This window comes from Luminiphilus syltensis NOR5-1B (assembly GCF_000158175.1).
Taxonomy (GTDB): Bacteria; Pseudomonadota; Gammaproteobacteria; order Pseudomonadales; family Halieaceae; genus Luminiphilus; species Luminiphilus syltensis.
Genome location: NZ_DS999411.1, coordinates 412,817 through 470,487, shown reverse-complemented (window position 1 = coordinate 470,487; position 57,671 = coordinate 412,817). Strand labels below are relative to the sequence as shown.

The 57,671-nt window shown below is 58.2% G+C and carries 46 protein-coding genes (1 of these 46 cut by a window edge); 21 read left to right on the top strand and 25 right to left on the bottom strand.

Annotation, left to right across the window (positions count from 1 at the left end):
• Positions 1-1,109: the 3' portion of an amino acid aminotransferase gene (locus NOR51B_RS02085; protein ID WP_009020266.1), read on the top strand. The gene continues 79 nt to the left of window position 1, outside the view; 1,109 of the gene's 1,188 nt are visible here — the last part of the coding sequence; the start codon falls outside the window, past its left edge; the stop codon is at positions 1,107-1,109.
• 4 nt (positions 1,110-1,113) lie between these two features.
• Here the strand turns inward: NOR51B_RS02085 and NOR51B_RS02080 are convergent, their stop codons facing one another.
• On the bottom strand, positions 1,114-3,015 hold the full coding sequence (locus NOR51B_RS02080) for an ATP-binding cassette domain-containing protein (protein ID WP_009020410.1): 1,902 nt from the start codon (positions 3,013-3,015) through the stop codon (positions 1,114-1,116).
• Between the two features lie 114 nt (positions 3,016-3,129).
• Between NOR51B_RS02080 and NOR51B_RS02075 the strand changes: the two genes are divergently transcribed.
• The 6 genes from NOR51B_RS02075 to NOR51B_RS02050 all read left to right on the top strand — a co-directional run bounded on the left by NOR51B_RS02075 (position 3,130) and on the right by NOR51B_RS02050 (position 14,845).
• Positions 3,130-4,152: a COX15/CtaA family protein gene (locus NOR51B_RS02075; protein ID WP_009019002.1), complete on the top strand. Its 1,023-nt coding sequence runs from the start codon at positions 3,130-3,132 to the stop codon at positions 4,150-4,152.
• A 208-nt stretch (positions 4,153-4,360) separates the two neighbouring features.
• The gene (locus tag NOR51B_RS02070; RefSeq protein ID WP_009021685.1) at positions 4,361-6,484 is read left to right on the top strand and encodes a type I secretion system permease/ATPase; all 2,124 of its coding nucleotides are present in this window, start codon (positions 4,361-4,363) and stop codon (positions 6,482-6,484) included.
• Complete coding sequence (locus NOR51B_RS02065) at positions 6,481-7,965, top strand: HlyD family type I secretion periplasmic adaptor subunit (RefSeq protein ID WP_009020844.1); 1,485 nt, start codon at positions 6,481-6,483, stop codon at positions 7,963-7,965. The genes NOR51B_RS02070 and NOR51B_RS02065 overlap by 4 nt, the downstream gene beginning before the upstream one ends.
• A 3-nt stretch (positions 7,966-7,968) precedes the next feature.
• Entirely contained in the window at positions 7,969-8,589 is a 621-nt protein-coding gene (locus tag NOR51B_RS02060) for a LuxR C-terminal-related transcriptional regulator (RefSeq protein WP_009021268.1), read from the top strand.
• A gap of 273 nt (positions 8,590-8,862) precedes the next feature.
• Positions 8,863-14,343 (top strand): beta strand repeat-containing protein, encoded by a 5,481-nt coding sequence (locus tag NOR51B_RS02055; protein WP_040481584.1) that lies wholly within the window; start codon positions 8,863-8,865, stop codon positions 14,341-14,343.
• A gap of 181 nt (positions 14,344-14,524) precedes the next feature.
• Positions 14,525-14,845: a hypothetical protein gene (locus NOR51B_RS02050; RefSeq protein WP_009020903.1), complete on the top strand. Its 321-nt coding sequence runs from the start codon at positions 14,525-14,527 to the stop codon at positions 14,843-14,845.
• A 17-nt stretch (positions 14,846-14,862) separates the two neighbouring features.
• Here NOR51B_RS02050 and NOR51B_RS02045 read toward each other — a convergent pair whose 3' ends face one another.
• Both NOR51B_RS02045 and NOR51B_RS02040 read right to left on the bottom strand, forming a co-directional pair.
• Positions 14,863-16,782 (bottom strand): bifunctional diguanylate cyclase/phosphodiesterase, encoded by a 1,920-nt coding sequence (locus tag NOR51B_RS02045; protein ID WP_009020341.1) that lies wholly within the window; start codon positions 16,780-16,782, stop codon positions 14,863-14,865.
• Positions 16,783-16,791: 9 nt separating this feature from the next.
• Complete coding sequence (locus tag NOR51B_RS02040; protein ID WP_230198383.1) at positions 16,792-17,502, bottom strand: transglutaminase-like cysteine peptidase; 711 nt, start codon at positions 17,500-17,502, stop codon at positions 16,792-16,794.
• A 195-nt stretch (positions 17,503-17,697) separates the two neighbouring features.
• Here NOR51B_RS02040 and NOR51B_RS02035 point away from each other — a divergent pair, with 195 nt between their 5' ends.
• Positions 17,698-19,188, top strand: coding sequence for a TolC family outer membrane protein (locus tag NOR51B_RS02035; protein ID WP_009021654.1), 1,491 nt, complete (start codon positions 17,698-17,700; stop codon positions 19,186-19,188).
• Between the two features lie 41 nt (positions 19,189-19,229).
• On the opposite strand, the gene NOR51B_RS02030 is transcribed toward NOR51B_RS02035, so the two are convergent.
• On the bottom strand, positions 19,230-19,625 hold the full coding sequence (locus NOR51B_RS02030) for an MGMT family protein (protein WP_230198382.1): 396 nt from the start codon (positions 19,623-19,625) through the stop codon (positions 19,230-19,232).
• A 114-nt stretch (positions 19,626-19,739) separates the two neighbouring features.
• Here NOR51B_RS02030 and ilvD point away from each other — a divergent pair, with 114 nt between their 5' ends.
• Positions 19,740-21,425: a dihydroxy-acid dehydratase gene (gene ilvD / locus NOR51B_RS02025; protein ID WP_009021469.1), complete on the top strand. Its 1,686-nt coding sequence runs from the start codon at positions 19,740-19,742 to the stop codon at positions 21,423-21,425.
• A gap of 20 nt (positions 21,426-21,445) precedes the next feature.
• Here ilvD and NOR51B_RS15490 read toward each other — a convergent pair whose 3' ends face one another.
• Positions 21,446-21,619: a hypothetical protein gene (locus NOR51B_RS15490; RefSeq protein WP_009020482.1), complete on the bottom strand. Its 174-nt coding sequence runs from the start codon at positions 21,617-21,619 to the stop codon at positions 21,446-21,448.
• A gap of 58 nt (positions 21,620-21,677) precedes the next feature.
• Between NOR51B_RS15490 and NOR51B_RS02020 the strand changes: the two genes are divergently transcribed.
• The gene (locus NOR51B_RS02020; RefSeq protein WP_009019491.1) at positions 21,678-23,507 is read left to right on the top strand and encodes a Na/Pi cotransporter family protein; all 1,830 of its coding nucleotides are present in this window, start codon (positions 21,678-21,680) and stop codon (positions 23,505-23,507) included.
• Positions 23,504-23,773 (top strand): hypothetical protein, encoded by a 270-nt coding sequence (locus NOR51B_RS02015; RefSeq protein ID WP_009020208.1) that lies wholly within the window; start codon positions 23,504-23,506, stop codon positions 23,771-23,773. The genes NOR51B_RS02020 and NOR51B_RS02015 overlap by 4 nt, the downstream gene beginning before the upstream one ends.
• Positions 23,774-23,858: 85 nt before the next feature.
• Here NOR51B_RS02015 and NOR51B_RS02010 read toward each other — a convergent pair whose 3' ends face one another.
• Both NOR51B_RS02010 and NOR51B_RS02005 read right to left on the bottom strand, forming a co-directional pair.
• The gene (locus tag NOR51B_RS02010; RefSeq protein WP_195891460.1) at positions 23,859-24,455 is read right to left on the bottom strand and encodes a CIA30 family protein; all 597 of its coding nucleotides are present in this window, start codon (positions 24,453-24,455) and stop codon (positions 23,859-23,861) included.
• 126 nt (positions 24,456-24,581) lie between these two features.
• Positions 24,582-25,061 (bottom strand): hypothetical protein, encoded by a 480-nt coding sequence (locus NOR51B_RS02005; protein WP_009021067.1) that lies wholly within the window; start codon positions 25,059-25,061, stop codon positions 24,582-24,584.
• 167 nt (positions 25,062-25,228) lie between these two features.
• Here NOR51B_RS02005 and NOR51B_RS02000 point away from each other — a divergent pair, with 167 nt between their 5' ends.
• On the top strand, positions 25,229-27,262 hold the full coding sequence (locus tag NOR51B_RS02000) for a M3 family metallopeptidase (protein WP_009020563.1): 2,034 nt from the start codon (positions 25,229-25,231) through the stop codon (positions 27,260-27,262).
• A gap of 134 nt (positions 27,263-27,396) precedes the next feature.
• On the top strand, positions 27,397-27,930 hold the full coding sequence (locus tag NOR51B_RS01995) for a VOC family protein (RefSeq protein WP_081443871.1): 534 nt from the start codon (positions 27,397-27,399) through the stop codon (positions 27,928-27,930).
• 22 nt (positions 27,931-27,952) lie between these two features.
• Here the strand turns inward: NOR51B_RS01995 and NOR51B_RS01990 are convergent, their stop codons facing one another.
• Positions 27,953-29,236, bottom strand: a complete 1,284-nt coding sequence (locus tag NOR51B_RS01990) for an acetyl-CoA hydrolase/transferase family protein (RefSeq protein ID WP_009020334.1) — start codon at positions 29,234-29,236, stop codon at positions 27,953-27,955.
• 194 nt (positions 29,237-29,430) lie between these two features.
• On the opposite strand from NOR51B_RS01990, the gene NOR51B_RS01985 reads away from it, so the two are divergent.
• Positions 29,431-29,883, top strand: coding sequence for a hypothetical protein (locus NOR51B_RS01985; RefSeq protein WP_040481583.1), 453 nt, complete (start codon positions 29,431-29,433; stop codon positions 29,881-29,883).
• A 21-nt stretch (positions 29,884-29,904) separates the two neighbouring features.
• The gene (locus NOR51B_RS01980; RefSeq protein ID WP_009018858.1) at positions 29,905-31,791 is read left to right on the top strand and encodes a flavin monoamine oxidase family protein; all 1,887 of its coding nucleotides are present in this window, start codon (positions 29,905-29,907) and stop codon (positions 31,789-31,791) included.
• Between the two features lie 55 nt (positions 31,792-31,846).
• Here the strand turns inward: NOR51B_RS01980 and NOR51B_RS01975 are convergent, their stop codons facing one another.
• Together NOR51B_RS01975 and NOR51B_RS01970 are read right to left on the bottom strand one after the other, a co-directional pair.
• A complete protein-coding gene (locus NOR51B_RS01975) occupies positions 31,847-32,575 on the bottom strand; it encodes a DUF3313 family protein (protein WP_040481580.1) in 729 nt (242 codons plus the stop codon).
• A 202-nt stretch (positions 32,576-32,777) separates the two neighbouring features.
• Positions 32,778-33,851: a ligand-gated ion channel gene (locus NOR51B_RS01970; protein ID WP_154647579.1), complete on the bottom strand. Its 1,074-nt coding sequence runs from the start codon at positions 33,849-33,851 to the stop codon at positions 32,778-32,780.
• Between the two features lie 390 nt (positions 33,852-34,241).
• On the opposite strand from NOR51B_RS01970, the gene NOR51B_RS01965 reads away from it, so the two are divergent.
• The 4 genes from NOR51B_RS01965 (at position 34,242) to NOR51B_RS01950 (ending at position 39,412) form a co-directional block, all read left to right on the top strand.
• Positions 34,242-35,807, top strand: a complete 1,566-nt coding sequence (locus tag NOR51B_RS01965) for an arylsulfatase (RefSeq protein ID WP_009021437.1) — start codon at positions 34,242-34,244, stop codon at positions 35,805-35,807.
• A 30-nt stretch (positions 35,808-35,837) separates the two neighbouring features.
• Complete coding sequence (locus NOR51B_RS01960; protein ID WP_009019259.1) at positions 35,838-37,562, top strand: alkaline phosphatase family protein; 1,725 nt, start codon at positions 35,838-35,840, stop codon at positions 37,560-37,562.
• A gap of 50 nt (positions 37,563-37,612) precedes the next feature.
• Positions 37,613-38,734: a DUF481 domain-containing protein gene (locus tag NOR51B_RS01955; RefSeq protein WP_230198381.1), complete on the top strand. Its 1,122-nt coding sequence runs from the start codon at positions 37,613-37,615 to the stop codon at positions 38,732-38,734.
• 90 nt (positions 38,735-38,824) lie between these two features.
• Positions 38,825-39,412, top strand: coding sequence for a hypothetical protein (locus NOR51B_RS01950; protein ID WP_009021559.1), 588 nt, complete (start codon positions 38,825-38,827; stop codon positions 39,410-39,412).
• A 107-nt stretch (positions 39,413-39,519) separates the two neighbouring features.
• On the opposite strand, the gene NOR51B_RS01945 is transcribed toward NOR51B_RS01950, so the two are convergent.
• The 9 genes from NOR51B_RS01945 to NOR51B_RS01905 form a co-directional block, all read right to left on the bottom strand.
• A complete protein-coding gene (locus NOR51B_RS01945; protein ID WP_009019063.1) occupies positions 39,520-40,782 on the bottom strand; it encodes a BatD family protein in 1,263 nt (420 codons plus the stop codon).
• Positions 40,779-41,432 (bottom strand): hypothetical protein, encoded by a 654-nt coding sequence (locus NOR51B_RS01940; RefSeq protein WP_050759398.1) that lies wholly within the window; start codon positions 41,430-41,432, stop codon positions 40,779-40,781. Before NOR51B_RS01940 ends, NOR51B_RS01945 begins: the two co-directional genes overlap by 4 nt.
• On the bottom strand, positions 41,429-42,409 hold the full coding sequence (locus tag NOR51B_RS01935) for a VWA domain-containing protein (protein ID WP_040481577.1): 981 nt from the start codon (positions 42,407-42,409) through the stop codon (positions 41,429-41,431). Before NOR51B_RS01935 ends, NOR51B_RS01940 begins: the two co-directional genes overlap by 4 nt.
• A complete protein-coding gene (locus tag NOR51B_RS01930; protein WP_009021058.1) occupies positions 42,406-43,383 on the bottom strand; it encodes a VWA domain-containing protein in 978 nt (325 codons plus the stop codon). The genes NOR51B_RS01935 and NOR51B_RS01930 overlap by 4 nt, the downstream gene beginning before the upstream one ends.
• Positions 43,376-43,858: a DUF4381 domain-containing protein gene (locus tag NOR51B_RS01925; protein WP_040481574.1), complete on the bottom strand. Its 483-nt coding sequence runs from the start codon at positions 43,856-43,858 to the stop codon at positions 43,376-43,378. The genes NOR51B_RS01930 and NOR51B_RS01925 overlap by 8 nt, the downstream gene beginning before the upstream one ends.
• Entirely contained in the window at positions 43,855-44,793 is a 939-nt protein-coding gene (locus NOR51B_RS01920) for a DUF58 domain-containing protein (RefSeq protein WP_009020297.1), read from the bottom strand. The genes NOR51B_RS01925 and NOR51B_RS01920 overlap by 4 nt, the downstream gene beginning before the upstream one ends.
• 11 nt (positions 44,794-44,804) lie before the next feature.
• A complete protein-coding gene (locus tag NOR51B_RS01915; RefSeq protein ID WP_009021456.1) occupies positions 44,805-45,788 on the bottom strand; it encodes an AAA family ATPase in 984 nt (327 codons plus the stop codon).
• Between the two features lie 209 nt (positions 45,789-45,997).
• A complete protein-coding gene (locus tag NOR51B_RS01910; RefSeq protein ID WP_009019496.1) occupies positions 45,998-47,353 on the bottom strand; it encodes an MFS transporter in 1,356 nt (451 codons plus the stop codon).
• A gap of 54 nt (positions 47,354-47,407) precedes the next feature.
• On the bottom strand, positions 47,408-47,965 hold the full coding sequence (locus NOR51B_RS01905) for a nuclear transport factor 2 family protein (protein WP_009020409.1): 558 nt from the start codon (positions 47,963-47,965) through the stop codon (positions 47,408-47,410).
• A gap of 273 nt (positions 47,966-48,238) precedes the next feature.
• On the opposite strand from NOR51B_RS01905, the gene NOR51B_RS01900 reads away from it, so the two are divergent.
• The gene (locus tag NOR51B_RS01900; RefSeq protein WP_009020137.1) at positions 48,239-49,144 is read left to right on the top strand and encodes an SDR family oxidoreductase; all 906 of its coding nucleotides are present in this window, start codon (positions 48,239-48,241) and stop codon (positions 49,142-49,144) included.
• Positions 49,145-49,203: 59 nt separating this feature from the next.
• Here NOR51B_RS01900 and NOR51B_RS01895 read toward each other — a convergent pair whose 3' ends face one another.
• The 6 genes from NOR51B_RS01895 to NOR51B_RS01870 form a co-directional block, all read right to left on the bottom strand.
• Positions 49,204-50,178, bottom strand: coding sequence for a glutathione S-transferase family protein (locus NOR51B_RS01895; RefSeq protein WP_009021272.1), 975 nt, complete (start codon positions 50,176-50,178; stop codon positions 49,204-49,206).
• A 236-nt stretch (positions 50,179-50,414) separates the two neighbouring features.
• Entirely contained in the window at positions 50,415-52,298 is a 1,884-nt protein-coding gene (locus tag NOR51B_RS01890) for a monovalent cation:proton antiporter-2 (CPA2) family protein (RefSeq protein ID WP_009020820.1), read from the bottom strand.
• Positions 52,299-52,315: 17 nt separating this feature from the next.
• Positions 52,316-53,224: a pirin family protein gene (locus tag NOR51B_RS01885; protein WP_009020048.1), complete on the bottom strand. Its 909-nt coding sequence runs from the start codon at positions 53,222-53,224 to the stop codon at positions 52,316-52,318.
• 63 nt (positions 53,225-53,287) lie between these two features.
• Positions 53,288-55,126, bottom strand: coding sequence for an amidohydrolase (locus tag NOR51B_RS01880; RefSeq protein WP_009020730.1), 1,839 nt, complete (start codon positions 55,124-55,126; stop codon positions 53,288-53,290).
• Positions 55,127-55,234: 108 nt separating this feature from the next.
• On the bottom strand, positions 55,235-55,960 hold the full coding sequence (locus tag NOR51B_RS01875) for a hydrolase (RefSeq protein ID WP_009020148.1): 726 nt from the start codon (positions 55,958-55,960) through the stop codon (positions 55,235-55,237).
• Positions 55,961-56,030: 70 nt separating this feature from the next.
• A complete protein-coding gene (locus tag NOR51B_RS01870; RefSeq protein ID WP_009019126.1) occupies positions 56,031-56,483 on the bottom strand; it encodes a DoxX family protein in 453 nt (150 codons plus the stop codon).
• Positions 56,484-56,610: 127 nt separating this feature from the next.
• Between NOR51B_RS01870 and NOR51B_RS01865 the strand changes: the two genes are divergently transcribed.
• On the top strand, positions 56,611-57,507 hold the full coding sequence (locus NOR51B_RS01865) for a LysR family transcriptional regulator (RefSeq protein ID WP_050759397.1): 897 nt from the start codon (positions 56,611-56,613) through the stop codon (positions 57,505-57,507).
• The last annotated feature ends 164 nt before the right edge of the window (positions 57,508-57,671 follow it).

Sequence of the window (57,671 nt, the reverse complement as noted above, 5' to 3'; positions counted from 1 at the left end):
AAAAAGTCGACCTGACCATCGGTATTTACATGGATGAATCCGGTAACTGCCCGGTATTTAAGGCGGTGAGCAACGCCCAGCGTCAGTTGATCGAGCAGGAGACCACCAAAGCTTACCTGCCACCGCAGGGTTACCAGCCGTTTCTGGATGGCATGATGTCGCTCGTGGTCGGATCGGAGCAGTTATCGGCGCGCAGTGGGCAAGTGTCTGCGGTGCAAACGCCGGGTGGCTGCGGTGCGATTCGAATCGGCGCCGAAGTGCTGCAGTCTGCCGCGCCCGGTGCGCGGGTTTGGGTGAGTGACCCCACGTGGCCGGTGCATTTGCCGTTGTTGAATAGCGTCGGCTTGCACATCGAGACTTACGCCTATTACGACCCCGCCACCAAGGGTGTGAATTTTGATGCCATGGTCGAGGGTCTCAAGGCTGCGGTCGCGGGCGATATCGTGCTGTTACACGGCTGCTGCCACAACCCCAGCGGCGCCGACTTAACACCCCAGCAGTGGCAGGTGATTGCCGATATGGCAGCGAAACAGGGTTTCACCCCCATGATCGATATCGCCTATCAGGGTCTCGGTGATGGCCTCGAGGCCGATGCTGTCGGCGTGCGCACGCTGATCGCCAGTGTTCCCGAAGTGGTGATCGCGGCGTCCTGCTCCAAGAATTTGGGCCTGTATCGCGAGCGAACCGGGGTCGCCCTATTCGTAAGTGGTGACGCGCGCAGCGCTGAGGCCACCGCCAGCCAGGCCAAGTCCGCCGCGCGACGGGTGTACTCGATGCCCCCGGCCCACGGTGGCATTATCGCGGGTATGGTGTTGAACGATGCCGCCCTGCGTAGCGAGTGGGAGGCGGAACTCAGCAGCATGTGCCAGCGTATTCAGGGACTGCGCACCACTTTCCGGGAGCAGCTTGAAGCGGCAACCGGGCGCGACTTTGCCTTTATCGCCAAAGAAAAAGGCATGTTCTCGTTTCTGGGCTTGACCAGGGAGCAGGCACAACAGGTACGCAAGGAGCACAGCCTCTACATGCTCGACTCATCGCGCATTAACGTGGCCAGCCTCAATGCCGGCAATATCGAACGGGTGGTCGCTGCCGTCGCTGCTGTGAGCTGATGGCTCAGCCGGCCTCGCTATCGAGCTCGGTCCAGCGTTCCAGCGTTTCATCGAGTAGCTCGTTGACGCTATTCAATTCGGCGAGGGTGGCTTTGACGGCGTCCTGGGGTTGCTGATAGAACGCCGGGTCCGAGGTCTTGCTCTCCAGATCCGCCTGCTGCGCTTCAAGCTGCTCGATTTTATCGGGCAGGGCGTCGAGCTCACGCTGTTCCTTGTAACTCAGCTTGCGCGCTTTCGGTGAGGCGGCAAGTTTCGCCGGACTGCTGCTGGGCTTGACCTGCACCCGTGCGACGGGCTCGTCTGAGGGTGTCAACGCGTCGACCAAGCGTCCGCCGCGGGCTTCCCAATCGCTGAAGCCCCCGGCTTGCTCCTCGACCCGGCCATCGCCGTTCATGACCAGCAGGCTGGTCACCACACTGTCCATAAAGTCCCGGTCGTGGCTGACCAGTAATACCGTCCCCTTGAATGCCATGAGGATTTCTTCGAGCAATTCGAGGGTTTCGATGTCGAGGTCGTTGGTGGGTTCGTCGAGTACCAATAGGTTGGCGGGTCGGGTAAACAGCTTGGCAAGAATGGCGCGATTGCGCTCGCCCCCCGAGAGCGCCTTTACAGGGGTGCGTACCCGTTGCGGACTGAACAGAAAATCGCCGAGGTAGCTGATGGCGTGGCGACGCTTGCCATCGACCTCGATAAATTCCTGTCCGCCGCAGATGTTATCAATCAGATTGGCTTCCGGGTCGAGGTGACCGCGCAGCTGGTCAGAATAGGCCACCTCGAGCTTGGTGCCGATTTTGACCACACCGCCGTCGGGGGCGAGCTCCCCCAGCAGCAGCTTGACCAGCGTTGTTTTACCCACGCCGTTGCGGCCGACAATACCGATGCGGTCACCGCGCTGGATAATCGTTGAAAAGCCATCGACGATGCGTTCCCCGTCGTAGCTGAAACTGATGTCCTCAACCTCGGCGACGAGCTTGCCCGACTGACCGGCATCCTGCACCGAGAAGTCGGCGCTGCCGACGCGCTCGCGACGCTCTGCCCGCTGTTCACGCATGGCCTCCAGTGCGCGCACGCGCCCCTCGTTCCGGGTTCTTCGCGCCTTGATACCCTGGCGAATCCACACCTCTTCCTCGGCCAGTTTTTTGTCGAAAAGCGCGTTGGCGCGCTCTTCGGCTTCGAGCTGCTGTTCACGAAAGCGCAGAAACCCCTGGTAGTCCCCTTCCCAAACCGACAGGTGCCCGCGCTCGAGCTCCGCGATACTGGTCACCACGTTTTGCAGAAAGCGTCGGTCGTGGGTAATCAGTACCAGTGCGCCGCGGAACTGGACCAGCTGCGCCTCCAGCCACTCGATGGTGGGAATATCGAGATGGTTGGTGGGTTCATCCAGCAGCAGGATATCGGGTTCGCTGACCAATGCCCGACCGAGCGAGACCCGCCGGCGCCATCCGCCCGACAGCGCGCTGAGCGGGGTATCGCCGGGGAGCTCCAGTTGGCTGATGACGGTTTCTACGCGCTGCTGCAACGCCCAGCCATCCGCGGCTTCGAGTTGGGACTGCACCCGGGCCATCTCGTCGAGGTCGGCTTCCGGGTCAAGGATTAACTGGTGGTAGCGGGTGATCAGCTCCCCCGTACCGGCGAGCCCACCGGCGATGACATCGTAGACCGTGGCATCAACCGCGCTGGGCAGCTCCTGATCGAGCCGTGCCAGCTTTACCCCCGGGTCAATCCATCGGCTGCCGTCATCGGGCTGGATATCTCCGGCCAGTAACCGGAATAGGGTGGTTTTACCCGCGCCATTTCGTCCCAGCAGGCCCAGCCGGGTGCCTTTACTCAGATTGAGATCGACGTGGTCGAGGATGACGTGGGTGCCAAAATGCAGCTCAACCTGTTCGAGGCGCAACAGTGCCATGGTGATTCCTTGGTGTGGGGACGCAAGTTTACTCAAACCCCGGGGTTTTTGCCCCGCTCCGGGGTTTTAGCCCCGAATTGGTTAAAATCCACGTCGATTGAGAGGAGAGACTCCATGTTACAGACTGCCGACACTAACGACCGCTGGGTGGCCCGCTGGCTCATCCTCTGCGCTGCCGTTATTTTCGGTATGATTTTACTCGGTGGGGTCACCCGCCTGACCGACTCGGGGCTGTCGATGGTGGACTGGCAGCCGATCATGGGCATCGTCCCGCCCTTGAATGCCGCCGATTGGCAGGCCGCTTTCGACGCCTACAAGCAGTACCCGGAATACCAGAAGATCAATCGCGAGATGACCCTCGAAGGGTTTAAGCCCATCTTTATGTACGAGTACCTGCATCGGGTGCTGGGGCGTCTTATCGGTCTCTTGTTTTTCCTGCCACTGGTTTTTTTCGCGTTTCGCGGCATGGTGCGCCCCGGATTATTACCCCGCTTGCTGCTGCTGCTCTTCCTCGGCGGCTGCCAGGGACTTCTCGGCTGGTACATGGTGCAGAGCGGGCTGGTCGACCGTCCCGATGTCTCCCAGTACCGACTCACCGCACACCTGGGGCTCGCGGTGCTTATTTATGCCTACATGATCTGGCTGATTCTCGGTCTGGTGTCGCCGCACCGGATGGCCATGAGCCAGCCACCCCGATGGCCGCTGGCGCTGGTAGCGCTGGTTTACCTCATGATTCTCTCGGGGGGCTTTGTGGCCGGTACCGATGCCGGGTATTCCTACCCCACCTGGCCGTTGATGGGGCAGCATTTTTTCCCGCCCACGCTCTATGCCGAGGGCATGGTTTCGGCGTTTGAGCAGGTGACCACCATTCACTTCAACCACCGGATGCTGGCCTATGTCGTTGCCGCTGTGCTGTTGGCCGTCGGTGTTATGAGCTGGCGGGGCGCCGCCGATGGTCGACTCCGCCTGGCGGTGGTAGTGATGCTGCTCGCGGTGACTGGCCAGGTGGTGCTGGGCATTTCAACCGTGCTGTCGCAGGTCCATGTACCCATAGCGGCGGCGCATCAAAGCGGCGCCATACTGCTGCTCACGACGGTGCTGTTTTTCGCCTATACGGCGCGGACCCGATCCGTTTAGGCCCCGGCGCCTTCTGGCAGCGTTTGAAGACCGAGCGATCGGGTAGCGCATCGAAAGAAACCCGTGGTATCGGTCACATCTGATGGTGTTTTTCTCACCCGTTGCAGCGTGTCGTGATAATGTCGCGCTGGCGCAAGTGGTCGCTGCTTGACATAATTAAATGGCACAAGAGGTCCGCATAAGACGGGCTACGGGGGATAAACACCGAATGCGGAGTTCAGAAGACGATGTCCTGCTGCAGAGTTTGCTGTTGCTGGCGCAGCATCATGGACTACCCGCGACCCCTGAATCCCTGACCGGCGGGCTTCCGACCGCGGACGAAGGCTTGACCCCCGACCTGCTGGTGCGTGCGGCAAAGCGCGCGGGCCTCAATGCCCGGGTGCGTGAACTGGCCATCGACGAGATTCCCGACGCCGTATGTCCGGTGATCCTGTTACTGAAAGACGATCGCGCCTGCGTGTATTACGGCGCCGATGATAATGGCAATGCCTCGGTAGTCTTTCCGGGGCTGATCGACACCCCGATTACGGAATCGATGGAGCGACTGAAAGAGCAGGCCAGCGGTTACGTCATGCTGGGCAGGCCGCGGTTCCGCTTTGATGACCGGGTCACCGAGCCCGAGCACCGGCGCGACGGACACTGGTTCTGGAGCGCCCTGCGCGCCAACCTGCCGGTGTATCGGGACGTGCTGTTCGCCGCCTTTTTTATCAATGTCTTTGCGCTGGCATTACCGCTGTTCACCATGAATGTCTACGACCGGGTGGTGCCCAACGCCGCGTTTGAAACCCTGTGGATGCTGGCGATTGGTGTCTTCATTGTGCTTGTGGCCGACCTGGTTCTGAAGATGCTGCGCAGTTATTTTCTCGACCTGGCCAGTCGTCGAGTCGATGTGGAGTTGTCTTCCAAGATCATGGAACAAACCATGGGCATGCGGCTTGAGCATCGGCCGGCGTCGGTGGGCTCGTTCGCCGTCAATTTGCGCTCCTTTGAGACCCTGCGTGATTTCATTACCTCGGCAACGGTGACCACCATTATCGATCTGCCCTTTGCGGTTATCTTTTTCGCGGTTATCGCCTGGATCGCCTGGCCGGTATTGATACCTGTGCTGGTGGGGGTGTTTATTCTCGTGACCTACGCGCTGATCATGCGGCCGCGGCTCGAGAAACTCACCGAGACCACCTATCAGGCCGGCGCCATGCGCAACGCGACCCTGATCGAGTCACTGACCGGTGTCGAGACCCTGAAATCGATGGGTGCCGAATCGATCATGCAGCGCAAGTGGGAGGACACGACGCGGTTTCTGGCCGGGGTTGGTGTGCGCCAGCGCCTGGCGCAGGTCTCGGTGACCAACGTCACGATGTGGTGCCAGCAAATGGTATCGATTGCGGTTATTGTTACCGGGGTGTATCTGATATCGCTGGGTGAGATGACCATGGGTGGACTGATTGCCTCGACCATGCTCGCCGGGCGATCGATCCAGCCCTTCGGCCAGCTGGCCAACCTGATTACCCATTTCCATAATTCAAAGATTGCGCTGCGAACCCTCGACGGTCTGTTTGCCACCCCCGTGGAGCATCGGGCGGAGGGCGCCTTTGTCTCTCGCGAGAAGCTCAGGGGTGATCTTGAATTTAAAAATGTGAGCTTTAACTACCCGAACGCCGAGACGACCTCGCTGCGGGATGTCTCAATTCGCATCAAAGCGGGTGAGCACGTGGCGATTCTGGGTCGCGTGGGCTCGGGCAAATCGACGCTGCAGAAACTGGCCATGGGGCTGTACCAGCCCACCGAGGGCGAGGTATTGATCGATGGCGTGGACCTGCGTCAGCTCGAGCCCCGGGAGTACCGCGCCAATGTGGGCTATGTGCCCCAGGACGTGACCCTGTTTCACGGCACGTTGCGGGATAACCTGACGCTGGCACACCGGGGTATTTCCGACGATGCACTGCTGCGTTGTGCGGAGCGCTCGGGACTGCTCGATTTTGTCAATCGACACCCGAGTGGCTTTGATATGTCGATTAGCGAACGGGGTGATTCCGTGTCCGGTGGACAGCGCCGGTGTATCTCCCTCGCCCGGGCTTTGGTCCACGAGCCGGATATTCTGTTGCTCGATGAACCTACAGGCTCTATGGACAATTCCACCGAGCGCCTGGTGATCGACCAACTCAAGACCTTTATCGAAGGGCGGACGTTGTTGGTGGTGACCCATCGCAATTCGCTGCTCGAACTGGTCGATCGCATTATCGTGATGGACAGCGGCAAGGTGGTCGCCGACGGTCCGCGGGACGCGGTCATGGAAGCCCTGCGCCAGGGTCGAATCGGGAAGGCGCAATGACCGATAAAGACAACACTCCGCCGGACACTACCACCGAGCCCTCCGAGGCCAAGCCCCCGATGCCGGCTGCGGAGAGTGCCTCCGAGAACGTTCTCGAGCAGGCCCCTGAGAAAGCTCCTGAGCAGGCCTCTGAGCGCTCCCCTGAAAAAGCCCCGGCGAAGCCCATTGCGGCATCGCCCTACGCGCGCCATCTCGGTTGGGATGATCTCGCCGATCAGGCGTCGATCGAACAGGAGCCCATGCGCGCGCGGCGGCTGCTTTATGTGGTGGGCCTTGTGGTCGTGGCGCTTCTCCTGTGGGCCGGTTTTGCCGAGATCGATACCGTGACCCGGGGGCAGGGCAAGGTGATTCCGTCGCGTCAGGTGCAAGTCATTGGCTCGCAGGATGGTGGCGTGGTTAGAGAGATTCTGGTCAGTGAGGGTGACATCGTCCGCGAGGGCGATCTGCTGCTGCGGCTCGATCAAACCCGCTCCCAGTCGAGTCTGGGCGAGAATCGCGCCGAACTGCAGGCGCTGACGGTCAAGGCGGCACGCCTCAAGGCTCTGGTTAATGGCACCACGTTTGAGTACACCCCCGAAATGATCGCGGAAGTGCCCGATGTGGTGGATCAGGAATTGCAGCTTTATGCATCGGGACTTGAACAGCTTGAGGTGGAACAGCAGATTGCCGAGCAGCAACTGACCCAGCGCCTCGAGGAGCTTACGGAACTTGAAGCGCGAGAGGGTCAGCTGTCCCGGGAGCTGGGGCTGGCTGCGCAGGAGCTTTCTGTCACCCGGCCGATGGTGGCGTCCGGCGCGGTAGCCCAGGTCGAGATTCTGCGGCTGCAGCGTGAGGTGAATAAAGCTACCGGTGAGCTCGACCAGACCCGGGCCCAATTGCGCCGTATTCAGGCGGCGGTCGCCGAGGCGCGCAGCAATATAGAAGAGGTGCGCCTGGAATTTGCCAATGAGGCGCGGGAGCAGCTGACCGAGACCATCTCCCGCATCAATGGTTTACGTGAGGCCGCCGAGGGTCTCACGGATCGCGTCCGGCAGACCAATGTGGTCGCTCCCGTGACCGGAACCGTCAAGCAGCTGTATTACAACACTGTGGGCGGCGTGGTGCTCGCCGGTCGGGATATCATCGAGCTGGTGCCGGCAGACGACACCTTGCTGCTGGAGGTCAATATCAAGCCCCAGGACATCGCCTTTCTGGCGCCGGGGCAAATCGCCAACGTTAAGGTCACCGCCTATGATTTTGTGGTGTACGGCGGACTCGAAGGTCGGGTAGAGCAAATCGGTGCGGATACGGTGGTCGATGAAGAGGGCAATGCCTTTTATGAGGTGCTGGTCCGGACCGAGCAGGCGGACTTTGGTCCCGATAAACCGATCATCCCGGGTATGACCGTTGAAGTGGATATTCTGACGGGTAAAAAGACGGTACTTTCGTATTTAATGAAGCCGGTACTGCGCGCCCATCAGCGTGCGCTGTCGGAGCGATGAATAATGCGTAGTGTCTTCATTTCTCCTCATGCCGAACCCCTGTCGCGCTGGCGAGTTGCCTTTGCCGACCTCCAGATGCGCCATGACGTTGATGACTACATGGCCAATACCCGGCACAGCGACGACTTGTGCTGGCTCGATGTGAGCTCTTTTTCCAGCGCCGAGGCGGAGGCTGCTGTGAAGCGACTTACCCGCGAGGACGCCCGGGTGGTGGCCCTGAGCGCCGCCCCCCAGGAGGCGGAGGCAGTGCGGCTGATCAGCGCGGGCGCGCGGGGTTACTGCCATGCCGATGCGGTGCCCGAGCAATTGCTGGAGGTGAAGCAGGTGGTCGCCGCCGGGGGCTACTGGATGCAGCCGGGCCTGGTACAGCGCATGGTGGCGATTGCCGCCCGGGTCGATCCGGATACCCCGCAGCCCGAGGTCGAGGGCTTTGATGCCCTGACCCATCGTGAATACGAAGTCGCTGCACTGGTGGGCAAAGGCGCGAACAACAAAGAAATCGCGGAGCTTCTAGGGGTCAGTGAACGCACGGTAAAGGCCCATTTGACCGCTATTTTCGAGAAGCTCGAATTGCGTGACCGGGTGCAGCTTGCGCTCGCGGTTAACCGCCTCCCGTACCACTGATCGGACCACCGATCGGACTGAGCCCCCTCAAGCCGAAAGCCACTGAATCCGCGATCTTACACCAGATTCAGGCCCCGTTCTCAGCCCATCGCACCGTTTCGTCCCCTAACGGCTATTTCGATGGTTTTTACCCCAAAAATCGCGAATTTCTTGCCGAAATTGTGATGATTATCACGCCTGCAGCAGGGCATTGGACCTTTGTACATGTTGCGGTACCGCCGATAAGCGCACTATGAGCGCATAGATAAACCCTCACTAAGGGAAGGTATGAGCATGGCACAGGTAATCGGCACCGTAGAGAAACTCACTGGATCGGCCTTCGTAATGCGCGATGGACAGCGCATTGAAATCGAGGCCGGCATGGAAATCCTGGTGGGTGACAAGGTCACCACGGCCAGCGGCTCGGTGCTGGTGGTTGGTATCCCCGATACGACCGACCTGGTCATCCCCGGCGGCCGTGAAGGCGTCGAGATGAACAATGAGCTCACCGCCGCCCTGCGCGATACCGCCGACGAGGCCGCGGTAGACGACGCCACGATCGATTCTCTGGTCGCCGCACTCGAAGGCGACGGGGATCTGCTCGAAGAATTGGAAGCCACCGCCGCCGGTGGTGCTGCAGGGGATGAGGGCAGCAGCTTTATCCGCCTGATGCGCATCATGTACAACACCGACCTGGGCTTTGCGGGCCCTATCAATCCCGCGGCCGCTCCGGATGCGCCCGATCAGGGCGATCCCGACAACCTGTTGCAGCTTTTAGTGGAAGAGCCGGAAGAGCCCACACCTCCACCGCCCCCGCCGCCCGAACCTGCACCTAATCTGGGCCCCGACGCGGTTGATGATACTTATGAAACCGAATTCGGCGCGCCGGTCAGCGCCAATGTGCTTCCCAACGACAGCGACCCCGAAAATGATCCGCTGACCGTCTCTCTGGTTGAGGAGCCATCGAACGGCACGGTCTCCATCGACGCCGATGGTGACTTCACCTATACGCCCAATGAGGGCTTCAGCGGCGAAGATTCCTTTATTTACATGATCGACGACGGCAACGGCGGCACCGATGAAGCCGTTGTTCGTATTGTGACCGGCGAAGACCCCAACACGGCGCCTGACGCGATCGATGACACCTATGTCACCGACGAAGGCGTGGGCGTTGGCGGCAACGTGATTCTCGAGAATGATACCGATCCCGAAGGCGATCCGCTGACGATTGTCAGCAACACCGAGCCCGAGAATGGCACCCTGGTACTCAACGATGATGGCTCGTTCACCTATGATCCCGATCCCGGCTTTTCCGGCTCGGACAGCTTCGAGTACACGATTACCGACCCGAGCGGTGCAACCGATACCGCGACGGTGAACATTGTGGTGAACGCTGAGCCGCCGCCTCCGCCGCCACCCCCGCCGCCGCCACCGCCGGTCATTGGTACCCTGAGTATTGCAGGCCCGGAGACGGTACTCGAGGGTGAGACCACCACCGACTACACGCTGAGTATCGTCAATGGAGGCGGACAACCGCTGGTCGCCCAGGCCCCTGTGACGGTAACCATTACCTATACGGGTACGGCTTCTGACGGCACGGACTACACGTCCGAAGCGACATTTACGATTCCTGCGGGCTCGAGCGAAGTTACCTTTGATCTGGATACGATCGATGACGCGATTGCCGATAATGGCGAAACCATCGTGCTAAGCATTAGCACACTGAATAGTGGTGGTTTTGATGCGCTCAATATTGGTACAGGGTCCGTTACGACGACGATTCTGGACGATACGGTTCCCGAGACGGAGGTCGATCCGGATGTGATTACCTTGTCGGTGATCGCGGTAGATGCCGAGGGCAATGAGATTGGCACGTCGACGGGTCCTGAAGAGACCTCGCTGTACTACAAGGTAGTGGCGACGGACGAGGGCGGTAATGTGGTGACCGGTATCGACGGCACGAACGTTGATGTGGTGTTCACAAACCTAGATGCTGAGGACGAGGATTACACGCCGTCGGCGACGAGTGTTGCGATTGGGTCGGTATTCAACGCAGCGCTGGTGGATGATCTGTTTGCGGACAGTGGTGAGCAGTACACGGTCGGCCTGGCTTCAGGCGTAGACCAGACCTTCACTCAGACGTTCTACGAGACGGTAGAGCTGGATACTGGCGTTGTGACCTCGACGATCACGGACGAAGGCGAGCCTGGGACGGAAGACACGGTATACGCGAAGCTCACGGGTGCTGAGTCGGTTATTGAGGGCGAGACGGCCACTTATACGGTCACGATTGTTGACGAGAACGGAGCCACGGTTGTTCTGACCGAAGGTCAGAGTGTGACCGTGGATCTGTCGACTAACGGCGTTAGCCTGTCGCCGGCGGCGACGGAAAATACCGATTACGTCAGCATTGACGGCAATACGTTAACGATCACGGGTACGGCCCTTGGTGTATCGAGCGCGGACTTCACGGTTGATACGACCGATGATCCGATTGCTGACGATGGCGAGTTGTTCAATGTGGTGATCAGCGGCGCGACCGGTACGGGCTTCGAGGCGTATGGCATCGATGGCACGGGTACGGTAACGACCGAGATCAATGACGACACGATTCCGGATACCGAGCCAGATCCTGAGGTTATTACGCTGTCGGTCATTTCTGTTGATGTCGATGGCAATGAGATTGGCACGTCGACGGGTCCTGAAGAGACCTCGCTGTACTACAAGGTAGTGGCGACGGACGAGGGCGGTAATGTGGTGACCGGTATCGACGGCACGAACGTTGATGTGGTGTTCACAAACCTAGATGCTGAGGACGAGGATTACACGCCGTCGGCGACGAGTGTTGCGATTGGGTCGGTATTCAACGCAGCGCTGGTGGATGATCTGTTTGCGGACAGTGGTGAGCAGTACACGGTCGGCCTGGCTTCAGGCGTAGACCAGACCTTCACTCAGACGTTCTACGAGACGGTAGAGCTGGATACTGGCGTTGTGACCTCGACGATCACGGACGAAGGCGAGCCTGGGACGGAAGACACGGTATACGCGAAGCTCACGGGTGCTGAGTCGGTTATTGAGGGCGAGACGGCCACTTATACGGTCACGATTGTTGACGAGAACGGAGCCACGGTTGTTCTGACCGAAGGTCAGAGTGTGACCGTGGATCTGTCGACTAACGGCGTTAGCCTGTCGCCGGCGGCGACGGAAAATACCGATTACGTCAGCATTGACGGCAATACGTTAACGATCACGGGTACGGCCCTTGGTGTATCGAGCGCGGACTTCACGGTTGATACGAACATTGATGCGATTGTGGACGATGGCGAGTTGTTCAATGTGGTGATCAGCGGCGCGACCGGTACGGGCTTCGAGGCATATGCCATTGATGGCACGGGTACGGTGACCACGGAGATTATCGATAACAGCTTTGATGACGCTGACGAAGTGGTTAGCACGCAAGAAGACACCCCGGTGTCGGGCAATTTGCTGGACAATGCGGCACCGGATCCGACAGGAGATGGCGATGTTGCAGTGACGACGTTCACGGTGGCGGGCCAAGAGGATTCTCCTGGAGTTCTGACGGTATTCACGGCGGATTCGACGGTTTCTCTGGCAGAAGGTGACCTGACCATTAACAGTGATGGCGCGTTCACGTTTGTGCCGGCGGATGATTACAACGGTCCTGTACCTGTAGCGACCTACAGCATGAGCGACGACGGCGGTGCCACCATTGGCAACGTCTCAACTCTGACGATCACAGTTCTGCCAGATTCGCTTGCTACCCCTGTTGTCATTACTGAGGATGAGTTGGTCTACGAGTCCGCCTTACCCACAGGCTCTGATGTGCCCGAACCCACTGATTTAATGGCTTCTGGGACGATCGATATCTCAGGGCAGCTGAGTGATCTCAATGGCGTTCGAATTGGAGGAATTGGGGGTTCTGTTGTGACTGTCGCTGATCTTGTGGCCTTGGAAGGTGGCGGTCCATCCATCGATGTTTCGGGTGCGATTGAGTACGGAAACCTATTGCTCACTGACTACAACAGCGGTACCGGGGTGATTTCCTGGGAGTACATGCTCACGACCAATGTCGATAATGACAACCTCGACGAAATTGCCAATGGCGCCAATGACGCAAACGACGAGACTCGTTTCTCGGTCGAAGTATCTGATGACGGTGTTAATTGGTCGACGCCTGCCACCGGCACGGTGGTCATCATTGATGACGAGCCTGTTACTACTCCTGATGTTGGAACCCGGGAAGTTAGCGCACCAGACAACAACACCACTTCGGGTGAGATCTTTAATTGGGTTGTTGGTGCCGATGGATTCGCAGAAATCACGGGCGGCACAACGTCTGCCGTCATCACCTTCCAATCGGCGGATCAGGTGGTGGTCAGCCTTAAAGATCCGGAAGGCAATGAAGTCGCTGTTCTTACGCTTAATGCTGACGCAGAGGACACCCTAATGGTCGTCGATCGGCCTGGGGATCTTGTTCAGGAACCCCTATCCGGTGGCGCAGTTGTTGCAGGTGGGCCGGAACCCCAATACGTGATTAACAGCCCCTCGGGGCTGGTAACTACAGTTTCCGGTAGTGACCTGGTGAACCCTAGTACTCAGGGATGGGCGGTAGAAGACAACCAGTTGGATCCAGGGGAAAGCATTACTTTTGACTTCTCAGGGACAGCGGTTCAGACGTTCACGTTCACGGCCAATGGGGTTACCGGCGGCGCTGGGAAAATGGTAGATTTCGACGTCACTGTTAACTATGACGGGGGCGGATCGCAACCGATCTCAGTGTCGCTGGGAGAGGGCGGAGTTTTCGATACCACCGATCCCGCCATTGCGGCGCAGCTAGATGCGTCTAAGACTATCAGTTCTGTGATAGTCGCAAATAACGATGGTGCGGGCTCCAATGGTGTGCGACTCCTCAACGTAGCCGCGGGTGCGATCTCTGTCACAGACCCTGCTGACCTGACTATCGACTTCAGCCTGGCTGTTGTCGATGGCGATGATGACCCAGCCAGTCAGGACTTTTCAGTCACGCTGCGGGGCTCGGAGGCCGGCGATATTGTTATCACTGACTCCGCACCCATCGCCCTCGACCTCGACAACGACGGCGTCGAATACCTCTCCCGCGACGCGGGTGTGGTCTTCACCGACGAAGACTCTGGCGAATCGGTCAACACCGCCTGGGTCGGTCCGGATGATGGCCTGCTGGTAATCGATGCCGATGGCTCGGGTACCGTGAACGCCTCGAAGGAATACGTCTTCACCGAGTGGAGCGAGACCGCCGAGACCGACATGGAAGCTGTCGCTGAGGTGTTCGACACCAACCAGGATGGCGTTCTCGATGCGCAGGATGAGCGCTTCAGCGAGTTCGCGGTCTGGCAGGATGCCGACTCCGATGGCGTCACCGACGAAGGCGAGCTGGTATCGCTGGGCGACCTGGGTGTAGAGAGCATTTCGCTTACCTACTCCGAGGACAGCGAGTCGGGTACGGCGGCGGATGGCGACGTGGTTATCCACGGTCAGTCCGAAGTCACCTGGACCGACGGCGATGTCACGATTGCCGAAGACACGAGCTTCGCTATCGAAGCCGCGGATGTCCTCGGTGAGAGCGACGAGGTGGTACTTCCCGCCGGCGAGAACGATGACGCCGACGTGGGTGCGCCCGCCGAGTCCGGTGATGTGGCCGACCTCGACTACGCCTCGCTTGAGGCGGATCTGCTGATCCAGTCGAACGACGACAAGTATGATCCCGGTGTTGAATAATCACGTTGGGTAAGCGAAAAGCCCCCGCTTTGCGGGGGCTTTTTTTTGCTTGATCGCACCATCGCAAGCCCCCTTTAGTACGAACTGGTAGCACGAACTGGGCTAGACGATCCCCGAAATCTGGCGTGAGCTTTTTCTTTGCTGGTGTACACTCAATCCCGTAGACAGGAGTACGGCCAACATGGCATTTGTGAAACGCAATAGTGACGGCGAGATCATCGCTGTAAGCAAGGCGCAGGAAGCGGGCTTTGAAGCCGTCGCCGATGACGATGCGCTATTGCTGGAGTTTCTTCAGGCTATAGGCTCAGAGAGCCCCAACCTCGTACAGTCGGATCTCGATTTTGTCCGGGTGATTGAAGACCTGCTCGAAGTACTGATGGACAAGAACATACTGATGTTTACCGATCTGCCCCCCGAGGCCCAGCAGAAAATCATGAAGCGCAAAGCTTTGCGTAAAGGCGGTAATTCCCTCGATCTACTCGACGACGGACCGCTGATTTAGGTCTTGCCGATTCGGCCTCAGGGCTCGAGTGAAACCCCCGGCCCCGTAGCACCCGTCGCACCGCAGTCAAAGGTCTTTTCACGTTCGGCGGCATTGCTGACACCCTCACCAATACAGGGTACCCCCAGCGACTGACTGATATAGGCAAAGGTACGCAGCAGCGCCTGATTGCCCGTATTGTGGTCAATCTCGCGCACAAACAGACTGTCGACCTTGATGTAATCCACACCCAGCTCCCCGAGCTTGCCGATGTCCTTGAGCATATAGCCCATATGCTCGACACCCACCTTCACACCGAACTCACGCACGCGGCGGGTCAGCCGATGGAAGCCTTCCGGGTGCGCATAGGCCGACGACTCACCAATATCCAGCGACAGATAGCTGCCCAACGAGCGACGCTTGAGCAGCAGGTCTTCAAACCAGATGGCGAAGCTGGTGTCGGTGAGGCAGGACGCGGAAAGATTGATACACAGCGGGCTCAAGTGGGTGGCAATGTGATCGAGTGCCAACTGCACAACGGCTCGATCGACCTCATGGGCACGACCCAGTCGATGCGCCCACGGCATAAATTCACCTGCGCTTCGCTGGCTGTGGTCGTCGAGCTCGATGCGCAGCATTCCCTCTTCGTGAATCAATCTGGAGTCGGCATCGATAACGGGGAACAGCTGCAAACGGAAAGTTTTGTTTTCCAGAGCGTATTGAAGCTCGCGTTGCCATAAATCGGCCTGTTCGCGCAGCGGGATAACCGAGGAACTGCCGCGACTGGCCAATACAATAGGCATGCTTTCCTGGTGCTCAGACGAGACCAGGGCGCCATCGAGGGCGGTCATGACCTGGGCGATGGTATCGTCTTTAGCATATTCGACGCAGGCGCTGGGCAGTTCGACCGTGTCGATCGAGTTTGATTCAAAGGCATGGGCGAGCACTGAATACAGTTCTTCCGCCGCCGCCTTGGGGTCGAGTTCGGTCGGCGCCATCAAACAAAAATCGGAGCCGTTCAGCCGCCCGGCCGCCCAACCTCTGTTTTCCCGTATCAGCGTCCTCAAATCGCTACCAATCTGCTCCAACAAGGTATCCAGGGTTTTGCGGCCATAAACCTGATTCATTTTCGCCAGATCATTGATCCGGGTCAGGGCCACCGAGCCGCGGCCGTTTTCATCGTCCGATTCAAGCATGGCGCGAAGACGGCGCAGAAACGGGTCGCGGAGCACAAGACCGGTGAGGCGGTCGATCTCGGTATTCTCACGAGTTTTCTCGAGCCGGGAGGCTTCCTGGGTCAGCATGGCTTTGACCCGATCGGCGAGTTCGTTCATGGACCGGGTGACCAGCGCAAACTCCCGTGTGGCGGGCTCATCGATTTTGAAGAAACGTCGGGCGCCAATCGCCTCCGCCTGCTCCACCACCTGTTTCAGCGGGTTGAGCACAAGACGCAGGATGAGCGTTCCCGCGATACCCGCTATCGCCACTGCCAAAATCATCGCTATCGACATGCGCTTGGCGGCGGTCCACAGCTGACCGTAGGCGAAGTCATCGTGGCTTTTGATATAAACCGTGCCCAGCTGACTCCAGCCGCTGGAGACCTTGGCGCTGCCCACCTCCGAGTCAATCGGGAATAGCGACTTCAGCCATTCCGGGACCCCCTGATCGGGGAAGGAATTGGTTCGACTGAAGATCAGCGCGTTGGTCGGGCCACGCATTTCCACCAGTTCATAACTGCCCTGGTCGGCTTTGGCTGCGAGCTGCAGTTCCAATAGCACGTCGTCAAGATCCTGCTGTGACAGCGATAACGCCAATGCGGTCGCATCATCCGCGTTCTTGATCGACAGCTGATGCTCCAGATATCGGCTGCTGCTGAGACCGTTGATGACGAAAGTCACGCCAAAAACCATAATCATCAGAAGTGCCAGGCCAATCCAAAGCTGTTTATACAGAGACATAACGTACTCCTAAAATCCGGGATCAATCCCTTCCTGTCGCATGGTTTGCAAGACCAGTCGCCAGCGTGTGATCCGCGCCACGGGGGTTGCATTTGTTTTCTTACTGGCGAGCCACAGCCCGTCGCCATTGAAGCTGAAGATGGGAGTGAGGTCGGCACGCTTGCTGGCGGGCCGGATAGCCAGGTTCATATTGTCGAGAATCAGGGGCTCCGATCCGGGTGTTTCGTACCAGGCGAGTACCATATGGGCCTCCGGTGGTCTCCCCGGCGCCCGGGCTTTGACATAGATCAGCCGCAGGGACTCGGGAGATACCCCCGCCAAAATGAGCGACACGTACTTGGCGATGACAAAGTCTTCGCAATCGCCGGCAAGGCGCCCCATGGTCTCAAGGGGCGTTGCCCAGTGATCGTCGACGCTATAAATATCCTGATCGCTCAGCCAGCGAATCCGGGTATTAAAAAAATCATTTACCCGGGTCAGTTGTTGTTGGGTTGGCTTACCTCGGGTCGCGCCGACCATTTCATGCCATTTCGCAACCGTTTCCCTGCCCGAGTCCCCGTAGTTTTCAAAAGCCAGTCGCTGCAAACGATCGATATCGATCCCGGCAGAACGCAGCGAAAGGCTGAAAATCAACAAAAAGAGAGTGCAAAGGGCAACTAACGGTAACAAACCCTTGATTGAGAGCCGTCGCCGGGTGCCAAAAAGTGTGAACACGGTCACGTTTGCAATTCAGTGCTTTCGCATTGATTTCACTTTATAGTACCTAGGTACTAGACTGCGTAGACGTTGGTCTAATTGCAGTTACTGTCGTGACAGGTGGTAACAGGACAAATAAGCACAAAACAAGGAACCTCTCGGGATTTTGGAGATAGTGTAGAGCCACAAACCCGCAATGGATAGGGTCAAGGAGCAACCATGAAATACAACAAAACAGTGATCAGCGCCGCCGTTCTTTCCGTGGCAGCGCTGGGCAGCTCCGTCGCCTCGGCGCAAAGTGTCACCACGTTTGGTCAGGCCATTGCCACGGCGTTGATCAAGAACCCGGCTGTCAGCTCCGCCTACTACGACTTTGAGGCCGCGCGTGAAGGTCAGCGTGCCGCCGAAGGGGGAATGTACCCCAGCGTCGATTTGAATGCCGAATACGGGTGGGAAGAGCGAGAGACGCCGTTAAATGATTTTGGTGAGTACGATCGTGATGCGGTGCGCTTCAGCATTACCCAGTTGTTGTTTGATGGCTTCCAGACCCGGGATCGGGCGCGTGCACGGGGCTACGAGAAGCTGGCGCGTTATTACGATTTTGATTCCGCAGCACAGAATATTGCGCTGGACGCGACCCGCTCTTACCTCGATACCGTTTTGTTCCAGAACCTGGTCTCCTATGCCGAAGAAAATTATGTGGTTCACCGGCAGGTCTACAACAAGATTGCTGAGCGCGCCGAGGGCGGCGTCAGCCAGCGGGTTGATCTTGAGCAGGCAACCGCGCGTCTGGCTCTCGCAGAATCCAACCTGCTGACCGAGGTCACCAACCTCCACGACACCCGCACCGAGTTCCAAAGGGTGGTCGGCGAACTGCCAGGAGATGGCCTGCCGATGCCAATGCTACCTGCCAGTGCTATTCCCTCTATGCGTGATGAGGCACTGCGTCTGGCTTACGAGCGCAGCCCGCTGGTGAATGTCGCTATCGAGGAACTGCGCTCGGCGCGGGAAACCCTCAATGCCTCCCGCGGACCGATGTTCCCGCGTATCGAGTTGCGCTATCGCAATGAGGAAGAAGAAAACACCGATGGCTTCCGCGGCGACTACGATCTGCAGGCCGTAGAGCTGGTCATGAACTACAACCTGTATCGCGGTGGCACCGACAGTGCGCGACGTCGGGAGTTCTCCAACTTGTATTACTCGGCGGTGGAAACCCGCAAGCAGGCCTGCCTCAATGTGCGCCAGCAGGTGATGGTGGCGTTCAACAACGTCAAGGCCCTTGAGCAGCAGGTGGTCTATCTGCAGCAACAGCTGGATGCACAGGACAATACCCGGCGCGCTTACAACGATCAGTTTGACCTCGGCCAGCGCACCTTGCTCGATTTGCTCGACTCGCAGAACGAATACTTTGATACCCAGCGTGCCCTGGTTTCGGCGCGCACCCAGCTGATTGCGGCACAGGCCTCAACGCTTGCGGAAATGGGTGCCTTGACACGGGCACTGGATGCCAAGGGTTTCAACGCGGACAAAATCGCCGAGTTGGAGCTGGATCTCGTGCGCGAGGATAAAGAGGAAATTCCCAACTGCCCCGCCGGTGTGCCTCAGGAAATCATCATTGACGAAGAGGCGATCTTCGAGCGTTTGAACGCCCGCGCTGATAGTGCCGAAGGATTGGATGGCGCTGCTCAGGGTTCAGCAGAAGGCTGGTAAACAAAGACTGTGATCAGAAAAACCCGCTTCGGCGGGTTTTTTTATGGCTGCCAGCGATAGCGTGTCAGAGAGACCCGACGTTTGGACACCGATACCCCCTCCGCTTTGAGTCGTTGGGCGGCATCCTGTGCTCTTGGGCAGGTGATTTGACCGCTGCTCGCGATGACCCGATGCCAGGGTAGCGCGGAGTCTGAGGGGATTGCCGACAGGACTTTGCCGATCCAGCGCGCTCGACGGGGATAGCCGGCAAGTTCGGCGATTTGTCCGTAGGAGGCCACCCGGCCTTCGGGTATCCGGGCGACCACGGTGTGCACGCGAGTAGGGTCGAGCAGGGTGCTCATACAGCGGGCCATTGTATTGTGTGCCATTTCATAGCGGTGTATTTCACAGCAGTGCAGTTCACAGTCAGTAGCGCTCCAGAGTTTGTGATTGGTCACCAATGCGGTGTCTTCATGGCGTAAACTATCGACCGAAATAAGATTAACACCGCGATCAGGCGACCACAGGCCCTGAGGGGTTAATCGTCGTTTATAAGACCAAAGGAATTTGTCATGGCCAGCAACCGGCGCTCAAAAAATATTACCGAGGGTGTTCAACGCGCCCCCAATCGCTCCATGTACTACGGCATGGGTTACAAGGCAGAGGATTTCAAGAAGCCCATGGTGGGTATCGCCAATGCCCACTCGACCATCACGCCGTGTAATGCCGGTTTGCAAGTGTTGGCTGACGCGGCTGAGATCGGGCTTAAGGAGGCGGGTGCAAATCCACAGATCTTTGGTACCCCAACCATCTCCGATGGCATGTCCATGGGCACCGAGGGGATGAAGTACTCGCTGGTCTCCCGTGAGGTCATCGCCGACTGTATCGAGACCTGCGTCGGCGGCCAGTGGATGGATGGCGTACTCGTTATCGGTGGCTGCGACAAGAATATGCCCGGTGGCATGATGGGCATGCTGCGTGCCAACGTGCCGTCGATCTTTGTTTACGGCGGCACCATTCTGCCCGGGCGTCTCAACGGCGAGGACCTCAATATCGTCAGCGTCTTCGAGGCCGTTGGCGAGCATGCGGCGGGGCGCATCAAGGATGAAGATCTGCTCGCCATCGAGCGCAATGCGATCCCGGGTACAGGGTCCTGCGGCGGAATGTATACCGCCAATACCATGAGTTCGGCCTTTGAAGCGCTCGGCTTAAGCCTGCCTTACTCCTCCACCATGGCCAATGTCGAGGACGAGATCAAAGACTACGCCCAGCAGGCGGCGACGGCGCTGGTTGAGGCGGTACGACTCGATCTGAAGCCGCGGGATATCATGACCCGCGAGGCGCTGGAAAACGCCGTGGCCGTGATTATGGCCACCGGCGGGTCCACCAACGCAGTGCTGCATTTTCTGGCGATCGCCCACGCCGGCGAAATCGAGTGGAACATCGATGATTTTGAGCGTGTGCGGCGCAAGATTCCGGTGATCTGTGATCTGAAGCCCAGTGGGAAATACCTGGCGATCGACCTGCATCGCGCCGGTGGCATTCCCCAGGTCATGAAGATTTTGCTCGAGGCCGGGCTACTGCACGGCGACTGTATGACGATCACCGGTAAAACCGTGGCGGAAAATCTCGCCGATATTCCTGCAACACCACCGGCGGATCAGAGTGTGATCCGCCCCATCGAAAAGCCCATGTATGCCGAAGGTCACCTGGCGATTTTGCGTGGAAATCTTGCGGAAGAGGGCGCTGTTGCCAAGATCACCGGGCTCAAGAATCCTCAGATCACCGGTCCCGCGCGGGTGTTTGACGACGAGCAGTCGGCGCTCGAAGCTATTCTTGCGGGGCAGATTAAAGCCGGCGATGTGGTGGTATTGCGCTACCTCGGCCCGAAGGGCGGTCCGGGCATGCCCGAGATGCTGGCACCCACGGGTGCGCTGGTAGGGCAGGGTCTGGGTGAGTCGGTAGGGTTGATTACCGATGGCCGTTTTTCCGGCGGCACCTGGGGCATGGTTGTTGGGCACGTGGCGCCAGAGGCCTACGCGGGCGGCTTGATCGCGCTGGTTGAAGATGGCGATACGATCACTATCGATGCCCACCAGCTGCTGCTGAACCTCGAGGTGCCGAAGGCGGAGATTGAGCGGCGCCGGGCCAACTGGGTTAAGCCGCCACCGCGTTACACCCGCGGGGTGCTCGCGAAATTTGCCCGCAACGCGGCGAGCGCCGCCTACGGTGCCGTGCTTGATGGCGAGGGGTCCTGAGGCTTTTTTCAGGTCTTGCCTTAGATCTTATCCCAGACTTCGATGCGGTCATGAGGTCGAGGGAAGCCGGTGTCGGGTACGGGTACAGGTACAGTGAGAAAGTCGTAGACGGTTCCGCCTTCGCTCACCTGATAAACAAGCAGTCGCTCAGAGGGGATGACCGCTTCGCAGCAATGCAGGGTAAGGCGGTGCACGATTTTTCAGAGGCGTATCGATGACGTGTATTAGTCACTCATGCGATGGAGAGGTGGGATGATCCGAATCATCAATCCCATATTGTTGTGCGGCCTCGCCTATGCGCTCTGGCTAAGCCCTGATTTTCTTGAGATCGCCACGGGCATTGCGCTGTTCATGTTCGGCATGTTCAGCCTTGAAAAGGGCTTTCGTTTCTTCGCTGGAGGGCCGCTGGAGGCCGTGCTTCGCATTTCCACCGACCGGTTGTGGAAGAGTGTCGGTTTTGGTGTGGTGACGACCTCGCTGATGCAATCAAGTTCGCTGGTTTCGCTCATCACCGTCTCGTTTGTCAGCTCAGAGATGATTACGCTCAGCGCGGGTATTGGCATCATCATGGGTGCCAACATCGGCACCACGACCGGTGCCTGGTTGATCGCAGGTCTCGGTTTGAAGGTTGATATCGCGGCTTACGCGATGCCTATACTCGTTTTCGGAACACTGTTCCGTTTACGCCGCAATCGATCAACCCGGGCCTGGGGCAGTATTCTGCTCGGCTTTTCCTTCCTGTTTCTCGGTATTCATTACATGAAAACCGGGTTTGAATCACTACAGTCGACCATTGACCTATCGGCTTATGCGATCAGCGGGTTGCGTGGCGTTTTGATCTACACCCTGGTGGGTACGGCGGTGACGGTGGTGATGCAGTCGAGCCATGCCACGCTGATGATCATCATTACCGCGCTGAGTGCCGGTCAGGTAAGTTATGAGAACGCACTGGCCCTCGCGATTGGCGCCAACTTAGGTAGTACCGCCACCATCATACTCGGCAGTTTCTCAGCGAATGTCGGGGGAAAGCGCCTGGCGGTCTCCCACGTCATCTTTAATGTGACCAGTGCCGCGATCGCCATCGTCTTTCTGGATCAGTTCGCGCTGATGGTGGATTCGATGGCTCGTTTCATAGGCGTTGCAGCAGATGACTACCTGTTGCGTCTTGCCTTGTTCCACACCTTGTTCAATGTACTGGGTGTCGTGGTGTTCTGGCCCCTGGTCAACCCATTGGCCGCAGTGTTGACCCGCTGGGTCAATACGCGCCCCAAAGGTCGCGAGTACCCGCGTTATCTGTTCAACGATGCACTCGAAACACCGGCAACGGCGATTGAGGCCGTGCGCAAAGAGGTTGAGCATCTACTCGATAATACCTTTGCTCTTTGCTCACTGGCCCTGAGTCTCAAGCGTTCGACTATCGACGGTGAGGAGAGCCTGGCGGTCGCGGTGCAACAGACCCGCCGGGTCATACCACTCGATGTTGACGATGCCTATGAAGATAAAATTAAGGGCCTTTATGGCGAGATAGTGAGTTTTGTGGGTCGCGCGCAGTTGCGAGAGAATATGCGGCAGGCGGGGCAGGGGCTTTACGAGCTGCGCGATGCCGGTCGCAGTATTGTCGTCGTCGTAAAGGGCGTGAAGCATTTACACAAAAATCTGACGCGGTATGGGCTTTCTGCCAACCCCGCGGTGCGGCAGTGCTACGACCAGATACGTTTTGAGCTTGCCGAGCTACTGCGGGATTGTCGCGCCGCCCTTGCCGAGGATGCCTATGAGGTGGCCCTGCTGGCTGTCGATGCGATCGCAGTCAAGCAGCAGCAGCACAGTCAGCGACTGACGGAAATGCTGGATGACTTTATCCGACAGCAGCGAATGCCACCGTCGATAGCCACCTCCTTGATGAACGACTCGGATTACGCACAGGAGATACGCGATCGCTTGCTGAAGGCCATTCGCGTACTCAGGCAATCCCATTGGGAAATCAGTGCTACGGAAATGCAACTTACCGACGAGGATATCAGTGAGCTGGCTGATCAATCCTCGACGGACTCCGCCAAAGCGCAAGTAGGGGGATCACCATGAAGCTAAAACGTTTGCTCGCGCGCGTGACCGAATTTCAGGGCGCCGATGAAGAGACCCAAAAGCAAGAGATCAAGGCGATTCGAAAAGTATTAAAACTGCTGAAGAAAAAAGAAAAAGCGCTGAAGGAAAAACTGAAGCGCAATCCCGAGCGCGATGATGCGGAGAGTATTCGGACGAGTCTAAAGGTCATCTATGTACAGCGCACCAAGGGGGTTGAGCGGGTTCGTGAGCTCAAGGCTCAGGATGTAAAGGGGGAGTCTGACTGACAGGGATACGTCCGCTGGACTCGCTGTGGCGACGCGATACATGATTTTGTCGAACCGGTTCCCGCCTCGGGTTCATGAAGAGCTGCTAAAAACCAGATCCCGTCGCGCCATCGATCATCAGGCCAATTTCATCCACCATCAATTTGAACGGGCCGTCCTGACCGTCAGCGATGATAAAGCCCAATGACCAGGCCGTCGCCGGTTGCAGTGGGGGTACAGCAACCCGCTGCCCAAATACCGAGGGCACAAAATCGCGATAAGCTAACGTGACATCGACCCAGGTATCTTTCGGCGTCGATGGGATCGTGCCCTGGTAGGCCACAGTCCGCCCCCTGAAGCGCACGTCGGTTCTCAGAGTCACGCGATAGCGGCGCCCGTCCCCCTTTATCCTCAGCTTGACGCCGTCGGTATTCGACAGCTCACCCGGTGTTAGCGGTCGTCGGATCGACGAAAAACCACCGCCATTCGTATTGATGCTGCCCGAGAAGACCAAATGACTATCGACTATCTCAAAACCGCCCTGAGATCGCCCACCCATCACATTGTCATTGACCGCAATCCATCCGGCATCGGTATCAAACGCGTCCAGTAATTGATCGTTGCTCATTAGACCGCCCATCGATGGAGAGCCGAAGCCCAAAGCCAATAATAAAAACAGCGCTGAATACGTCTTTTGTAGCATGACCATCATACGGCGATGGGGGCGATTTAGATGCGCTCGCAAGACATCTCATTGGTCGGTTCGAAAACCCACGGTCCGACAATCGTCCTCATTGGGGAGGCGGGAAGGGTTTTAGCGAAGTCCCATTTAAAAGGGCCGCGCAATCACCACGCCAAAGATGAAAAGTTCCTCGTTGTCGACAAAATCGACATCGACTTGTGGCGATATCTCATAGGCGCCGGCGTGGAAACCATATTCGATACCCACCCGAAACAGGGTTTCACTGCCGTGTTCTCCGTCTTCAATACCCGGACCGGCGTAGAGCTTCCATGGGCCCGCGTGAAAGGCCGCCGGTACGACATAGACATTGGTATTAAAGTCTCCCCAGACATGTTCCGCGATGGCACCAATACCCCATCGCTCGGTTGCGCGATACTCGTACTCAAGGCCCAAGGTGAGCCCCTCTTCGCGACGTCCTTCGGTGGTGTCTCCAATAAAGACGCCGAGGGTATGGTGGGGGAATCTATGGCTGCCGTGATGACTCTCCCCCGAGTGTTCCTCGGCGGCGACAAAAACCCCGGGTGCCGTCAGTAAAGCGGCCAGACCCACACTGATTAGTCGCTGCACGTGGCATCCTTTACTCAATAACCAAAAGAAACGCGATAATAGCAACGAAAGCAGAGGGTGCGATAGAAGCCGTTTAGCCATAGGCGATTCGTTGGTTTGTCGGCACCCGGTCGATACACTTAGCGCGCACTCTTTCCCTCACAAATCAATCAAGCCTGGAGCCCTGCGTGAAAAACCCGCTATTGGAAACCACTGCTCTTCCCGCGTTTACCCAGATTCTTCCTGAACACGTTGAACCGGCCATCGATCAACTCCTGGCGCACAATCGGGCAGAACGTGATCGGTTACTGGCCCAAGTGGGGCCCGCGACTTGGGAGGCGATAGTTGAGCCCCTTGCGGTCATGGAAAATCAGTTGAGTCGTGCCTGGGGTGTGGTGTCGCACCTGAATTCAGTCATGAACAGCGATGAACTGCGCGTGGCGCATACCGCCTGTCTTGCCAAATTGTCCAATTACTACACGGAGATGGGTCAGAATCGCGAGCTTTTCGAAGCCTATAGCGCTGTTATGGAGAATGCGCAGGACTTGAGTCACGAGCAGCGCAAGGTGCTGGAAAATGCGCTGTTGGATTTTCGTTTATCGGGCGTGGATCTTGAAGGGCCGGCGAAGGAGGAATACCGGTCGCTCAGCGAAAAGTTATCTGGGCTCAGCAGCGCTTTCTCCAATAATGTACTCGATGCCAGCAACGCATGGACCAGGCTCATCATTGATCGAGAGGCACTAGCGGGGCTGCCTGAATCGGCGTTGGCCGTCGCGGCGCAAAGTGCTCGCCAGCGCGAGATGGAGGGTTATCTTCTGACACTCGATGCACCTTCCTTTCTACCCGTGATGACCTATGCGGAGGATGCCGCTTTGCGGGAGGAGGTTTATCAGGCCTTCAGTACCCGAGCCAGCGATCAGGGCCCGCAGGCGTCACAGTTCGATAACACGGATGCTCTGGGAGAAATTCTTGCCGCCCGTCATCGACAGGCAGATTTACTGGGCTTTGGCAACTACGCCGAATTGTCGCTGGCAAAAAAGATGGCGCGCTCAACCGGCGAGGTCATGGACTTTTTGCAGGCGCTGGTCGATCGGGTTCTGCCCCAGGCCAAACAGGAATTCGATGAGCTTTGCCGATTTACTGAGGAGCATTTCGGCGTCGTCGAGCTTCGGGCCTGGGACGTCGCCTTTTTCAGTGAGAAGTTGCGACAACACAAGCATCAGCTGACCGAGGAGGAAGTGAAGGTTTACTTTCCGGCCGATCGGGTGATCAGTGGCATGTTTGAAGTGGTGGGCCGTTTGTTCTCGGTACACTTTCACCCCGTCGAAAATGCGCAGACCTACCATCCCGATGTCCTGCTTTACGAGATTCGTGATCGCAATGGCGAGGTTCGCGCGCAATTTTATTTTGATCTTTATGCCCGCCAGAACAAGCGCGGTGGTGCCTGGATGGCACAGTGCCAGTCGCGGATGAAGATCGGTGGGGTCGACCAGATCCCGGTAGCCTACATGACCTGCAACTTCACACCCGGTGTCGACGGTGAGCCCTCGCTACTCACGCATCGTGAGGTGGAAACGCTTTTCCACGAGTTTGGGCATGGTTTGCACCATATGCTTACCCGGGTGGATCATCCTGATATAGCGGGTATCAGCGGCGTAGCCTGGGACGCGGTCGAACTACCCTCCCAGTTTATGGAAAATTACTGCTGGCAGCGGGAGGCTCTCGATTGCTTCGCTGCTCACCACGAAACCGGAGCGCCGCTGCCCGATCACCTTTACCAGCGTATGATCGATGCAAAGAATTTTCAGGCGGGCATGGCGATGGTGCGCCAGCTCGAGTTTTCGCTGTTCGATTTCAAATTGCATCTTGAGTTCGACCCCGAATCGGGAGCGAGTGTTTATGACACCCTCAATGAGGTTCGTGATCAGGTATCGGTGCTCAAGCCCCCCGAATGGAATCGATTTGCCCACGCCTTTACCCACGTATTTGGCGGTGGCTATGCGGCGGGGTATTACAGCTACAAATGGGCGGAGGTGCTGTCGGCGGATGCATTCTCATTATTTGAGGAGCGGGGCATCTTTGATCCCGAGACCGGGGCGGCGTTCCTGTCCAAAATTCTGGAGCGCGGTGGCGCCGATGACGCCATGAATCTGTTTGTTGACTTCCGAGGCCGGGAACCCGAGATTGGCGCTTTGCTGCGGCATTCCGGTATTGCGGCCTAACCGGAGTCGCGTCACCGTCGACCAGCATGCTGGCAACCATCAATAGCGCTCACGGCGATGGTAGTATTGCACTCGTATCCTGACGGAGGTGGTTTTGGCGTCCGTTGCGGCATCCAGACGAGGAGCGAAGCAGCATGGGGAGTTCTATGGGAAAGCCCACCGACCGTACCGTTTTCCAGAATGCCTGGGTGGTTGACGACCTCGAAGCCGCGTGTATGAAATGGGTCAACGAATTGGGCGTCGGCCCTTTTTTTATCACCGAATATAAAGAGGCCTTTACCGATGTGCGCTACCGCGGACAGCCCGCAGCGCTCAATATGAGGGTGGCCCTTGCGCAGGCCGGTCCCGTTCAGATCGAATTGATCCAGCCGCTGGTCGATCAATGTGCCTATCGCGATGGCGTTCCGGCAGGCACCGTGGGATTGCATCACCTGTGTGTTTGGAGCCACGATTTCGCCGCCGATACCGCCTGCTTTGAATCACTCGGCTACCCTACCGTCAACAGCGCCTGCCTCGGTGGTGTGTCATTTGCCTATTTCGATACGCGGCCCCTGATGGGATGCATGTTTGAAATCGTCGAAAAAAACGAGGGGGTTGTCGAGGTTTTTGCCGGAATCGCAGCCGCTGCAGAGGGCTGGGACGGCTCTGAGCCCCTGCGTACTTTTTAGTGCGTTTTCCTCTATGGCAGAATCAAGACAGATTCAGCTTAAGCAGGTCGCTTGCCTCGCGTGAGAGCGCTTCCCTGAAGTCAGGGTGCGCGATAGCGATCAGGTCAGCGGCCCGCTGCCCTAGGGAGCGACCACGCAACTCGGCCACGCCAAATTCAGTCACCACATAGTCGACCTGTGCGCGTGTGGTCACCACGCCAGCACCGGCTTCGAGTGTCGTCACCAGTCGCGACAGGGCACCCTCTCGTGCGGTTGCCGGCATTGCAATAATTGACTTGCCGTGCAGCGAGTAGGTGGCACCGAGTACAAAGTCCACCTGGCCGCCGACCCCCGAGTAAATCTGATGTCCAATCGAATCGGCGCAGACCTGCCCAGAAAGATCGATTTGCAGGGCGCTGTTGATCGACGTGACCCGTGCATTCTTTGCGATGACCGTTGGGTTATTGACGAACTCAATGTCGAGAAAGGCGACCTCGGGGTTGTCGTTGACGTGGTCGTACAGCGCGTCACTGCCCATGGTAAACCCGGTGACGCTGCGCCCCGGCGCCACTTTTTTCTGGGAGTTATTGATGACCCCAGAAGCAAGTAGCGGCAGTACACCGTCGGAAAACATCTCGGTATGCACGCCGAGGTTCTTATGGTTGGTCAAACAGTGCAGGGCGGCATCGGGAATCGCGCCAATACCCATCTGCAGGCAGGCACCATCGTCGACGAGGCTGGCGACATTGGCGCCAATCTTACCCTCAATCTCGGAGCCGGTGGGCGTCGCGGTATTGATCAAAGGCTCAACCTGTTCGTAGGCGCTATCGATATCGCGGACATTGATAAAACCGTCGCCATGGGTGCGTGGCATCAGCGGATTGATATGGGCAATGATGCGATCAGCGACGTCACAGGCGGCCTTGGTCGCCTCGACGGATATACCCAGTGAGCAATTGCCGTGACGGTCCGGTGGCGATACCTGAACCAGCACGGTGTCCACTCGCTGCTCGCCCTTGCGAAACAGTTTGGGTATTTCTGAGAGGAACATGGGCACGTAATCCGCACGTCCCTGGTTGATGAGCCGGCGTGTCTCCCGTCCCGCAAAAAAGCAGCGATGCCTTAGGTGCCCCTGCAGTGACTCCTCGGTCACCCGTTCGGCATGCTCGAGATGAAGCTGCATCAGGGTGATACCCCGATGATTCCGGGCGTGTTCGGCGAGGGCTTCGAGCAGTACCACCGGGGTGGCTGCCATGGAGTGACACCAGATGTACTCTCCGGACTGAATCGAACTTACCGCCTCGATTGCGCTCGCGTAGTGTTTCACGGGATCACCTGCTGCCTGAAAGTTGCGGCGAGTCTACCGCCGGGGGCCGTAAATCGCCAAATAACTCAATAGGTCGCTGCCCGTATGAAAGGGTCGATGTCCGCACGGTTAACCAATAGAGGTAGTATTTTTTTTGCGTGAGCCTGCTTAGGGTAGGCTATCAGCGATGACTGACAGCGAAAATGGAGAAAAATATGCGAGGTACAGTCCGGTTTTTATTGGCGGTTTTTTTCTTGGGTCTCCCGGGCGTAACGCTTGCTCAAGAGTTACCCGATGCGGAGCGCTGGTTTATCAACGATTACGCGCCGCTCTGGTCCGGCGATATGCCGGCCAACCTCGAAAAGCTCAAGCAGATTTATGCCGATGAGATCGTGTCACATCATGCCGATGGCGCGGTGACCCGAGACTCGCAGCAGTCCTGGCTCGTCGAGCCAATGCAGGGCTGGCTCGCTGAGGGTTGGCTGGGATCAACGCTGATCAGCGTCAATGTCCAACCCATCAATGCCACCACGGTGGCGTTTTCGGCGGAGTGGCGCGATGATTACGAGGGCGGTGGTACTGAGCGGGCGTGCGGCTGGTATTTGGCCGACGCCATGAACGGTGGCTGGATGATCACCGAATACGCTGACAGACCCTGCAGCCTGTAGGCCAATAAAGGAGATTTGATCTTGACCGGTAAAACCGATCGCGAACTGGGAATGGGGGCGAGTATTACTCGCCGGGATTTTATTCAGGACCTGACGGTGGGCGCTTTGGTCGCAGGCGCGGGGCTGGGTTCATCGAGCGCGTTGTCAGCAGACCCTGCATCTGCGTCGCCAACAACAGGTAGCGCGGCCTATCCGCCGGAGAAAAATGGTTTACGTGGTTCCCACCCCGGCGCTTTTGAGGCCGCGCACAAGCTCGCCCGTGAGGGAGGTCGCTTCCCCGCGCCGGTTGCGCTGGATGAAGCCTACGATCTGGTTGTGGTCGGTGGCGGCATTTCGGGTTTGGCAGCGGCCCGCTATTACCGGGACCGCTTCGGTGCGGACAGCAAGATCCTGATTTTAGAGAATCACGATGACTTTGGCGGTCATGCCCGGCGCAATGAATTTCATCACGACGGTGAGATGCGGCTGGCAATTGGAGGCACCCACAATCTTGAGTGGTGGGACTTCAGCGATACCGTCAATGAATATATGTCCTACCTTGGCGTTGATCCCCAGGCAATGCGCGCCAAGATGGATTGGGATTACGGGCGGGATGATGAGGGTCAAACATCCACGTGGTTCGATTCCGAGACCTACGGTACAAGCCGATTGGTGCACGACTGTGACCTCAATAAAGGCGGAGGCTTACCGCCGGAAACTGTCGATCAGTTTCCGTTATCTACCGAGGCTCGGGAAGAACTCAAGCGATTTTATGCGCTGCGCATCAATGTTGTGGCAGAGATGACCGATCGCGAGGCCTCGGCTTATCTCAGTTCGATGTCCTACCCCGAGTTCCTTGCCCGCCACGGCGGTCTCGGTGAAGAGGCGAGGCAGTTGTTCAACAAGTTGCAGCACGGTGGCTGGGGGGTGGAGATCAGTGCGCTGTCTGCCAGTGAGGCGCTGGATCTGGTATTACCCGGTGCTCACCTGATAGGGCGTGAACCCAAGACCAAACCCCGCAGCTACGCCGCCGCGTTGTGGCCCGATGGTAATTCAAGCTTTGCGCGCCTCCAGGTTGCCGATCTGATCCCCGCGGCGGCCCCCGGCGCAACGGCTCAAAACATCGCACTGACCCGTGTCGACTACGCGCAACTGGATGTTCCTGAGTCCAGTGTCCGTCTGCGCTTGAACTCCACCGTCATCCGCGCAAAAGAGGCGAGTGGTGGAGTGACGGTGTCCTATATCAATGACGATAAGGTCTATTCGGTGAAGGCGCGCCATACGGTGATGGCGTGTTATCACGTGATTATCCCGCACCTCTGCCCCGAACTGCCCGAGGCGCAGCGCGAGGCCATGAAGTATCAGGTCAAGCGTCCCTTGTTGCTCACCAATGTGCTTATCCGCGATGCGAGCGCATTGGATAAGCTTGATATCGATGCAGTTGCCTGTCCGGGCCGGCTGCATGCGCGGCTGTTTACCCTGCGCGGTATAAAAACCGGTGGTTATGAGACCGACGGCAGTGAGGGTGGACCGGTACCGCTGGTCTTTTGGGGGTCGGTATCACCGCCAGAGGGAATCACCGACGTCAAGGAGCAGCATCGTGCTTCACGAGCATTAATGCTCGCCATGACGTTTGAGGATTACGAGCGGGAAGTCCGAGCCGTGCTCGATGGTTTGCTGGGTCCCGCAGGTTTTGATGTCACAGAGGATATTCTTGCGATTACCGTCAATCGCTGGCCCCACGGTTACGCCTACGACTACCTCGACCTGTTCGATGATGATTTTGCCCCGGGCGAGGCTCCCCATGAAATTGCCAGAAAGCCCTTTGGCAACATCACCATGGCCAATGCTGATGCGGGGGCGGACGCCTACACCCACGTCGCTATCGATCAGGCGTATCGTGCGGTGCAGGAACTGCCGTCAGCCTAACCTGACTCAGGCACCATCGAGGAACTATCCCGATGGTGCCATTGAGGTCTGTCTCTCAGTCGGTTGCCCAGCCGTTGAAGTTGTCGAGTGACTCTCGCAGGCGGTTAGCCCAGCGTGTGACCAGTCGCCGAGCTTCGGCGGTATTTTGTACCGGGTTGGACTGCTGCATCGCCGTCCCCATTCCCATTCCCATTCCCATTCCCGCCGGCTCAGCGGCACGTCGATCCAGGATGCGGGCGAGAATGGCGTTGGTGGCCGCGTCGTGCAGTTCCACCATCAAGGTTGCCTCGCCAACCTGATGAAGATAGACATTTCCGCGGTTCGGCATGTCGGGTGGCGCGTAGGAAACGACGTCGAGAAGACTGACCTTGACCAGCAACACGTCGGGGCCTGGCTCTGTGGCGACTGTGTAACGCTCGCTTTGCGCCAGCGATTTGGTGAACTCTTCGACGACGATAGTCTGTAACTTTTCCTTGGCGCGATCGTCAATGGCGTAATGCCGCTGCGCGCTCATGCCAATCGACGATTTTCGCTTGGCGCCACCCGGGCGATACTCGATATCTACCCCTTCAAACATGATTTTTGAATAGCTTGAAAGATCGAGGTCGGGGCGAGCCCAGGCCTTATCCGCTCGGCCACCGGTAATCTCGGTCAGCCCGTCGAAGGTGATTTCGGCGTCCGGCGATGTATTCACGGTGGGGGTCGGTGTTGTGCAGCCGGCGACCAGGAGAGCCAGTGACACAGTCGCTGCGCCTGTCCAGGTTCGCCTTAAACTTGTTTTCATTGTTTTCTCCTGCGTTGTTATGGCGCCTGCGCGACCTAAAGTAGTTGGCTCTCTGCCTTGGTATCGCCAAGAAACAGGGGAGCTGATGGAGGCGAGGGAGTGTAGCAAAAAATCTCGATTTGTAGCCGTGTGGGTGGATTCGCCGCAATCAAAGTCCGGTGTCTTCGAGCGGGTGCTGTGCCGCCTGGCTTCAGCCCATAGGTCAGGCCAGAGTCAGTGCCGACGTGATGACATAGCAGGTGGGAAAGATATAGCGACTGGCTTTATCGAGGCGTCGAGCCAGTTTTTCGCGGCCATTGCTGGCCAGTTCGCCGCTGATCAGCGCCTCGATCAGTGCGAGAAAGACCAGCACCGATGAGGCAAAAACGTAGCGGTCCATCGCTGTGAAATAGCCCAGTCTCGGCAGCATGGCGTTCACTGAAAACTGGAAGGTTACCAGCGTCAGTATGGTTGTGGCCGCCAACCCCAATTGCGGCGCGAGGTCTTTGGGGTCCACCCAGAATACCGCCCACGACATCATAACGATGAGACACAACGGGATAATGAATTTAAAAATATAGTAATCGGGGACTCGTCCCCCCGGAATCGTCAGTTCGTATACGGGAACACTCCGTCCCAGACGGGGAACATCGACTATCGTGATCTGTGCGCTGGGCTCTCCAATCGTCCAGTCGGGTATGGTCAGTTTCGGCCCGCGCCCGGTCCAGGCGTCTGCGATTTCCAGCTCGATTTCCTTGATCCCGTAGTCGAAGCCGGCCAGGCGGAGCTTCCATTCGGCGGTATCGAACGGAAAATCAGCCATATGCCAGGGGATTAGTACGTCGCCGCTGAATCGTGTCAGTGAAGAGACGGTACCGCCTTCAGCGACGAGCAGCTTGCGCTTGTTGACCTTTTCCAGGCTGTTGGTATTCACCAGTGCCAGTTCGGGTGTCCAGACTTCTTCATTGCTGAATCGGCAGCCTGCCAGGGATTCGAGCCGTTTGTCTCGCCACTCGGTGGCGAGCAGCGCGTCTACGGCCAGGGTTTGATCAACATCGCTGATCGACACCATGTCGACAATCATTATTCCCACCTGCACGGTTGTGGGAGCCCCGAGATGATCCGGGCGGGTTGATGCGTTGTAGCTCTCCAGTGAACAACGCTCGTCGGGGGATGCCTGGGTCGGCATCGCAGCAAACACCAGAGAAAGCAGCAAAAGGGGACCGAGCACTGACGTGGCGCCGGGCACCCGGAGCAGGGTAGCCGCCAGATTCGACGGAATTTTGAGCCGTTGCAAAGCGTCGTCCTCGGGTGGCTGCACGGTTTGAAGCGCCGATGGTACCGCAGCTGCCGGGCGTGGTGTCTAATACCGTTCTGACGCCGACGCGCCGATAGGGGCCGATGCTCACTGGGTTAGATTGAATTTTTGGCGGAGCGCACGCGTTACTATTGGTTTTGGCGTGTGCTTCGGGCGGGCAAAGCGGTGTTTTTCCTGGAGTCGACGCCTGCGGAGGAATGGTGTGCCTGTGTGTATCGATAGGCGCTGTGGCATCCTGTCAGTCGATTGCGCTAGACTCCGAGCGGATACGGAGCGTCTGGTCTGACACACCGTATGAAATACCGAAGGTGGCGATGCATCCCTGATGCCCGGCTGCTGTGTTTAACCCTGCGTACGAGTGTAAAAACAATGAAAAAATCGAATTTAGAGGGTTGGCGGGTGGCTGCATTAGCCCCGCTAAAGATCATGGGTATGTTGGCACTGCTTCTTTCCAGTGCCGTGAGCGCCGAAGACAAACCCAATATCCTGGTGATTTGGGGTGACGATATCGGCTGGATGAACACCAGTGCCTACAACCGCGGCATGATGGGCTACCGAACACCCAATATTGACCGGATCGCCAACGAGGGTGCGCTGTTTACCGACTGGTACGGGCAACAAAGTTGCACCGCCGGCCGCGCCGCCTTTATCACCGGTCAGAGTCCCTTTCGCACCGGGCTGCTGAAGGTCGGCCTGCCGGGCGCCAAAGAGGGGTTGTCAGAGAAAGACCCCACCATTGCTGCACTGCTCAAAAATCATGGCTACATGACCGCACAGTACGGCAAGAATCACCTCGGTGACCTCGATACTCATTTGCCCACCAACCACGGTTTTGATGAGTTTTTTGGCAACCTGTATCACCTGAATGCGGAGGAGGAGCCCGAGAGCCCTGACTATCCCAAGAGCCCTGAGTTCCGTGAGAAATTTGGTCCGCGCGGGGTGATTAAATCCAGCGCTGATGGCCAGATTGAGGACACCGGTCCGCTGACCAAGAAGCGAATGGAAACCGTGGATGAGGAAGTCACCGCTGGCGCTATCGATTTCATGGAGCGAGCGGCGGCGGCTGAGAAACCCTTCTTTCTCTGGTGGAACTCCACCCGGATGCACGTCAACACCCATTTGAAACCCGAGTCAGACGGCGTTACGGGGCTGGGCATTTATGCCGATGGCATGGTTGAGCATGACGGTCACGTGGGCCAGATTCTCGACAAGCTCGAAGAGCTGGGTCTCGAAGACAACACCATTGTCATGTACTCCTCAGACAACGGCGCAGAAGTGTTCACCTGGCCCGACGGCGGCATGACACCGTTCCGTAATGAGAAGAACTCCAACTGGGAAGGCGGCTACCGCGTCCCCACGCTAATCAAGTGGCCTGGCGTTATTGACCCCGGCACGGTGTACAACGATGTGTTTTCCCATGAAGACATGTTGCCAACGATCATGGCGGCGGTGGGCGAGCCCGATATCAAGGAGAAGCTGTTGAAGGGACACACCTCGATGGGCCGCGACTACAAGGTCCATCTGGATGGCTATAACATGATGCCTTACTTCGCCGGTGAAGTTGAAGAAGCGCCGCGCAAGGAGTTCTTCTACTGGACCGATGACGGCCAGCTGGCGAATCTTCGTTACGGCCGCTGGAAGATGGTGTTTATGGAGCAGCGCGCGCACGGTTTCCATGTGTGGGAGGAGCCCTTTGTGACCCTCCGTCTGCCAAAGCTGTTTGACCTGCGTGGCGATCCGTTTGAACGCGCCGATCACGAAGCCTCCGGCTACGATATGTGGCGCTTTGAACGCGCGTACCTGGTTCTTCCCGCCGTCAGCTATGTCGCGGGGCATCTCGCCACCTACGAGGAATTTCCACCGCGACAGAAGCCGGGTAGTTTCAATCTCGAGCAGGTATTGAATAAACTGCAAAGCAACGTAACCACTAATTAGGGCCTGTGATTTATGGTTCCTGCTAGTGGTATGAAAATACTGCTCCGAAAAATCGTCGCGTCAGGTAAGCCTGTCGCGGCGTTTTTTTTGTGTCTGCCTTTGTTGGCTTTCGGAGAACCCCCACGGCTTGTTTTACAGATTACGGTTGACCAGCTCAGGGCTGACTTACCGAGTCGCTACTACACGCGCTTTGGGGAGGGGGGCTTTCGCTACCTCTACGAGAACGGCATCCGCTTTGTTGATGCCCAGCACGCCCATGCCAATACCGAAACCATCGTCGGTCACACCACGTTGGCGACCGGGGCCCACCCGGCCATGCATGGCATGATCGGTAATCTGTGGTTTGATCGCGAGACGGGGTTTACCACCTACAATGTGGAGGACGCCCGTTATCCCTTGCTAACCGCGGGCAGCGGCGTCGATAAGGATCAGGAGATCGACCCTACCCAGCGCGCGGCGCGAAGCGATGGCCGCTCGCCGGCGGCGATTGAAGTCACCACTTTCGCCGATGAGCTGCGAGCGAGTAATGGCGGTCAATCCAGGGCAGTCGGGGTTTCGGTTAAGGATCGCGGTGCCATTTCAATGGCGGGGCACTCGGGCACAGCGTACTGGTTTTCGAAAGCCAGTGGAGAATTCGTCACCAGTCGTTACTACATGGATGAGTATCCTGCGTGGGTAACGCGCTTCAACGCGGGCAAGCCCGCATCGGATTACGCGGGTACCGCGTGGACCCTGCTTGAGCCCAAGGAGGATTATCTGTTCGCGGATTCCGATGACCGAGCCTGGGAGACCGATGTCGGCGGCTTTGGTCGGGTGTTCCCGCATCAGTATGGCAATGGATCCAGCCCGTATTTTACGACCTGGCTAACCCTGAGCCCGGCGGGAGATCGCCTGGTTTTGGACTTCGCGAAACAGGCGCTGGTTGAGGAGGCGCTGGGTACCGACGCCACTACCGATTACCTGAGCGTCAGTTTTTCATCGACCGATTACGTCGGACACGTTTTTGGCCCCTCGAGTCTCGAGGCCGAGGACAATATTCTGAATCTGGATCGTCGCCTCGCGGAATTGTTCGCTTTCGTGGACGAGACGGTGGGCCTTGAGCACACCCTGATTGTTCTTTCCGCGGATCACGGTGGGCCCGACGCCCCCGGGTATCTGAAGGCCATGAGTATTCCGGCGGATTACGTCGACCCGGACCGCTGGGACAGCCAAGAGGCTATCAGCCGCATCAAGGCGCGTTTTGGTATCGAGGGGAAGCTCATCGAAACTTACGAGCACCCCTATATTTACTTCACCACAGCAGTAAAGCAGGACCCGACTATCGATCTCGCGCAATTGGAGTCAGCGGTCGTTCAGGAGGTGTCAGCATTTTCGGGAGTTGCGCTCGCGGTATCGAGCAGCCATCTGCGTACCGGGGACGTTCCGGATACGCCGATTCATCGGGCAATGTTGCGCAACTTTCATCCGCGCCGCTCGGGTGATGTGTTTGTGGTCTTCAGGCCCAATCATTTCATCAACGATTTCGACGGGTTGACCGTGGCATCAACCCACGGCTCCCCGTGGCCCTACGACACGTCGGTGCCGTTGGTTTTTGCGGGCCACCAGATCGAGCCGTGCACCGTGGAGCAGCGGGTTTGGACCGTCGACGTCGCCCCCATGCTGGCAAACTATCTGGATATCAAAAAGCCATCGGGGGCTATCGATGCGGCGCTTTCACTCGCGATCCCCGAATGCGTTCGTGCAAACCTGAAATGACTATAAATTAAGCGTCTTCACGGGCGTGTGTCTGGGCAGATTTTTGCTTTATGACCCGCGTTAATTGGGGGCGCTCCCGCGATTTGGGCCCGGTATCTATGACCTGTTTCTTTGCTTTTCTCTGTGATCTTTGCCGGCATCGGAACCGGCTTTCACTTGTACTACTGGGGTGCTTTTCGCTGCTATGCAGCCAATGGAGCTTTGCTCACGGAAAGACCGATGTCGTCACACTCTACAACGGCGACCGCTTAACCGGTGAGATTCAGTCATTACTCGGCGGCCGGTTGAGTTTGAGTACCGATGCTATGGGCTCGGTGGCCATCGAATGGCAAGAGGTGGCCAGCGTAAATTCGGATTTTAACTTCGATATTCGCCTTATCGATGGCGATCGAATATTTGGCAATATCAAGCCCGGCTCTAAAGCAGGCACCATTGCGTTCACCCAAATCGACGGGCAACGGGAGCTCAGCTGGAACGAAGTTATTGAACTGCGCCCCGTCGAGGATGACTTGACGGACCGTATCGATATTTACATGAGCGCAAACTATGCCTTTACCAAGGCCAGCGGCGTTAGCCAGACCGAATTCCATGTCGATCTGGACTACGAGGATGAGGATTCGCTGAATAGTCTGAATACCCGCGCCACCGTCTCGGATACCGATGAAGAGAAAACCACCAGCTCGCGTGCCTCCCTTTCGCGTCGGGTATGGACCGACAGGGCGTCGATTTACCGCCAGGTGTTTGGCGGCTATGAGAGCAATGACGAACTTGGCCTTGACTACCGGGTCTCGCTGGGTGGCGGTGTGGGACGTTATTTTATCGATACGAATCAGTCCAACCTGGTGGCCAGCGTCTCTTTGCAGGTACTGGAAGAGCGCAGCGAGTTGGGTGATAAGCAGGAGAGCGCGGAGGGAGTGATTACCCTCTCCTATGACCGCTGGCGCTTCGATACTCCCGAACTTAATTTGCATTTTGATACCTCGGTCTATCCGTCGCTGACCGAAAGCGGTCGTGTGCGAGCAGACAGCGCTGCCAGGATACGCTGGGAAATTATCAATGACCTGTTTTGGGACTTGAGCGCCTGGGGCAGTTACGACAGTTCAGCCATCGATCAGGCCGCCGGGCAATTTGACTGGGGCATGACCACCGGACTGGGCTGGAAGTTCAAGTAATTGGGCAGTTTGTTATACGCGTAACGCCCGCTAAGCTAGCAGCCGCTAGAGCGTGCTGGGCATCGAGAGATATTATTCAGAGGAAAAGCCATGAAGTTGAAGTTAATACGTTTGTCGCCTGTTTTGTTGCTGTTGTTGGCAGTAGGTGTGAATGCCCAGCGTGCTGGGCAGTCGATGAGTATCCAGCATGGGGTGGTTACCGCCAGCAGGATGGTTGATCTCAATTCGGGTGCGGTCCCCAAGGGTGCGCTGGTCGGTGGTTCGCTCGGCCTTATCTCGGCCAAGGGTAAAAAGTCGAGTAAGAAAACGCGAAATGCACTGGTCGGTGCGATTGCGGGTGGTGCGGTTGCCAAGGGTGCCCAGGGTGATACCCGGGGAATGATGTATGAGGTCAAACTCGGTGGTGCCGCAGGAGCTGTTCAGGTAGTGACCGATCAGCGGGAGATTCGTATTGGCGACTGCGTCGCCGTGGAGCGTGCGGGGGATACCGCCAATGTCCGTCGCGTAAGCAGTGCGTATTGTGAACAAGCGAATGAAGCGGCAGTAGCCGCTGTTGCTGATGAGAGCGCCGAGGAAGCCGATGAGTGTTATCTGGCAAAAACAGCGGTCGTCGAGGCAGCAACGATTGAAGAGGCCGAGCTTGCCGCCATGAAAATGAAGCTCTTGTGTGATGACTAGCTGGGCGTTAGCCAACGCCTATGGGTCATCGGCCCGGCTTAATGCGGTACGTGTTGTCGCCCGGGGCGATGAGCGCCGTAGTGCTGCCATGCCAATGCCGTTGAGTGTCAGGGGTTAAGTTGTAGCCCCTGCCTTAGACGGCTTTTCTTTTGTTCCCGCCGGTAGTGCGCCCTGCAGGTCTCCAGCCCCTGGAGGACGGCAGCGGTATCGACGGCTTGCGGTGTTTTGCCGTACAGCGACCGCCGAAGGCTCGTTATTTCAGTCGCCAGGCGTTCTCCGCCAAAGCGCTGAAAGAACGTGTCCGGCTCGATGCCAGGGGCCAGGCGGTGCAGCCAGCGATGCAGTGATGGGTAGAATAGATCCACCCTATTCTGTTTGAGGTGTCGGCACAGTCTACGGAACGCGAGCGTCTCGGAATCCTCAAGGCTCGCTATCACCTTGCGTGCTACCGGCGATAGCAGTCGCCAAAGCAGCCCGATGGCCATGATTGTTGCAGCGAAGAGCAGTGCAATAATCCCTGCGGAGAAACGGTTTTTCGCGGATGTGCTGGTGGCCGATTGCGGAGCCATAGCCGGCCCCGAAACGGACAGCGTCACCGGTGGGGCGGCGGTAGTGGCTACGGCTTTTGAGTCGAGGTCGTAATAATCGAGGCTTATCGCCGGTACGGTAAACGAGCCACCGGCCTCGAATACCAGCGTGATTTTTTCGCTGCGCAGGGCTTTGGCGCCATCACCATCGGATAGCACCGGTTGGTCACGATAAACCGAGACACCCTCGAGCGAAATCTCCGGGGCCAGCGGCGGGAGAAACATTGCCGGGAGGCCATCCAACTCTGCGCGGTATTCGAGCACCACTGCGTCACCGGTTTCAAGTTCAGCGGCGTCGCCCAACACGTTGACGTTCAGGTCTAAACGAGTACCCGCCAGATAGGGGGATAGCGACTCAGCGCCTGCCGGGACCGTACTGGTCAATCGATTATCGGGAACGGCTACATCGACAGTGATACCGGCCTTGCCCGGATCGGCATAATGCACACGAATCATCTCCCCGCTAATAACAAAGTCACCTTTCATCAGGGGGTAAAGCGTGTACTTCCGCACGATGCCAGACCAGGTGTCATTGCCGATGCGCTCGCTGGTGGGGTATGAACTATCGGGGGGCAGGCGTGTAATGGCATTGGTGATTTCAAAGCTTGGAAACACGGGCGGCTTGGTAAACCAGGTAGGGACCAGTACCACAATACTGAGCTCGACGGGCTGGCCTACCGTCACCGTCGTCGGGGTGAGCGTGGCTCGGACCACCGGTTGTGTTGATGCCAGCGTTACGCCAGAGAATAAGGCGAGAAGCAGGAGCGACACGGCACGCGTCATGGCAAGTCTCCCCGGTTGGCTTCGAGTAAAAACCGCGTTCTCAGGAAGTCGCGGGTTTCCGTGTTGACCGCACGCATCCACTTCTCAGCAGACTCGAGTTCGATGGTGCTTTGCTGAGTGATCTCTACCTCAAGGCCGCGCTTTTTGGTGTTGTCAAAAACATACCCGTCCGCACTAATCTCTGACTCATCGCCGGTATCCGATTGCTCGCGAGCGCGCTCGATATAGTCGAGTGTGTAGGTGGCGAGGCGCAGGTTTTCCTGCGCAGCCTCCCACTCTGGTGCGGCCTGGACTGCCAGTTCAAAGGCACCGATGGCCTTCGCATACTCACGGCCTTTCATGAACGCGGTTCCCCGGTTAAAAAAGCCCTCGGCGGTACCCAGGCGTCCGAAAACCTCTGCAGAATCCGGGTACAGGCCAGCGGCATAGGCGGCGTAACCCTTCCATGCCGGACTCTCGAAACCCTCGAAGGCTTCGGCAAATTCCAGTCGATCGTAAGCGAGCCTCGCTTGTTGATCGGGGGTCAGCCACAGTGACACAAAACTGCCTCGGGAGACGCTCAACCAAAGTAATAGGCACAGGCTGATGAGGGAAACCGCCATGATTTGTGCGGCCAGGCCATAGCGGATTCGGCGTGGGTCAGTGTTCAAAAGGTCCACCCTCGACGAAACAGTAACAGTGAAAGCAGCAGGGCAGGCCACAGCAGCCACCAGGCCTGATCTTTCCACTGGGCATCGGGATCCTCGGCGGCGCGCAGGTTTGATTCTGACGCACGCAAAATACGTTGGATGTCGCGATCGCCGACTGTGCTGCGGACCACTTGCACGCCGGCAGCCTTGGTTACGCGGTTGAGAACGGTACTATCGACACGGGTATCGAGCAGTCCGCCCCCGACCTGGGTAACCGCGGTGCCGTCGGGGAGTAGGGCGACACCGCCCTCATCGCTGCCCAATACCAGAGCCGACATTGACGGTGTCTCGGGCGTGGCTGCGAATTCGGCCAGAGCGTCGATGTCCAGAGGTTCAAAACCGTCGTTGATAAAGAGCAGAGTGCCCGCAGCGGCCTCTGCCCCCAGGATTGAAGTGGCCAGAGGCATGACCCGATCAGCCCGCGTGCCCGGTTCGGGCATGATCGCGGGATCGAGGCTTTCCAGAAAGGGCGTGATAACCGCAATATCTTTACTCGGTGGCATTACGATGTGTGCCGAACCTGCATAGGCGATAAGTGCGGTCGGCGCTCCTGCCCGCAGGGCCAGCAGATCCATTACCTTAAATCGAGCGCGGTCCAGGCGGGTGGGTAACAGATCGTTACTGCGCATGGAATCAGACACCTCAATGGCAATGACCATCGGCGCGGTTTCCTCGAACCACGGGCTGTTCTGCTGGCTCCAGGTGGGTCCCGCCGTGGCGAAAACCAGACATAGCGCCAATAGCGTCAGGTGGTCGATGAGAAACCAGCGCTGACTGGAGCCCTGATCGACCGTCAACGCCGATTGCAAATGGGGGGCCACTACCGTGGCGGCCTGCCGGCGCTCCCGGATACGCTGGCGAACCAGCCACCACAGAGTCATCAGTACCGGAGCAAGCGCCAACCATTCCGGCCGGATAAAGTGAAACGATGCTGTCATCGCGAACGCCATCCGCGACCGAGCGCGGTGAGTGACACCATAAACAGCAAGCCAAGGGCAAGCCCCGTCGGCCAGTGAACCAATGAAACACGCGGGCGCCAGGTTTCTGTCTTGATATCGGCAACCGCCAGCGCATCGATCCGGTCATAAACCTGCCGCAACGCGGTCTCGTCCTGGGCGTCGAAGAATTGACCGCCGCTTCGTTCGGCGATAGATGCCAGAGTCTCGAAGTCGATTCGGTCTTCTCCGGTAGCTTCGGCATCCCCGATACCGATGGTGTAGATTTCGATGCCATTGAGTTGTGCGATTTCGGCAGCATTGATGGGGGTCATCTTGCTGGCGGTATCATTGCCGTCGGTGAGCAGGATGAGCACGCGGTCATCGACCTCGCTCGACTCGAAGGCCCGAATGGCGAGGCCAATGGAATCACCCAAAGCGGTCTGTGGGCCCGCCATGCCAACCTGCATCAAATCCACCAGTGCCCGGGCCGTGTTGAGGTCGCGAGTAAAGGGGAGTTGCAGATAGGCTTTGGCGCCAAATACGATGAGGCCGACGCGATCACCCTCGCGATTGGCGACAAACTGATCAACCACACGCTGTACCGCATCGAAGCGGGAAACGGGTTTACCATCTGGCCCCGGAAAATCGCGATAATCCATCGATGCGGACAGATCGATGGCCAGCATGACATCCCGGGCCGTTTCGGTTTTAGTGATCGGCTCACCCACCCATTGGGGTTTGGCGAGTCCCACCAGCAATAACAGCCAGACAGCGATGACGACGAGTCGATACCACCAGGAGGCACTTGCTATGACCGACCCCGAGCGAATCTCTGCACCGGCTGCTGTGGTAATGGACGTAAAAAAAGGAATACGCAATGCCGGCTCCCGGCGTCGGTAGGCTGGTAATAGCCACCCCACCAACACAGGCAGCGGTAGCAGCCAGAGTATCGCCAGAGCATCGAACTCAAGCACGATGGACCTTCACCCAGCGTAGTGCCGGCTCCAGCAGCTGCAGTGGTTCGCTATTGGGTTGATAGGCGGCTCGCGCCAACTGCCCCGCGGCTGCGCTGACCAGCGGGTCGCGGTTACTGGTGTCACGCAGAAACACGGCCCAGTCGCTACCGGTCAGCGCGGCCACCCGAGTTCTTGGATAGGCCTGCAGCGCCGCACTCTTGACGATCGTACTGATCGCTTCGGCGACGCCGGCGGGGTTGTCTTCGGCGCGTTTGGCAAGCTCTTTGAGCATCGCCAGCGCCTGCCGCCGATAGGCGTTACGTCGGTAACGACGGACCCAGGCGATGGCAACAAGACCAACAACCGCCACCAACCAGAGTCCGAGTACCACCCAGCCAACGGTGGCCGGGATCAAGGGAATCGGCGCGGGGGTGACGGGGCCCTGGAGCAGTTCCATCAGATCGGGTAGGTTCAATCCTTGGTAGGACGTCATCGATACCTCTGCTGTGGCGCGAACTGACCGGTGAGGCGCCTGATCTGAGTCAGCGTATCCTCGCCCGCACTCAAGGGCAGTACCGAGAGATTCACACGCTTTTGCAAATCGTAAATTGACGTCAGGCGCTGGCTGGTGGTGTCGCGTACAGCGTCTCGAACCCGAGGGGTGGCGAGGTCGACCTGTGCCTGTAGCAGGTCGGTACCGACAATGGTTGATTCGTGGCTATGGATGCGCTGCGCCAGTGGATCGTGGACCAGCATGAGCACCACGTCGTTGTGCTGCGACAGTGCACCGAGTTGCTGGCGCGTACGGTCATCGATACCGTCAAAGTCGCTAAAGATCATCACCAGGTGGTCGTGACTGGCAAGCCGAGCGACGCCTTTAAGCACCGAATTGAGCTGAAGGCGTTGCTCCGGTACCGGTTTTTGCGCGTGCAGGGATTGATTCATTGCACTGATGGCCGTGAGCAGGGCCATCACGGTTCGGTCGCTGCGACGGGGTGCGAACTCGATGTGCTGTTCGTCATTGAAGGTAATGCCGCCGACGCGATCGCCGGCGCCGAGGACACGAAAAGCGGCGATGGCGGCGGCTTCGGCGGCAGTGACCGACTTCAGATTCAGCTGCGAGCCAAAGAACATCGACATCCGTTGATCAACAACCAATAGCGCAGGTCGATCCCGTTCCTCGGTAAAGACCCGGACGTGCGCTTTACCCGTACGCGCTGTCGCCTTCCAGTCGATGGAGCGGATGTCATCACCCGGTAAATAGTGGCGCATTTCTTCAAAATTGAGACCGCGTCCCCGGAGTCGGGAGGCGCGTCGTCCACTCAGTACACTCGATGCTGGCTGGCGCGGCAAAAAGCTGATGCCCTGTGCCTGCTCCTTGAAGTGGCGTAAGTGCTCCAGTGAGGTATAAATCCGCGAATCGGTCATTGAGCGACTGCTCAGGGCAGTGCGACGTGAGTCAGCAAGGCATCAATGACGACATCGGGGGTCACGCCCTCGCTTCGCGCTTCATAAGACAGCATCAGGCGATGACGCAGGCAGTCGTGAACAATTGCCCGGACATCTTCAGGGTCGACAAAATCGCGCTCCTTGAGCCAGGCGTGGGTTCGGCTGCATTTATCGAGGGCGAGGGACGCCCGCGGACTGGCGCCAACATCAATCCAGCGATTCAGCTCTTCAGAATAATCACCGGGTCGACGGGTGGCGCAAACGAGATCGGCAATATAGCGCTTGATGGGCTCCGACATATGGATCGCGGCGATAGCTTTCCGTGCGTCGAATACCGCCTGCTGGGGTATTTGCTCTATTGAGTGGGAGGCAGCTGAGGGTTTGCCATCGTCGCTGGGGTTCTCCTCGCCCCGGACCAGATTCATGATGAGGACCTCATCTTCGACGGGGGGGTAATCGATAGTGATATGCATCAAAAATCGATCGAGCTGTGCCTCGGGTAGCGGGTAGGTACCTTCCTGTTCCACCGGGTTCTGGGTCGCCATGACCATGAACAGGGCGGGCATGTGGTGGGTAGTACCGGCAACGGTAACCTGTCTTTCTTCCATGGCCTCAAGCATCGCGGCCTGTACTTTGGCGGGTGCCCGGTTGATTTCATCACCGAGGACGATATTGGCGAAGATGGGGCCCTGCTCGAAGCGAAACTCGCTGCCGGTATCAGCCTGGTAATACACCTCGGTGCCGGTGACGTCCGATGGCAGGAGGTCGGGCGTAAACTGGATTCGGCTAAAGTCCGCTTCCAGATTTTTTGCCAGCGCTTTGATGGCGCGGGTTTTGGCCAGCCCCGGAAGTCCCTCGACCAGCAAATTACCGTTGGCAAGCAATCCGATAATCAATCGCTCGACCACGTCTTCCTGACCAATGATGGACTGCTGCATGCGCGTTTTCAGCGCCTGAATTTGGGAAAGGGACACGGTGACTATCCTCTATCAAGTGGTCGGTTCAGTGGACAAGCCGGCGACGACATGCCCTTGTTATTATAGGGAAGCCGTCGCTGGGGTGTCGAAGCGTAGTTGCTCATTCAGAAGGCGGTGTGGGCGCACCTTGCGGGAAAGGGGCCCACCTTGGCGCGACCGAATGTGGCGAGCGGCAATGGTGCCGCTTGGATTTTAAGGCGACCGCTTCAGGAGTCGGCCGCTTCCAGCTCCACGAGTAATTTGCGGTAGGGCGCGAGCCCACGCCCCACGAGAATCATGCCAATCACCGCTACGACGCAGCCGACGACGGCCAGAGACTTACCCACTGCCGCCGGGTCCTGAAAAATATAATCCGTGGTCAGTGCAACCAGCGTGGGGCCGAAGGCGAGACCGATAATATTGGTCGACACCACATAGATACCTACCAGCACACCGCGCATCTGATTGGGGGTGACCGCCTGTATGGCGGCCGCCAATAAAGCCAAAGGCAGCGGTACGAGGTAGCTGACCACGGCTATGCTGGCCAGCGCCAGTTGCTGCGTTGGCGCAATAGCGAGGCAGCCCACGGCTGGGCACATGAGTGCCAGCGCGATCATGGCCACCCGCAGTTGTGAGTCTGTATGACCGCGGGCTTCGAGGGCGCGAGCGACAATCGGGCCGGACAGTACGCCCAGCGACCCTGCGATCAGTGCAATGATGCCGTACTGGGTACCGGCTTCCGACAGCGACATACCCTGAACACGTAAAAGGTAGGTCGGCACCCACGCCTGCAAACCATAGAGCACCAGAACAATGCAGGGGACGCCAAACAGTAACGCCAGATAAATACGCAAGTTACTGCGCACCCAGTCGACAATCGTCGAGATCGGCGCGGCCTCGGGCTTGACGTTAGCCGCCATTCCCTGCCGGCGAGGTTCTTTGATCAACAGTACCAGTAGAGTCAGCAAAATGCCCGGAGCAGCCACGACAAGAAAGGTAAGTTGCCAGGGTGCCAGCGTGCCGAAAAATGGAAGCGTCAGCCCCGGCTGTTGGCCGAAGAAATCCAATGCCCAGCTGCCAACGACCATGGCAATACCTACGCCGACGTAAGGCCCCGTGAGGAAAATACTGAAAGGAAGGCTGCGCCGATGAAGCGGAAAATAATCGGCAATTAGCGACCAGGCCGCCGGCGTCAATGTGGCTTCGCCGATGCCCACACCGGCACGGGCGATAAAGAGACCGGTAAAACTCCGGGCCAGACCACAGGCGGCGGTAGCAACGCTCCAGATCGCGATACCGCCGGCGATGATATTGATGCGACTTCGTGTATCCACCAGTCGCCCAATAGGAATGCTCAGCAGGAGATAGGTCGCGACAAAGCCCAGGCCTTGAAGCAGTGAAATCTCGGTATCACTCAGGTCGAGGTCGGCCTGGATCGGTGAGACCATCAGGTTGAGGATCTGCCGATCGATAAAGGAGAAAATATAGGCGGCCGTGAGTATGGCAGTCACGTACCACGCGGTGCGCGCTGAGGGGTAGCCCGCGCTGCTGGGTTGAGCTGTTGTACCCGTTTCGTTACTCACAATTGAGGGTCCCGGATAATTTGGAGAGAGACGCGCGTCTTAGAGGGGCGATGTTTATGATCCATAGTAGCGTTTCCAGCTATCCAACTTCTCAGGAATGTCCGCGGGCATGGGCTCATCATAGGCGCGCATACGTTGATCGAGCCCCGGACCTAGGGCCTCGAGGTACTCGCTGGTGGCAACGTAGTAAAAGAAACTAAACACACGCTCGGCGATACGCCATTTCCCGGCGTCTCGCCGGTAGCGGTCGTGGTAACGGATCGCGGCGAGCATGGGCTGACCCTTCCGGTTCATTTCCGCATGGGACAGCACGGTTCCCCGCGCACTGTCCGGGTCGTTCTCATCGAACTCGATGATCTTGTCATGGGTGAAATGATTGCTCGGACCCAGCACCTCGAATCGCCCCTTGAACAGTTCGACGGCGGCATCGCGACCCCTGGAATCCATCACTCCGTCGAGGGAGCGGATGTGCACATCGTCGGTGAATAGGTCAGGCATGCCTTCGATATCACGGTCGTCCATGACAATGCCGTAGCGCGCGACAAGCGCCTTGATTTCCTCTCGGTCTTCGAGACGTTGAACTCTGGCTTCCAGCGAATCAGCGGTCGTCATTGCGTAGCCCTTGTTATTGTAAGCAGGATTGTAAATGGCAGTTGTAAACTACGTTGGCTATGCCCCCGGCGTGTCAACCCATGGGGTACGCCAGCCGTCCCAAAGGTAGAGTGCGGCGATGCGGCTGTAAACCGCCTTTTGCAGGGCGGCTGAGGTCGGACATGGCGCATTGAAATCCTGCGTTACTATGGATTGGATAGCGGTTTTTGCCAGCGATTTGCGCATTGGTTGATTGCCGACGGTTGTTTGCCATGCGACTCAGGAGAAGGGTCTATGCAAAATGTCATAGTGATCGGCGCATCCGGTGATCAGGGTGCGGCTCAGCTCGTGGCGCTCGAGCAGGCGGGTTTCGACGTTGCCGGTGCGTCGCGGGATCCGGCTCGTCATTCGTTTCCCGGCAATGTGGGTAAAGTGCAACTGGATCTCTTGGATGGGGAACATCTGCAGCGGGCACTGGCGCCATTTGATACGGTGTTCCTCAATCTCCCGTCGGCGTCTTTCAATCCGGCGGAGCACATCCTGCGTGGCGCTGATAATCTCATTGTCGCCGCGACAGCGGCCGGTGTTGAGCGCATCGTTTTCAATGCCAGTCTTTATGTGGGTGATGCGCCCAACGGGTTTGTTGCCCACGATACGCGGTTCAAAATTATCGAGCGATTAATCGGCGGCTCGGTTCCCGCAACAGCAGTCTGCCCGGTTATTTTTATTGATAATCTGCTTCGAGACTGGGCGCTGCCGTCGCTCAGGGAGCGGGGTGTCCTGTCTTACCCTCACGCGGAGACACTACCGGTGAGCTGGGTCAGCCTGGGCGATGTCGCCAGTATTATGGTGGCGCTGGCCACGTCGCCTGACACGGCCAATCAAAAGTTTGTGGTGGGCGGGCCGCAGGCATTGAAAGGTCCGGAGACGGCGGCGGCGTTAAGCCGGGGCTGGGACACCCCTATTGACTTCGAAAGTCTTCCCATCCCGGTATTTGCCGAGCGGATGGGAGCGCTGTTTGCCGGTGGTAATGCCGGGAAAGCCGCCACAATCGCCGACGAACTGGCCCGTATCTACAGCTGGTACAACGAGGCCGCTCCCTCGCCGTTCACAGTGGATATGACGCCATTGGTGGATCGTTTTGGACTGGAGCTGACGACGGTTGAGCAGTGGGCCGCCGCCAACCCCCTGCGAAGCTAGCGGCGACGGGTTGGCCTGTAATAACGGTGCCGCCGAGCCGCCGTTAGGCAGCCCCACGGTTAGGCGGCTTCTTTGCCAGCAAGCTTTTCCCGGTCGTGGGCCGCGCTGAAGTCTATCGCTGGCCCTTTGGGAACGACGCCGGTTGGGTTGATGGTGCCATGTGAGGCGTAGTAGTGGGTCTTGATGTGATAAAAATCCACGGTCTCGGCGACACCCGGTAGTTGGTAAATATCCCGCACATACCCGGGGATCGCGGCGAAATCCTCCAGGCGCTGTCGATTGCATTTGAAGTGGCCGTGGTAGACGGCGTCAAAGCGAATCAGGGTGGTGAACAGGCGAATATCGGCTTCGGTCAGTGCCGGACCACACAGGTAGCGGTTGCTGCGCAGGTGCTCGTCAATCACATCCAGTTCAGCAAACAATTCCTCGTAGGCTTCTTCATAGGCGTCTTGTGTCGTCGCAAAGCCCGCGCGATAGACGCCGTTGTTGATTGCGGGGTAGATACGTGCATTCCAGTCGTCGATCTTCTGGCGTAGCGGCTCGGGATAAAAGTCCAGCGTGTTTCCAGTCAGACGATTGAACGCGGTACCCAGCATACGGATGATCTCGGAGGATTCATTGCTGACGATAGTGTTGGTTTTTTTATCCCAAAGCACCGGCACGGTGACACGCCCGCTATAGTCGGACTGGGCGGTGGTGTAAATCTGGTGCATGAAATCGGCGTCGTGCAGGGCATCGCCGGTGCTGCCTTCATCGGTCCTAAAGGTCCAGCCGTTCTCCAGCATGATGGGGCTGACGACCGACACCGAGATGTGCTCCTCGAGACCTTTGAGTGCGCGTACCATCAATGTGCGGTGCGCCCAGGGACAGGCGAGTGAAACGTATAGATGATAGCGACCGCTTTCGGCGGGGTACTGCTCCGAACCGCCGCCGATAGACTCGCGAAACTGTGCGTCCTCGCGAATAAAACGACCACCTGATTCGCTGGTGTCATACCAGCGATCCTGCCATTGTCCGTCGACCAGTAAGCCCATGGTTTCCTCCGTTATGTCGGTTGGTTAACGCATCAACCCACAGTCTATGGTTGTGAAAACGACAAAAAAATCGAAAATTTCTGATGTTTTTCTTCAATAAAAATGAAGATTTGGTCGCCGACGGGTCTCGGGAAGAATCCATCGATGCCACAGCCCATTCGCATTTTTGTCCGCGGCCGACAGGTGACGGACCGCGTGAGTCACTTGGGTGGCGTCGCCCGGTGTGACGCACGAGATCAGTCCTGCGCGTTATTGCCGCTGGTTTGTGGGTTGTCGTTTTCTTTCTCTTCCTGCATGAGCTCGCGCAGCGCTTCTTCGAGTTCGATATAGAGGCTGCGGAAACCGTGTCCGTAGCGTTCCCCTTCACTTTTTTCACGCCACTGTTCGTAGAGAATGTCGCGACCACGAACTTCCGCATCATGGAAAGCAGACGCCAGATCTGCGGCCTGCTCGCTGCCGATGCCAAGGCTTGTCAGGGCCTGCTTCCCCGTCTCCAGCGCCGAGTGATAGGTTTCTATAACAACCCAGTCGACGCCGGCCTCCTTGAGGGTATAGAAATGACCGCGGTCAAAGGCTCTTGCCAGGATTTTCAGATTGGGGTGGCTGCTGCGCAAATGGCGAGCAAGCCCGGTCGCCTGATCGACGTCGTCGATAGCGATCACAAACAGTAATGCCTGTTCAATGCCTGCCGCGTGCAACAGGGCCGGCCGCGTGGCGTCGCCGAAGTAGCTGCGAATATCCACAGCCCGCATGTTTTCGATCTGCTGCGCCGTGCGGTCGATGACTACGGTATCAATACCGGCACCCCTCAGCATGCGGTTGACGATTTGGCCAAAGCGTCCGCTGCCGGCGATGATGACTGTGCCGTGTTTGTCGATGCTATCCGGTGGTGCCTGAGCGTCATTGCCCGCGTAGCGGGGCGTTACCAGCCGATCAAAGGCGATGAACAGTAGCGGCGTGCAGAACATCGACAGCGCCACGACCAGCGATAGCACTGAGGTCAACGAGTCGGGCAGGACCCGGTTCTGAGTGGCATAGCTGATCAGGACAAAACCGAACTCACCTGCCTGGGCAAGACTCAGCGTGAACAGCCAGCCGTCAGCGCGGCGCACTCGGAACAAAAGCGCCAGGCCGTACAACAAGAGTGCTTTGCCGACAATAACGGCGATCGTCAGGCCAATAATAAGTCCGGCGTGCTCGATCAGTATGCTGAATTGCACCGCCGCGCCGACGGTGATGAAAAACAAACCCAGCAACAGCCCTTTGAAGGGCTCGATGTCGGTTTCCAGTTCGTGGCGAAACTCGCTGTTCGCGAGCACTACTCCGGCCAGAAAAGTACCCAGTGCCGGAGACAGGCCGACCAGGCTCATGAGCAGTGCGATACCAATAATGAGGAGCAGGGCCGCTGCGGTAAACGCCTCGCGTAGACCCGTACTTGCCACCGCCTGAAACAGCGGGCGTGAGCAAAAATGCCCGCCGACAATAACGCCACCCACCGCGCCGACAATCACCAGTGCATAGCTCCATCCGGAGAGGCCGGCAACCAGACTGAGGTCGTGATGATCCGCCGCACCGGCTGCCGACAACTGGCCGCTGCCCAGCTCTGGAATAGCCAGCAGGGGTATCAGCGCGAGCATGGGAATAACGGCGATGTCCTGAAACAGCAGCACCGAAAAGGCACTGCGCCCGCCTTCGGAGCCCGATAAACCCTTCTCCTGAAAGGTTTGCAGCACGATGGCGGTGGACGACAAGGATAACAACAGGCCGATGGCGATGGCGCTGCGCCAGTCAGTTCCGAACCACCAGGCAACGAGGGTAAAAAGCGCCGCTGTCAGCGAAACCTGTAAGCCGCCCAGCCCGAGCAAACGGGTACGCATCCGCCAGAGCATTGCAGGCTCCAGCTCGAGTCCCACCAGGAACAGCATCATGACAACACCGAACTCGGCGTAGTGCTGAATGGTGGTGCTCTCCTCGGAGCCAACCAGACCCAGTACCGGGCCGATTATCACCCCTGCGAGCAGATAGCCCAGTACTGAACCGAGCCCGAGACGTTTGGTGAGTGGTACAGCGACCACAGCCGCAGCCAGATAGATAAAGGCGTCAAGTAGTAATCCGGTCAAGGGGTCGCTCCTGCGAGTCAGTCGTCGCCGGGAAGCGGAATGCGCTCCGGGTCGTCGGGCACCTCTGGGAAGCGATTCTCACGCCAGGCGGTCTTTGCCGAATCGATGCGTTCCGGCCGGGTGCTGACGAAGTTCCAGTACAGGTATCGCCGCCCCAGCGGACTGCCACCGATTAAGAGCACACGGCTATCCTCATGCGCGCTAATTTCCAGCGCAGCGGGATTGGCAATGATCGCCATTACCCCGGCACCGATGGTCTCATCGCCAATTTGCACCAGGCCCTCGGCGACGTAAAGGGCCAGTTCCTGTTCCTCCGGGTGAAGTGACAACTGGGAGTCGGCAGACAGAAAAATATCGGCGTAGAGCGTTCTGGAGTAGGTGGTTACCGGCGAGCGATAGTCCTCCAGCTCTCCCATGATCAGGCGCAGGGTAGCGCCATTGCTGTGCCATTCAGGGAGATCCGCTTTCGAATAATGTGCAAATGCCGGCGCCATTTCCTCGGCGTCTTCGGGAAGCGCAATCCAGCTCTGAATGCCGTGCAGGTAGGATTCACGATCGACATCTTCGCCCGGTCTTTCAGAGTGCACGATGCCGCGGCCGGCAGTCATCAGGTTGACTTCCCCCGGGCGGACCGGCTGCACTACACCCAGGCTATCGCGGTGCAGGATTTCCCCCTCAAACAGGTAGGTAATCGTTGCAATTCCAATGTGTGGATGTGGCCGTACGTCAATACTGCGCCCCGGCGGAAATACGGCCGGTCCCATGTGATCGAAAAAAACAAATGGCCCGACAGATCGCTGTTCCGTGGCGGGCAGTACGCGGCGGACCGAAAAGTCCCCCAGGTCCTTCTCCCGCGGCTCGACGCGCAACGAGATGATTCCGCCGGTGGACCGGCAGGGCGCCGCATCGGCTTCAAAATGAGTCATGCAGAATTCTCCCTATCGAGGGCCATGGGTCCAGGTCAATTTACACCAATTGCGGCCGCCGGATCACGTCTGATAACCGCCATAGGTGTTCACCGGCAGCCAATCAGGATCCAGCGGAGCGAAGGGCTTAAGCGGCGGCGTCAATGATCCGTCGCTGTAGACCGCCTCGCCCCCCACCACGGTCAGTGCGCTCTCTATGAGGGGTAGGTCCGCATCTGCAACAGAAAGGTAGGGTGCATTCAGTACGGCAAAGTCGGCGAACTGGCCGGCGCGCAGTCTTCCTTTCAAGCGCTCCTCGCCGCTGATCCATGCTGATCCCACCGTGTGGCAGTACAGTGCCTCGCTCCGACTCAGCCGCTGCTCCGGACCGTGTAAAGGTGTACCACCAACGCTTCGTCCCGTGGTGGCCCAGGCCAGTGTGACCCAGGGGTTATAGCTGGCCACGCGGGTGGCGTCAGAACCGAGTCCGAGTGGGATGCCCGAGGCCAACACCTCGCGCAAGGGCGGTGCGCGCCGCGTCGCGGCCTTGCCGTAGCGCTCCAGGAAGTACTCACCGGCATACGCCATTCGAGACTGCATGGCGACCCCCGCACCGAGCATTCGCAGCCGTTTGATGGTGCTGATCTGGAGTGTCTCACCGTGGTCGACGACAAAGCGAATTCCCGAGAATCCGGCTCTGTGTTCGGCCACTTCGAGGGCGTGCGCCTGCTCAAAAACGTCGAGGATTGCGTTGACAGAGGCGTCGTAGGTGGCGTGTATGCGCAGTGGCCATTGCGCCTGCAGTAGTAATCGTGTCACGCGAAGCAGTTGGCTGCGCCACTCGGGTCTGCTGGTAATATCGGGCGCGGGCGCGAGGAAATTTTCATAATCCCCCGCCGCCCAGACCAGGAATTCACCGGCGCCCGAAAGGTGGTAGCCGTGCATCAGGTTACTGAGGGTTTCATCCCCCGGCTCGACCTGCTGCATCCATTGCTGGAACTCTGCGTACTCACGGCCTTTATTCTGGGGGAACAAATACTTCGAAATTCTCAAGGGCAATTGCCGGTCCTCCGCAAGGGCCAGAGTTGCGCCGTAATTGTCGGGGTAGCGATGCCCACCGCCGCCGGCATCGATGACACTGGTTAAGCCAAAGCGATTGAGTTCGCGATAGAAATGCGTGGTCGATAGGCGCTGCTGATCCGCGTTAAGCTGTGGCAGTCTGGCAATCGTGCCGTAAAGCAGATCCGGATTGGGTTCGGCGTGGAGAATGGCGCCGCCGTCGGCGGTAAATTCGTAGCGTGTTCCTTCGGGTGCGACGGCTTCAGGTCCCAGTCCCAGCGCATTGACCGCTGCTCGATTGAGAAAACCGCGGCTGTAGAGAAACAGGACAAATGTGGGCGTATTCGGCGCCGCTCTAGTCAGTTCGGCTGGTGTGGGCAAGCGCTGCTCTTCAAACTGGTAGGGTGACCAACCGCCGACCACGCGCACCCACTCTCCTTTTGGCGTGCGTTTGGCCTGGTCTGCGACCATGGCCAGTGCCTTCTTGAGTGATCGGACACCATCCCAGCGTAATTCCAGGGCATAAAAACGACCGGCGCGGGTCGGATGCATGTGGCTGTCATTCAGACCGGGTATGACGGTGTGTCCCTTGAGATCAATGATTTCTGTTTTCTCGTCCCGTAGCGCAAGTGTTTCCCGATCGCCGCCAACGGCGGTTAAGAGTCCGTCGCTGATTGCCATGGCCGATGCGCTGGGCCGGCTGGGGTCCTGGGTCAGCAGCTTGCCGTTCCAGAAGATGGTCTCGGGCGCGTGGGGTGGTTTAGCCAGTCCGAACTGGGCTGCTCCCGCAGCGGCGGTGGCCGTGGCCGCTGTCCGTAAGAGCTGGCGTCGTGTCACCGACGGACGTTGCTTGGATGATTTCATGGGCGTTATCCCCTTCTATTGGCAGAAACGTTGCGTCCTGATGATGCGGTTCGGGTCTGTTCGGGGTGCGCCCGGCAGTCGTCACAGGACTGCCGGGCGGTGGTTGACCTAGTTTCCTTCTTTGGCGCCGAACATCTCTTTGGCGTAGATTATGCCCAGGCCGTAACCCCCACCGTGCTGCTTGGCGATTCCGGTGACCGCTTCGTAGGTATCTGTCCGAGACCAGTCACGCTGCAGTTCAAGCATGTACTGAAGCCAGGTGATCGGCTGCGCACCGGCCAGCACCATGCGTTGTACGGCCATGTCGTGGGCTTCTTTGCTCACGCCGCCCGAGGCGTCGGTCACGAAGTAAACGTCGTAGCCCTGGTCAATCGCCGACAGCACCGGTCCAACCCCGCAAACCTCGGTCCAGAGCGCGGCAACCACAATCTTCTTGCGATCAATTTCGTTGACCCGCTCGGCGATACGCGGATCCTCCCAGGTGTTCATCGTGGTCCGGTCGATCGGGCTCTGTTCCGGGAACACTGCCTTGAGCTCAGGAAACAGTGGGCCGGCAAACGACTCTTCTGCCACCGTTGTGAGGATCGTCGGTACGCTGAACGCTTTGGCCGCTTTGGCAAGCCCCGTCACATTGTTGCGCAGCTCGACTATGTCGATTGAGTGGGTGGCGAAGGCCATTTGTGGTTGGTGGTCGATCAGTATGAGTGCGTGATTCTCCGGGGTAAGTAAGCCACCCGCGGGTGTGGGGGTAGCCGTCGATGCGATTACCTGACCAGTACCGAGAACCAGCAGGGCCGATAGTATCCAGCGAGAGAAGTGGGTTGATATACGCATGATGTCAATCTCCTGTAGCGTTTTAACGTTAGTTTGATGGTGGTGCCCGGTGTAGCCAGGCGGGTGAGGTTTATCGGTTGGCGCGCACTGAGAGCCACCGGTCCAGTGATAGTGATCCGCCGCCGAGGAAGGCGAGTGCAGTGGATGCGGCAAGCAGCGTGAAGGCGAATTCGTAGCCGTTGTTGGTGATGAACAGCCCGTTGGGCAGATGCACCGTCATGGCCATGGCCATGGTGAAGGCGAGCAGTGCACCGGCGGGGCGTGTGAGCAGTCCAAGCACCAGTAGCAGACCGCCAAAAAATTCGGCGCTGCCCGCGAGGGCCGCCATGAATACGCCTGGCTCAAAACCAACGGACGCCATCCATTGGCCGGTGCCCTCAAGGCCGTAGCCCCCGAACCAGCCGAACAGTTTTTGTGCGCCGTGGGCGCTGAGAATAATGCCTACAGGGACGCGCAGGGCGAGTGGGCCAATGCCGCTCTCGCTGGTCAGCAGTCGCTGGGTAAAGGTATTGGTCTGTTCCATAATCAGTCCTCCAGTTGCCGTTTAAATTTCGCTTTATTTGAAGCGTTTAGATCAATATAAACATTGATTTTTTTATTAAAATCGAAATATTCTGTTATTTATGTTCAAATAAAATGAAAATATGATTATGAGCCGTATTACTCTGGAAAGCCTGGAAGTACTCGACGCCATCGATCGTAAGGGCAGCTTCTCGGCCGCTGCCGCGAGTCTTTACCGGGTCCCTTCGAAAATCACCTATACCGTGAACAAGCTGCAGGACGATCTCGGCGTGACGCTGTTTGTGCGCGAGGGGCGACGCTCGGTACTTACGCCCGCCGGTAAGTTATTGCTCGAGCAGGGTCGAGAGTTGCTGGACGCCGCCGACCGTCTGGTGGAAAAGACAAAGCAGCTCGAGCGCGGCTGGGAGTCACGGCTGCGAATCGCACTCGATACGGTATTGGATTCGGATTTTCTGCTGCCGCACCTGCAGGCATTTTGTGATGAGCAACCGGATACCGAAGTCGATATTGCCAGCGAAGTTCTCGGCGGCACCTGGGAGGCGTTGCAGCTCGATCGCGCCGACCTCGTTGTTGCTGCGGCGGAGGCGAGTCCCGAATCGGCGGGGGTCGAGTCCCGACCTATCATGACCATCCCCTGGGTGTTTGCGGTAGCGCCCCATCACCCGCTTGCAGAGCAGGCAGCCCCGGTGAGTGAGGACGTGCGGCTGCAGCACCGCGCGATCGTGGTTCGGGATTCATCCCGGGAGCACCCCGCGGTGACGCTGCGGGTTTTTGAGCGCCAGCCGCGAATGACCGTATCGAGCATGGCGGACAAGATCGCCGTACAGCGCGCAGGTTTGGGCGCGGGCTTTCTTCCCCGTCCGAGGGTCGAGCGCCTGCTCGATACCGGCGAACTGGTCGAGGTCCCGCTGCAGGAGCCGATCCCCGACAGTCTGCTGTTTATTGCCTGGCGCCGGCGCGATCGCGGTCGTGCGCTCAAGTGGTTTATCGAAAGACTGTCTGTGGGTCACGCGCCCGTGGATTGAACGTTTTAGGCGAGCGAGCCTGTCCCCGCTGGCTCGATCGGGGGCAGCGGCAGATGTCGTTGCTGGCCATGGACGTAAACCAGTGATGCGGGTGCCGCGCGCAGCATTGCCCCGAGCGAGCGAGCGGGGCAGGGGCCGTGTCGTGAAGCAGTGCCGGCGCGGGC

What these genes read in the sequence shown, in the direction of transcription:
- NOR51B_RS02020 (WP_009019491.1), top strand. Translation starts at nt 21,678, where the DNA reads ATGATCCGAATCATCAATCCCATATTGTTGTGCGGCCTCGCCTATGCG.
- NOR51B_RS01895 (WP_009021272.1), bottom strand. Translation starts at nt 50,178, where the DNA reads ATGGGCTTACTGGTCGACGGACAATGGCAGGATCGCTGGTATGACACC.
- NOR51B_RS01920 (WP_009020297.1), bottom strand. Translation starts at nt 44,793, where the DNA reads ATGACCGATTCGCGGATTTATACCTCACTGGAGCACTTACGCCACTTC.
- NOR51B_RS01905 (WP_009020409.1), bottom strand. Translation starts at nt 47,965, where the DNA reads ATGACGACCGCTGATTCGCTGGAAGCCAGAGTTCAACGTCTCGAAGAC.
- NOR51B_RS01995 (WP_081443871.1), top strand. Translation starts at nt 27,397, where the DNA reads ATGGGGAGTTCTATGGGAAAGCCCACCGACCGTACCGTTTTCCAGAAT.
- NOR51B_RS01965 (WP_009021437.1), top strand. Translation starts at nt 34,242, where the DNA reads ATGAAAAAATCGAATTTAGAGGGTTGGCGGGTGGCTGCATTAGCCCCG.
- NOR51B_RS02060 (WP_009021268.1), top strand. Translation starts at nt 7,969, where the DNA reads ATGCGTAGTGTCTTCATTTCTCCTCATGCCGAACCCCTGTCGCGCTGG.
- NOR51B_RS01985 (WP_040481583.1), top strand. Translation starts at nt 29,431, where the DNA reads ATGCGAGGTACAGTCCGGTTTTTATTGGCGGTTTTTTTCTTGGGTCTC.
- NOR51B_RS01960 (WP_009019259.1), top strand. Translation starts at nt 35,838, where the DNA reads ATGAAAATACTGCTCCGAAAAATCGTCGCGTCAGGTAAGCCTGTCGCG.
- NOR51B_RS02035 (WP_009021654.1), top strand. Translation starts at nt 17,698, where the DNA reads ATGAAATACAACAAAACAGTGATCAGCGCCGCCGTTCTTTCCGTGGCA.
- NOR51B_RS01875 (WP_009020148.1), bottom strand. Translation starts at nt 55,960, where the DNA reads ATGCGTATATCAACCCACTTCTCTCGCTGGATACTATCGGCCCTGCTG.
- NOR51B_RS01865 (WP_050759397.1), top strand. Translation starts at nt 56,611, where the DNA reads ATGAGCCGTATTACTCTGGAAAGCCTGGAAGTACTCGACGCCATCGAT.
- NOR51B_RS01885 (WP_009020048.1), bottom strand. Translation starts at nt 53,224, where the DNA reads ATGACTCATTTTGAAGCCGATGCGGCGCCCTGCCGGTCCACCGGCGGA.
- NOR51B_RS01935 (WP_040481577.1), bottom strand. Translation starts at nt 42,409, where the DNA reads ATGACAGCATCGTTTCACTTTATCCGGCCGGAATGGTTGGCGCTTGCT.
- NOR51B_RS01950 (WP_009021559.1), top strand. Translation starts at nt 38,825, where the DNA reads ATGAAGTTGAAGTTAATACGTTTGTCGCCTGTTTTGTTGCTGTTGTTG.
- NOR51B_RS01925 (WP_040481574.1), bottom strand. Translation starts at nt 43,858, where the DNA reads ATGACGTCCTACCAAGGATTGAACCTACCCGATCTGATGGAACTGCTC.
- NOR51B_RS01870 (WP_009019126.1), bottom strand. Translation starts at nt 56,483, where the DNA reads ATGGAACAGACCAATACCTTTACCCAGCGACTGCTGACCAGCGAGAGC.
- NOR51B_RS02065 (WP_009020844.1), top strand. Translation starts at nt 6,481, where the DNA reads ATGACCGATAAAGACAACACTCCGCCGGACACTACCACCGAGCCCTCC.
- NOR51B_RS01945 (WP_009019063.1), bottom strand. Translation starts at nt 40,782, where the DNA reads ATGACGCGTGCCGTGTCGCTCCTGCTTCTCGCCTTATTCTCTGGCGTA.
- NOR51B_RS02050 (WP_009020903.1), top strand. Translation starts at nt 14,525, where the DNA reads ATGGCATTTGTGAAACGCAATAGTGACGGCGAGATCATCGCTGTAAGC.
- NOR51B_RS01955 (WP_230198381.1), top strand. Translation starts at nt 37,613, where the DNA reads ATGACCCGCGTTAATTGGGGGCGCTCCCGCGATTTGGGCCCGGTATCT.
- NOR51B_RS02070 (WP_009021685.1), top strand. Translation starts at nt 4,361, where the DNA reads ATGCGGAGTTCAGAAGACGATGTCCTGCTGCAGAGTTTGCTGTTGCTG.
- NOR51B_RS02045 (WP_009020341.1), bottom strand. Translation starts at nt 16,782, where the DNA reads ATGTCTCTGTATAAACAGCTTTGGATTGGCCTGGCACTTCTGATGATT.
- NOR51B_RS01900 (WP_009020137.1), top strand. Translation starts at nt 48,239, where the DNA reads ATGCAAAATGTCATAGTGATCGGCGCATCCGGTGATCAGGGTGCGGCT.
- NOR51B_RS02080 (WP_009020410.1), bottom strand. Translation starts at nt 3,015, where the DNA reads ATGGCACTGTTGCGCCTCGAACAGGTTGAGCTGCATTTTGGCACCCAC.
- NOR51B_RS01975 (WP_040481580.1), bottom strand. Translation starts at nt 32,575, where the DNA reads ATGAAAACAAGTTTAAGGCGAACCTGGACAGGCGCAGCGACTGTGTCA.
- NOR51B_RS02010 (WP_195891460.1), bottom strand. Translation starts at nt 24,455, where the DNA reads ATGCTACAAAAGACGTATTCAGCGCTGTTTTTATTATTGGCTTTGGGC.
- ilvD (WP_009021469.1), top strand. Translation starts at nt 19,740, where the DNA reads ATGGCCAGCAACCGGCGCTCAAAAAATATTACCGAGGGTGTTCAACGC.
- NOR51B_RS02055 (WP_040481584.1), top strand. Translation starts at nt 8,863, where the DNA reads ATGGCACAGGTAATCGGCACCGTAGAGAAACTCACTGGATCGGCCTTC.
- NOR51B_RS02015 (WP_009020208.1), top strand. Translation starts at nt 23,504, where the DNA reads ATGAAGCTAAAACGTTTGCTCGCGCGCGTGACCGAATTTCAGGGCGCC.
- NOR51B_RS02075 (WP_009019002.1), top strand. Translation starts at nt 3,130, where the DNA reads ATGTTACAGACTGCCGACACTAACGACCGCTGGGTGGCCCGCTGGCTC.
- NOR51B_RS01880 (WP_009020730.1), bottom strand. Translation starts at nt 55,126, where the DNA reads ATGAAATCATCCAAGCAACGTCCGTCGGTGACACGACGCCAGCTCTTA.